Origin of the sequence: Pseudomonas sp. IT-P294 (genome assembly GCF_949767865.1) — a bacterium.
Taxonomy (GTDB): Bacteria; Pseudomonadota; Gammaproteobacteria; order Pseudomonadales; family Pseudomonadaceae; genus Aquipseudomonas.
In genome coordinates, this window is sequence record NZ_CATKQW010000011.1 from 56570 (window position 1) to 111718 (window position 55149).

Genomic DNA, 55149 nt, shown 5'->3' on the forward strand with positions numbered 1-55149 from the left:
TCAGTGGCGCGACCACCCAGTGAAGCGGCAAGCGCACCGGCTGCCCCAATGATGCCGAAGCTGCCTGCCCACGCGCTGCCAAGGTGCCAGGGACCATCGCTCAGGAGCGCAGCGAGATTGACCCAAAAGGCGTTGAAACACGCCCACAACAGCGCCTGGACAATCATTGATTCACGGATCGGCCGATTGTCGCGCACCAATGGCCAGAGCGACGCGAGCAGCTTTGCATAGGACAGGTTAGTGGTGGGCACGCCGCGCGGCAGGAGCATCGCCGCGGCGATAAACACCGGGATCATGAACGCGGCTTCCACGCCGTAGACCGCGCGCCAACCCCAGGCCGCTCCCACCACGCCGCTGATCGTGCGGCCAAGCAGAATGCCAACCATGATGCCGCTGACCACGGTGCCGACCGAGCGCCCGCGTTCTTCCGGCCGCGACATCACCGCCGCGAAGGGGACGAGTTGTTGGGGCACGCAACTGACGACGCCAAGGCCAAAGGACGCCGCAATCAGCGCCCAGATGCCGGGCGCAAACGCCGCCGCGAGACCGAATAAAAAGGCCACCGCGATCTGCCCAAGCACCAGCTTGCGCCGATCAAAACGGTCACCCAGCGGCAACAGAAAAGCGAGCCCGAAGGCGAAGCCGAGCAGTGCTGCGCCGGCGACGAGATCGACCGTCGTCAGGTCGAGCCCCAGGCCCGACGAGATCAACGGCAGGATCGGCTGAGTGGCATAGATGTTGGTGATCACCGCGCCGGCGATGATCGCCATCATGATGATCTTGCCGCGCGACGCTATCGCGGGCGCAGGGGAACTAGCAGATGTATCGGGCTGGCCGCTCACGGCGCTCTCCTTTCAATCTCCCCAGTATGTGCAGCGGGACGCCGCGGGCCGGAGGTTAGGCTTGAACCTTACCGACTCGCATTTATCAAGAGAATCCCATAGGATCGGGAAGCATCCTTCCAGTATTTGGTAGAGTCTGATGAGCCGTCTTGAATCCATGTCCATCCTCATCGCCGTCGTTGATGCGGGCAGTCTGTCGGCGGCAGCGCGTCGCCTCGGCATGCCCCTGACCACCGTCAGCCGCAAGGTGGCAGAACTGGAAGCGCATCTGCACACACGCCTGCTGCATCGGACGACGCGACAGCTTTCGTTAACCGAGGCTGGCGATTCCTACGTGGCGGCCTGCCGACGCATTCTCGAAGAGATTGGCGAAGCCGAACGCGCGGCGACGGGTGAATACGCCAGCCCTAAAGGCGAACTGGTGGTCACCGCCCCGGTCGTGTTTGGGCGCTTGCACGTAGTGCCAGTGGTGGCTGAATTTCTCGCGCACTACCCGGAGATAGACATCAACCTGGTGCTGACCGATCGCGTCGTGCATCTGATGGATGAACACGCCGATGTCGCCGTGCGAATTGGCGAACTGCCCGACAGCAGGCTGATGGCAACGGAAGTCGGAACCGTGCGCCGGGTTGTCTGCGCGAGTCCGGCCTACCTGGCAAGCCATGGCGTGCCGACCACACCGCAAGATCTCGCCGGGCATGACTGCATCACTTTCGAAGTCCTCGCGTCCATGCGCGCCTGGGTGTTTGGCACCGGCAAATCGGAGCAGTCCGTGCCGATGCATTCACGGCTCACCGTCAACGCCGCCGAAGCGGCTATCGCCGCAGCGATTCTTGGGGTGGGCGTGATCCGTGTGCTGTCCTACCAGGTCGCAGACGCAGTACGAAACAAGGAACTGAGCATCGTGCTCGATGAATTTGAATCAGCGCCCTTGCCCATCAACCTTGTGCACAAAGGACAAACGCCGCTGCCGTTGAAGCTACGCGCGTTCTTTGATTTTGTGACGCCGCGGTTGAGGGCTCGCACTTCGCGGGGAATGAGGCAGTGACGACCACGTTCAATGGAGCAGGTGTGCAGGCGCCACGATGCTGGACGCCCCCCCTACCCCGCTGAACAATTCCAGCCGGGCGGCCACGAAGGCATTCCATGCCACCCGATGGGCAAACGTCGGTAGCGAGATGGCTACTCCAGCATCAAAATCCTCCAGCGCTGCGTCCACGATGGCTACTGCACGCTGGTATCGGATCGGCGGTAACCCCGCATACAAAACGGCTTGGACACGCACGGCGACGTTATTGAAACGTTGTTGCAGCGTGTCGGATAGCGAGAGCAGAAAAGCGCTACTCGCCGATTCAATGGCAGCGCCGGAACTCGCTTCGAACACGGGCACCAGGTTGATCACTGTTCCGATGTCACGTTTTACAAAACCATTCGCCAAGGCATACGACAAGCACACGGGAGCCGTCACTCCCAAGGCGATTGTCGCCCTGATCTCATGCGCCTCAGTGATGTCGTGATGGTTGATCAGCAACGTGATGCTGGCGTCCTGGCTTAACACGCCCTCAATGCGGACCACTTCGGCAGACACTGCCAAATCCGCATTCAACACTTCAATCGACCGACCGCTGGAGTCAGTGAGCGTTGCAGCGAGTGTCATCAATTGCGGCCGATCAGCCGCAATCAAAATCAAGTCGTAACCCCGCTGTGCCAGTCGATGGGCGAACGCTGTGCCTATTGCGGTATCTGCGCCGGTTATAACGGCCGTGCCTTTATGAGACATGCGGTTTGCTCCAAAGGCGGGTGCATGGAATACGGTCAGAGTAGAGAGCGCCTTAGTGTGGGTAAAGGCCGTAAAACCATCGTTTTCGGCCTTCGCGCGCGCCTGCCTGACTGATTTACCCGGCACAAAACACTAACCCCCTGGCGAAATCGCGGTTCTGCTTGCAGTCCCGCGATTTTCGCGCATGCTTGCGTTTCGCATGTCAGCAGAATCCATGCCTCAAACCAGCGTTCAACTGGGCGAACGGGAGTCTTTATGCAAAGTGTGGCGTTAATCGTACGGCCCGATTTTCAGGTGATGAGCCTGGCTGCGCTTTCAGCTTTCGAGTTTGCCAACCTGGCTGCGGGTGAAAAACTCTATGACATCAGCGTGCTCTCCGAGCATGGCGGCCTGGTCGCCAGTTCGCTGTTCACGTCGGTCGATACGCAGCAGTTCCACAAGACTGAGTTCGATACCATCTTGATCAGCGGCGCAATGGATCGCAGTTCGGCGTCGAACGGTATTCACTCCTTTCTGATTGAAGCCAATGCCAATTCACGGCGAGTAGGCGCTTTGTGCGTCGGCGCTTTCGCGCTTGCCGAGTCCGGGTTGCTCGATGGGCGTCGCGCCACAGTGCACTGGGCTCGCGCCAAGGAAATGCGCGACAGATTCCCTGCAATCAAGGTCGAAGAAGATCGCATCTTCATCATCGATGGCAAGATCTGGACCTCGGCGGGCATGACCGCTGCGCTCGATTTAACCATCGGTATGGTCGAGAAGGATTACGGTGCCGCGCTGGCCCGGACCGTCTCGCAGCGGCTGGTGCTTTACCATCGCCGTGCGGGTGGGCAGTCCCAGCATTCGGCGATGCTGGAACTGAGTCCGAGCTCCGACCGCATTCAGCAGTCGCTGGATTTCGCTCGAAAAAACCTGCGTCGCGACCTTTCCGTAGAAGACCTGGCGGATGCGGCGTGCCTGAGCCCTCGGCAGTTCAGTCGAAGCTTTCGCGAGCAAACCGGAAGCTCCCCCGCCAAGGCCATCGAAAACCTGCGGCTGGAGGCCGCCCGATTGATGATCGAACAGGGACGTCTAACGCTCGAAGCGGTGGCCTCGGAGACCGGCTTTGGCGACCGCGAACGTATGCGCCGGGCCTTCCTGCGCGTATATGGCCAATCCCCGCAATCGTTGCGCCGGACCTTCGGTTCTAACGCCGACGTATAAGCGTCTATTTTTTCGCATCAGAATAACGGCGGCCATTGGCCGCCGTTATTCATTCTTGGAACGCTACTTTTTGAGCGTGCAGATTATTTAATTTGAAGGTTGAAGTTGCGGTGCAGCTCGGCGACCGGATGTGTAGGCCAGGATCAAGGCCGTTACTGTGCAGAGGGCGCTGACAAAGCCAAGGTTGGTCAACGAGCTGTAATGCAATGTCAGGGAGCCAAGACCCGCACCCAGCGAGAAACCGAGGTACATGAAGGAGGCGTTGAGCGACAACACCACCGGCGCGCTCGCAACGCCAGCCACGCCGACCAGCCTCGTTTGCTGGGCAGGATAAAAAGCCCAGTGCGCCACGCCCCAGGCAGCGATGGCGAGGACAACCGGCACAATTACAAACTGTTTATCGATAAAGTGCGGCGCCAGCGACAGGACGACGAACGCGGTAGTGGATGTCGCCAACGCGGGCAGGATCACTGCGCGCGGACCTTTGCGGTCTACCGTTCGGCCGCTGATGACCAGGCCGATTGCGGCGAAAACACCCCAGCCAAATAGCACGAAGCCTATCGCCGGGCCATTTATCAGGGTGGTGGCCTCCAACAGCGGCGCGAGGTAGGTGTAAGTGGTGTAGCTCGCCATCGCCCACAACGTAGTGATCAGCAGCGTATGCAAAACCGCAGGTTGAGCCGCAGTTGAAATGCGCTGGCGAAGGCTGGCGGTAGCGAGTCCGGTTCCTATCTCGCGTGGAAGGCCTATCAGCAAACCGGCAACGGCCAACGCGGCAATGATCGCGACGCTGCCGAACGTGGCACGCCAACCCATTGCCGCCCCCAGCACGGTGCCCGCCGGAACACCCAGGGCAATGGCGAGCGACAGGCCACCGTTGACGATAGCGATGGCGCGGCCACGCTGTTCTGGCGGCACGACCACGCTGGCCAGTGCGTTCGCACCGGGTACATACACTGCCGCCGCGAGCGCCAGCACCAGTCTCGCGGCCATCAAGGACCAATAGCCACTGGCCATGAAGGCCAGCAGATTGGCCACCGCAAATAACGCCATGGCACCGATCAGCAGCCTGCGCCGGTTCAGGTTCCCGGTCAGCGCCGCCAACACTGGAGAGCTCAGTGCATAGGCCAGCGCAAATACAGTGACCAACTGTCCCGCCGTGGCAACGCTGACGTCAAGATCCTTGGCCATGCCGGGAAGCAGGCCCGCGATCATGAAGCTTTCGGTACCGACGGCAAACGTGCCTAAGGCCAGCCAATATAGCGGCCGGTTGCTTTTGATGAATGGGGTTGCGTTCATGGTATTCCAGCTGTGGAAAGGTGAGTTAAGCCACCCGGGCCTCAATCAAGCCGAGGCTAGTGTCGGATAGTCCGTGTAGCCCACTTCGGCACCGCCGTAGAAAGTGTTGCGGTCGTACGCGTTCAATTCAGCACCGGATTTGAAACGAGCAGCCAGATCCGGGTTGGCAATGAACATGCGCCCGTAAGCGATGGCATCGGCATCCCCGGCAGCAATCGCTTCGCTGCCACTTTGCGCGGTATAGCCTCCCGCCGAGATCACCGGTCCTTTAAAAAGACGGCGGAATAATCGAGCGTTGTTGGCGACATCCAAACTCAGGTCGTCACCCAGGCCTACCGACGAAGCGCGAGGCTCGATCAAGTGCAGATAAGCGATGCCACGCTCGCTCAATGCCTGGATGACATAGCTGAACAGGTCCGTAGGGTTGCTTTCTTTCATGTCATTGAAATTGCCCGACGGCGACAGACGTACACCCACTTTGTCCGCGCCGATGGTGTGGGCGATCGCATCGACCACATTCAGAAGCAGGCGAGCGCGGCCTGCTATCGAACCGCCGTAGGCATCTTCACGCAGGTTGCTGTTGTCCTGAAGAAACTGGTCTAGCAGGTAACCATTGGCACTGTGAATTTCAACCCCATCAAAACCTGCGGCCATCGCATTTTCAGCGGCCTGACGAAAGTCATTGACGATGCCGGGCAGTTCATCGATGTCCAGAGCGCGCGGGGTTTCAAAAGGTACCAGTGAAAAATCGGGCGTGAACGCCTGTCCGTCAACCGGAGCCAATGCAGATGGCGCCACCGGCAACGCGCCCTCGGGGCTATAGGAAGAATGTGAAGTCCGCCCGCCATGCACGATTTGCGCAATGATGCGCCCGCCTTGAGCGTGTACTGCCTTGGTCACTGCGGACCATCCGGCCACTTGCTCGGCCGAGTACAGCCCCGGCATATTCGGATAACCCATGCCCTGCACACTGACACCTGTGGCTTCGGTAATGATTAACGCGGCTGAAGCACGCTGAGCGTAGTACTCGGCGCTCAGGGCTGTGGGTACGCCACCGGCAGCTGAACGCATGCGCGTCAGGGGGGCCATGACGATGCGATGAGGCAGTTGCAGCGAACCCAAGCGCAGGGGGGCATAAAGATTTTCGATGGACATGAGCAAGTACTCCGCAATAACTGAAGTCAAAAAGGGGTAATGAATTGCAGGCCCAGGACTTGGGTTTCACCCAGCGTGGCGGACGAGCCGATTAGCTGAAAATGAGGTTGTTGAAGTCCAGCGACACAAGCAAAGGCTCGGGGATTTTTTGCCCCGCTTCGTCGTAGGCGTAGATACGGCGCTTGGTCGGCATCATCAGCCCCTGTACCTCGCGGTAATCACTGACGTAGTTAGCGCCGGTAGCCCCGCCAAGAATGTCGACGGTGTAATCATGGCGACGCATCAGGCCATCGGGCCCGAAGTGGGTGATCTGCTTGCGGGTATGGCTCTCGATATGATCAGGAAAGGTGACTTCCAGACGCCGCCATACTTCGCCGTTTTCCTTCCATGGCTCGATCTCCCTGGATTCGAAGCCGGGGTAGGTGTAGAGAAAGGGCGACGTCAGGTAGGTCCACAACGCTTCGCTGGCAAAATAGGCCACATGCAGCAGGTCCCAAGGGCTTTCCAGGGTTTGACCAACGAAGGCGTCGGCGGGCTGGTCGCGTTGTTCGACGATGATTCCATCGAGGGTTTGCAGGGTCAGTTGACCCGGTAGGAACACGCTGCGTTGGTTCGGTCCGGCGAAAGGGGTGATGCTCAGGCGCTGGGCCTGGGTCTCGATATCCAATTCTTTATCGAACAGCTGACCCGGCTGCTGCTTGAGGTGCCAGATAGCACCATCGATCGAAACGTTGGCTCGCAGTTTTGCGAAGCTATTCCAGCGATCCAGGCCACCGTGGGCCTCAACGGCGAAAGCGAGTAGATCATTCATCAGGCGTGCTCCGAAAAGAGGTTTTATATCGATGCGCTAGGGTTGCGCCGGACCGGCGACTCAGCGTGCGGCGCGAAGCAACAGTCAGTGATAACTTCTGGCCGAGGCTCATCGTGAGGAGTGCGGAACTTCAACCGCTCTGCGCTGCTCATGGGAAGTATCTTGGGCTGTATAGATTTGGGACATCGGTCGAAAAACCGTCATTTCAAGCCATTGTGCGTTGACCGAAAATGGCGTTTTTTTGGGCGCGTGCCAAAGCCCCGCAGCGACCACAAATGTCGCTGAAACGAGAGGATCGAAAGGGATGGAGACTAACGCCGCTGTGACGCGGCCTCAGGCGGTAAGGCCCTGACAGCTGAATTCCATCCGGTAGACAAACGATGAGCGCAGATAACCGATAAGCGCCTGCAAGGGGGCCGATTCAAAGTGCTCGGCCATCGCCAGAGGACAACTCCAATCACCCTGAATCAGCAGGGTGTGACGGTCGGCGGGATCCAGGGCGAGTGCATAACGAGAGCAGTTCGGTAGTACAGCCATGCTGTCGATAAAACCGCTGATCTGTTGGGCGAGGTCGGACGGGCTTGCGCGCCGCAGCTCAACAACGATGAGGTGACTCGCCTGGATCTGCTGACCAGCGTGTGGCGCGTCGTTATTCTGAAGATGAGTGGTCATCGGTTAGCTCCTGCTGTCTGTTGTCCATGATCGGTATCGGCACCGGACTTCCCCGGCGCATTGACCGGTGTTGGCCGCACCATTTCCCTACCCTCCTCTTCCCGGTGCCTCACAGGAGCCAGATGTCTTGCAAGTGCGCCGGGGGCCATGAGGGCCAGCGGTCTGCCACACTGCAAGATTGCCCTGCTGCGTTTGCAACAGGGCCTTGAAGGGGCATCCCGAGAGTGACGTGGGCCTGTTACTTTGGCAGGGCTGCCAACGCCGCTTTTTCGATCACCGCAGCCACTTCTTTCGGGTGCGAGATATACACCGCGTGGCTGGATTTGACTTCTGTCACCTGAGACCCGGCACGGGTATACATGAAGCGTTCCAGATCAGGATTTATCGCCCGGTCCTGGGTAGCGACGATGGCCCAGCTCGGCTTCGACTTCCAAGCTGGCGAGGTAATCTTCTGGCCGAAGTTGGCGCCGTTGGTCAGCACTTGAGACAACGCCATAAAGTGGGTGAGTTTTTCCGGCAGGTCGGCGGCGAAGTCGGCGCGAAACTTGTCCGGCGCCAGGTAAACGAAACCGTCCGCCGTCGGGGTAATCGCAGTCGAGGCCGCTGGCATTTTGTGCAGCAATTCGCCCGCCGCTTCACCCGCGTCCGGGGCGATACCCGCGACGTATACCAACGAGGCAACCTTCGGATCGGTACCGGCCTGGGTGATCACCACACCGCCATAACTGTGTCCGACCAATACCGCTGGGGCATCCTGCAAGGCCAGCGTACGCTGGACCGCTTTTACGTCGTCATCCAGCGAGGTTTCCGGTTCTTGCACGACCGATACATGAAAGCCGTCCTTTTCCAAAATCTCCGTGACACCACGCCACCCGGAGCCGTCGGCGAAGGAGCCGTGTACCAGCACAACGTTGTGGATCGCGGTAGCGGGCGTAGCCGCCATGGCGTAGCAAGACGCAACGGTGGAAGTTGCCATTAACAGTGCAGCGGATAAAAACTTCATCGATGCTTCCTTTTATCAAGTGTGGGTTAAAGATGTAGCGTGCGTGTTCACGCAGGCGCGTCGAGCGATGACGCTGAAGACAAACGCCCCCGAAACTCACGTTCTTTGTTGCTGTGGCATGGGTCCATATTAGGGAGCGGGAGCAAGGCTCACAGGACGAAATACCGGCATTTCGAGCCATGTTTTGTCCTTTTTTGCCGGGCTCACCAGAGCTTGTGTACAAACAAAAAAAAGCCCCCATAAGGGGGCTTCGTTTGGGCGCTCAGCGAAGACGTTACGCAGTCGCTTCTTCTTTATAGAACTCGTAGTCGGTGTAACCCACCTCGGTACCGCCAAAGAAGGTCGGACGGTCATACGCGTTCAACGGCAGGTTGTGGCGCAGGCGTTCCGGCAAGTCCGGGTTGGCGATGAAGTGGCGACCAAAAGCCACCAGATCGGCGTCGCCAGCCTGAAGGATGGCCTCGGCGGATTCGCCGTCAAAGCCACCAGCGGCGATGATCACGCCTTTGTAGTGTTTGCGCATCAGCTGGGCAGCGACCGGTGCCGGGTCGGCATTTTCGTCCTCGATGTTGCCCAGGATGCGCGGCTCGATCAGGTGCAGGTAAGCCAGGTTCAGCGGCGCCAGTTGTTGCGCGACGTAGGTGAACAGGCCTTCTGGATCGCTGTCGCCCATGTCACCCCAGGTGCCACTCGGACCGACACGTACTGCCACGCGATCACTGCCCCACACCGAAATCAGCGCGTTGGTCACTTCCAGCAGAAAGCGTGCGCGGTTTTCGAACGAGCCGCCGTACATGTCGGTGCGCTTGTTGCTGTTGTCCTGCAGGAACTGGTCGATCAAATAGCCGTTGGCGCCATGCAGTTCCACGCCGTCAAAACCGGCTTTCACGCCACGCTCGGCAGCGGTGCGGAAGTTTTCTACCAGGCCTGCAATCTCTTCGATGGTCAGGGCGCGGTTCGGGGTATTGGGTACCCAACCTTCGGTGGTGTAAGCAACGCCACCGTGCAGGACTTCCGATGGGCCGACGGGGATGCTGTTTGCAGGCTGCACGTCGACATTGGATTGGCGACCGGCATGATAAAGCTGCAGAAAGATCTTGCCGCCTTTAGCGTGCACGGCGTCAGTGACGTGTTTCCAGCCCGCGATCTGGCTGTCGTCGAACAGGCCCGGTGCGCCGAGATAGCCGTTGCCGTTTGGCGCAGCGATGGTGGCTTCACCGATCAGCAAACCGCCTTGCGAAGTGCGCTGGGCGTAGTACTCGGCCATCAAGGCGCCAGGACGAGCGCCCTCTTCGGCACGCATGCGGGTCAGCGGTGCCAATACAATGCGGTGGGCGAAGGTGAACCGCCCGACTTTAACTGGGGAATGAAGTTTGGACATGGTTGCCTCGATTGAAGTGTATGTGTAGAGCCATTGGATATCCGCCCGGGTCGATAGCCATGTGGGCTTTCGGGGTTGGGGCGCTTGGCATCAGTAAAGGTGATTTTCCGGAGTGGATAAATGGGCCGTGTTTCCCAACACTTCGGACTTTTTGGCTGTAATGCTGGCGATCATGGAGATCGAACTGTCGATGTCCGGACAACGGCGCCCGCACTGATGCAAGCGCCGCAGGGTCCTTACTGGGCGTAGAGTTCCGATACCTGTGTGTTGAACTCAGTGACAAAGGCGTGTTCATCCGCCCCGGCATTAGCGCGCATTGGCTTGGCCCGCTCGACCAGGATTTCCACCGCGTCCGTGCCCAGCACCGCTATCGTCTCGGCAATGAACTCATCCAATGGCATCGCCAGTTCCACTTCGGAGCTGTTCATCAACTCGGTACGTACCCATGGCGGCGCGATTTCCAGCACCTTGACCGAGGTATCGCGCAGCATGAAGCGTTGTGACAATGCGTAAGAATGCAGCGCGGCCTTGGTGGCGCTGTAAACCGCCGTCAGCGCCATGGGCACGAAACCGAGTACTGAAGAGGTGTACGCCACATAAGCGTCATCGGCTTTCTTGAGGTGCTCGATCAGCGCCGATGTCATGCGAATCGGGCCCATCAGATTGGTGGTAACGGTCGATGCCAGCAGTTCGTCATCCACCTGGCCGGCCGCCGTGTCCGGCAACATGATCCCGGCGTTATTGATCAGCACGTTGAGCTGCGGGAATTCGCTGATCAACTGTTTCGCGACCGCGGTAATACTGGCCGGATCGGTAATATCCAGTTCGACTGCGTGCATCCCCGGGTTGGCCGCAACGACGGCTTCCAGATGGCCTTTGCGCCGACCTGAAATAATCACCTGGTTGCCCAGTTTGTGCAGTGCTTCGGCCAGCCCACGGCCAATGCCAGAACCGCCGCCGGTGATGAAGATGGTGTTTTGAGTCAGTTTCATGAGTAAGTCCTCTGAGATTGCGGAAATGCAAAGCGTGAATAAATGAGGAAAAGGGCGGGTTGCCCGTGCTGTGAATACAGGGGCTATGCTAGGCGCGAACTTAGAAGCTCATGGGTCGAAATACCGACGTTTCAGGCCATTCGCCGGCTGCACGATTGGCAAACTCAAATGCAGAGCGTGCAGCCAGACTGGGACGTCACGTCAGGTTCATGAAAGTTAACGGCACCCATGAATAGCCGATGTCCCTTCACAATCTCCCCGCCCGCCTCTACTCTGCATCAACCCTCCCTCCGCACCGAGCACACTTCAAATGATGGACAGCCTCAGCGGCATTACGGCCTTCATTCATGTGGCCGAAACCCGCAGCTTTACCGAAGCCGGTCGACTGTTGGAAATCTCCTCATCAGCAGTGGGCAAGAGCGTGGCGCGCATGGAAGAACGCCTGGGTGTGCGGCTGTTCCATCGCAGCACCCGCAGCGTCACCCTGACCACCGAAGGCGAGCTGTTCCTGGACCGCTGCAAACGTATCCTCAGCGAAGTGGAAGCGGCAGAAATGGAGCTGCTTGAGTTGTCCGCCACACCGCGCGGCAAGGTGCGTATCAGCGTGCCGATTCAGAACGTGTTGATCATGCCGGTGCTGGCCGGATTCATGCGCGCCTACCCGGACATCGAACTGGACGTGGACATGTCCGACCGCATGGTCGATGTGATCGAGGAAGGTTTCGACGCGGTGATCCGCACAGGCGCACCGCAGGACTCGCGGCTGATGGCGCGCAAGTTGGGCGGCTACCAATTGCAGTTGGTGGCATCGCCGGCGTATCTGGAACGCCATGGCGACCCGACGCACCCGGACGATTTGATCCGCCACGTGTGCCTGCTGCACAAGTTTCCAGCCACGGGAATGATCGAGCGCTGGCCGCTGCGCGTCGGCGACACGCACATCGAGCCGAACCTGACGCGGGCCTTGACTTGCACCACGATGGACCCGCTGACATACCTGGCGATCGATGGGGTGGGGATTGCCTGCCTGCCGGATTTTTCGATCCGTGAACCGTTGGCCGACGGCAGGCTCAAGGTGGTGTTGGAGGATTACACCGACCACACCGGCAACCTGTGGATGCTCTGGCCTGCATCGAAGCAGACAGCACCGAGGTTGCGAGTGTTGATCGACTTTTTCAAAGACAACATTCTGAAAGGCTGAAATCAGCGTTGCAGTGATTGGGCTATCGGAGTCTTCTGGATGCCGAAACTGAGCATCACCGCCAGCCCGAGCAAACCGATGCCAGCGCCCAGCCAGAGAGCCGACGGCACACCGGCATGATCGACCATCAAACCACCGAAAAGTGAACCTGAGGCAATGGCAACCTGAAAGGTCGTGACCAGCATTGCCGAACTCGCTTCTGGCAGTTGGGGTGATGTCAGTTGCATCCAGCTGCTCACGCCCAGAGGGATCGCACCGTATGCGATGCCCCACACCAATACCGCCAGCGACACAGCCATCCCCTGCAACTCAGGCAAGGCCAACTGCGCTGCCACCATCAGCAATACCACGGCGCCCAATGAGGCACGTAAATGGGTGGTGATGGTCCCGGCCATCGCAAAATTCGCCAGCATGCCGACCAGGCCGAAACCCAACAGGATGGCGGTGATGGCCGTTGGTGAGAAGCCAGCGTCATGGCCAAGGAACGGTGCAATGTAGGTGTAAGCCGTAAAATGTGCCGCCACCACAGTGCCCAATAACAACATGCTGCGGCGGGCATTACTGCGCGACAAAAATGCCACGAGCGCGCGCCACTTCAGGCCTTCGCTGGAAGGCAATGACGGCAAGGTCAACGCTTGCGCAATCAGCGCCAGCAACGCGAGCCCTGCTGTCACGGCAAAGGACATGCGCCATGAAAACAGCGTGCTGACAAACGTCCCGAAAGGCACTCCGAACACCGTTGCCAGGGTGATCCCTGCGAAGATCAACGCCGTGGCCTTGGCTGCCTTCGACTGGCTGACCAACCGCCCCGCCGCCGCAATGGCCACAGCCCAAAATCCCCCTAGCGCAACACCGAGAAGCCCGCGCCCCAACAACATGACGGCCAGTGAAGGAGCCAATGCCGACACCACATTGGAAGCCACCAGCACCAGGGTCAGCAGCAGCAATAAGTGACGCCGGTTCATACGGCCCGCGCCCAGCATGATCGCCGGCGCCGACACCGCGGCGACCACACCCGGCACGGTGACCATCAGCCCTGCCACACCTTCGGTGACGCTGAGGCTGTTGGCGATCTGGGGCAAGACGCCGACCGGTAGATATTCAGTAGTAACAAAGGCAAATGCGCCAAGCGCAACGGAATACACCGACAACCAATCGCGTGAGGAAGACGCTTGCTCCTGAGGCTGCGCAGAAGCAGCAGGTATTGCGTGTGAATCGTTCATGGGATAGCTCCACAGAAATGAGTGGCGCCATGTTAGGTATCGAGCAGTCGACGAAAAACAGGGCGCAGCTCCAATCACTGCGGATCAATCACTCCACAATCAAACGATTCACACCGTCCATTAGCGCCATCCGTGTCCGAAGTGTTCTGCCCTCTGGCCGGTTTTTCCCCACGCGCTCACTCCATAGACTCCACCTCGACAAACATTCATTACCTTGCGAGGACTTTCCCATGACAACCAAACACTCACCGATTCGCGTCGGCATTATTGGCGTAGGCAACTGGGCACGCCATGGCCACCTGCGCGTGCTTAACCTTTTGCCGCAGTATCATTTGCAGGCGGTCTACAGCGAACGGCGTGAACGTGCTGAAGCAGCGGCCGGCGAGTATTCAATCTCCGAGGTGGCCGACTCGGTAGAAGCACTGGTCAATAACCCCGAAGTTGATTTGGTCGTGGTGCTCAACACCGCGCCCCAGCACGAAAAAACCGTGCGTGCCGCCATTGCTGCCGGCAAGGATGTTTATTGCGAATGGCCATTGACGACGACCACCGCTGACTCCCAGGAACTGCTGCAACTGGCCAACAAGGCAGGCGTGCGTCACATCGTCGGTCTGCAACGCCGCCATGCACCGCACAACCGTTACCTGCAAGATCTGCTGCAACAAGGTTACGTCGGCAAAGTACGTTCAGTGCGGATGCATGTCAGCATGAATTACTTCCAGGCCGTGCGACCCAATGCGCTGCGCTGGACCGCACCGGAGGAAAACTTCTCCAGTGTGATTGCAATCTATGCCGGCCATTTCCTCGACATGCTCTTCACGGCGACTGGCTGGCCGCTCAGCGTGTCAGGCCTGATGGTCAGTCAGTTCCCACAGGTGACCATCAAGGAAACCGGCGAAGTACTGCCGAGTACAGCGCCTGACCAACTGGTGCTCAGCGGCATGCTGGAGGATGGTGGCGTTGTCTCGATCCACATTGAAGGCGGCAAGCGGAACGGTTCCGGCGTGCAAATCGACATCACCGGTGATCAGGGCGACCTGAAAATCAGCAACCGTTCGGCGTTTGGCGATGTGGGCGACGACTATGTCATCGAGGGTGCGCATGGCGATAACCTGACGCTGGAAGTATTGCCGCTGCCTGAGAATTATCAGCGCCTGCCGGCCTCGTCATTACCGTCCGCAGTGCTTGAACTGGCAGAGCTCTATCACGTATATGCGCAGGATGTTGCCGAAGGCACCCAGGCGGCGGCGACGTTCAACGATGCATTGCGTCTGCATCAGTTGCTGGATGCGGCAAAGAGCGGGACTCAAACTCCCCTCAATTGGATCGCGTAACGACTGATGCCTGTGAAAACGCTCGATATTGAACTATCGAGCATGAAACTTCGTTGGCGCAACCGGGGCGGATACAGACTCGCCCCGCAGCGCCAATTAATCTCAGGGGTCATTATTGGTTCATCGCAGAACCGTCTCTTACTCAACCGAATCCGGGAAACGTGCGCCGAACATCGGTAGGCCGCTGGCTGAACTGACGGTGGTGGCCTCGTCCTGGAGAACGTCCCAGTGCTCGACCAGAATGCCATTTTCCAGACGCACGATATCCACCGCGATGAGCGCGGCAGGATGACCATTGTCAGAGAAACGACCGTGAACCATCACTTTGTCACCTTCCGCCATGATGACACCGGGTTCGTAAGTCAATGTATCGGGCAGGCTTTTGATCAGGTCAAACAGCCCCTCACGCCCAGGTGCGATAAGGGCACTGTGCTGAATGTAGGCAGGAGACCAATACGCTTCGGCAGCAACGTAGTCGCGTTTATTGAACAACGTATCAAAAGCTTCAAGCACGATGGATTTGTTCTGCGTTTCAATAGTCATGATTGTTCCTTTCTCGATGAGATTAGTTGGTGAGGGGACGGCTTGACCGGTGCTGGTTATCTACCGTGCACTCGGACTGTTGGTGCCATGCATCCTAGCTCGGCGGATTTGACTGCATAGGTCGAAAAACCCGCATTTCTTGCCATACCCTTTGGGCGGCAGCGGATCTCGATCATTGCGGCGTGACCGGCAATTGTGTCGGGTCCCCGTCCTAAAAATCAGACGATAAGATAAATTTTCAGACCCCAACGCAGAACTCCATCTCCCCTGGCAAGGCGCTCCCTGCGCCTTTCTCACACACTCGGCTCTAACGCTATCGCGCTGCATAACAAAAAGAGCCGCGAAAAAAATGACCAGTTTCCCATCTGCTACCGAAAGCCAGACAGGCCATATCGGCGCCCATCAGACCCGTGTCGAGGACGCAGCATTGTTGCGTGGACTCGGCTGCGCCTGTTTCTGGCTATTGTTGATTGACGAACTAACCGCTGGGCCACTAGATCATTTATCTAAATATGCCTTGAGCACCGTCTAATCTATTTAAATAAATAAGTTAATTAGCTGTTCAGCGCCTTCATCGCATAGTTGCGATGAGCTGGAAGATTTTGTGTTGCTTCTATTACTTGAAAACAACAAATGGAGCGCTATATAAGTGACTAGAAAAAAATTTGCTGCAAGTTCGGTGTTTCTTGGTCTCACCCTGAGTGCCCAGGCGCATGCTGAGTTCCTGAGTGATAGCAAAGCCACTTTGGGAATGAGAAACTTCTACTTCAATAATGACAACCGCGATGGCATTGCCGCCCCTTCCAAAACCGAAGAATGGGCGCAGGGTTTCATGTTGGACTTCAAATCGGGCTATACCGATGGCATGGTTGGGTTTGGTGTCGATGGCCTGGGGTTGCTGGGGGTTACCCTGGACAGCGGCAAAGGACGGCACGCTGGCAGCACCATGATGCCTTCTGACAGTGACAACCGTGCCGTCGATGAGTGGAGCCGGCTGGGGCTGACCGGAAAAGTCAAAATGTCGAAAACCGAACTTCGCTACGGCACCTTGATTCCGAAACTCCCCATTCTGGTCGCCAACGATGGGCGCGTGCTTCCACAAACCTTCGAGGGCGGTCAAATCACCTCGAGCGAGTTCAAGGGGCTGACCTTGACTGGAGGTCGGATCGAACATGCGACAGGACGTGGTTCGAGCGATCAGACGGGGTTGGCCGTTGCTGGTGGTACCCGTGAAAGTAATCAGTTTGACTTCGCCGGGGGCGATTGGAGCGTCACCAAGGATCTGACAGCTCAGTACTATTACGCCAACCTCGATAACTACTATACGCAGCATTTTTTTGGATTAATTCACACCCTTGCCCTCTCGGACAATCAGTCCCTTAAAACCGACCTGCGCTACTTCAAAACTGACTCGTCCGGTGCAAATAGCTCCGGTACGTCAGGCTACAGAATGAGTGGCTACACCAAAAACGGTGATGGAGAGATCGACAACCGTACCTGGAGTGCCGCGTTGATTTATACGCTGGGTGGCCACGCAATTACCGCGGGTTACCAAAGTGTGTCGGATGGCAGCAACTTCACTCAACTCAATCAGGGTAGCCTGGTAGACAAGGGCGCCGGTGGAGCAAGCCTGTATCTGTATACAGACCGCCTGATCCAAACTTTCACCCACGCAGGCGAGCGCACAGCTTTCGGTCAATATGCTTACGACTTCGCCGCTCTGGGTGTCCCTGGCCTGAAAGGCTCGGTCATGTACCTCTCCGGCGATAATATTAAAACTACGTCAGGCGACAACCAAAAGGAATGGGAAAGAGACATTAGCCTGGACTACGTCCTTCAGTCCGGAGCGCTCAAAGGCGTCGGGTTCAGTTGGCGTAACGGCAAGTCCAACAGCGAAGCGTCTCGTAACGTAGATCAGAATCGAGTTTTTGTAAGCTATAGCATTCCGCTTTTCTAACGAGTGTCATGAGCGGTTAATACAATCGGAAAAAAGGGGACGGATTTATTTTCCTAATAATAAATCCGTCCCCTTTTTCCGCTCTCAGCCTTAGGTGCAGGTAGCCAGAGGCCAACCGACGCGCGCTGCACGGAGGAGACTGGCCTTAACAACCAAGCGGTGAAATGGGGCAATAACGAAGATGTAGGCCCGGCCTAGACGGTTGTGGCAATGGACCACGGTTGAAAAAACGAGTTGGCGACTGCCTTCTGGCTCTGCTTCTCCAGAACACAGGATCGATATTCGGAAGTCGAGGTGCTTGTCGTCCTCTCCCATCACGATTTCAGTCTTCTTCGTGCTGTAGACTTTGAAAACTCCGATCCGATTAGCAAGTGATGCCAAATGTTTGGCTGTCTTGAGACCAAAACAGGCAACGATAGTGTCTCGAACTTTCATGAGCCATCCGATCCAGGATGGTTGGTGGGAAAGGATGAATCGAGCTAGCAAGTCTGGATTGGTAGATGTGCCCGCAGGGAGCCGAATCGCAAAAGCGTCCGCTAGGTCCATCGACTTGTAAAGGTGGGTGATGCCGGACCTCGATGGGACTGGCACGGACATTATGAGCTCAAATTCTCGGGGCATCGGGGATCTCTCCTGAGTTCTAACTACTAATTAGACGACACGCCATGTCGCGTTTCTTGTTGCGATGGTTTGTCGTATAACGCTCCTTGTCGCCCTGTCGTGCTTATCTAGCTTAGAAGTGACGGTTACCGACTTTCAAGCCGGACAGGGACAACCGCGCCAACTTCTCCTTATCGGATACTGAGCCCGATCAAGGCATCATAGAGCTCTTGCTGCCCTGCTAGCAGAACAGGGAGCAACGTCGCACGGCGCTTGTCGATATCGAACAAGGATTCAACCAACCATCCCACCAGATAGAGCGCCGAAAGGCATCCGCCAGCGGTTGCAACGTTCCCCTGGCGATATCAGTGAATTGATCGAAAGCAATCAGAACGATTTTCTTCAAGGCGAGCTCCATGAAAAGTGCTGGCGTGCAAAACGCAACGGCCATCTTTGCTGGTGTTCGCAGCGTATCAATCGGTTGCGCACCATACACAGTCTGTATGGCGCTAAATATGGAGCGAAATAACGGGTGAGAAAACTAACTCGTAGCCATTGGATCGCGGCTGGTTTTGAGGCCCACGACCAAATATGACTGGATCACCTCAAACTATCCAGACACATCTGACTGGCTGCTGCTGGCCCATTGTTGCCTATCGTGAAGGATGAACCGTTTACTAGGCGTACAGGCCATACCCTGCCGCGATGATCAGCGGAGATACCAGCAGCGTTGCCCAGAACCCCGATTTTGGAACAGCAATGACGCAAATGATCGAGATCATAAGCACATAGATGCCGACAATTTTAAGTAGCGCGAGATCGCCAACAGCTACGGCGTGAATTGCTGTCTGCCCTGCGAGCATAAAAAGCGGTCCCAGCATGGTAAACCAGAGGGCAGTTCGCCGATCTTCGTGCGCTTTGAATTGGTCAATGAAGCCAGAGTCTACAGCGGCGGCGAATGCTGTTTTGAACTTGATAATACCGAATGGAATATGGAAAACCCCCAAGGCGAAGAGGGTCCATGCGACGATGTTTGACATGTCTTATATGCTCCGTAACGGTGAGGTTGGCTCAGAAGCGGTCACGGCAAATGCGACATTGCTCAGGGAGAAACGCAGCATGGGTGATGGCAAGGACTGCTGCCGGCTAATGAAGCTACCCATTTGCCATCAGCGTGTCCACCGTCCACTTTTGGCCAATTGCTGCCCTTCGTAACGGGCAACATTCGGCCAAAAGCGATCTATAGCCTACCGCTTCACTCCTCGACGCCCCCATACAACCCCAACCGCCGATCCCCATGCAGATCATTACGCGCACTAATGCGCTTGTTCCGCGCCTCGGCGAGGTTGAGTGTCGCCAGCAAAAGCTGTTCGCCCCCCTGCTCCGCCGGCCCTGCCAACGGATAACCATCAGCATCAACGATCACCGAACCCTGCACCCAACCAACACCGCGCTCGTGGCCATGCCGATCGCACGCGGCGATGAACATCCGGTTGATCGAGGCGTTGGCCTGCACCCGCACAACTTCAGCCGGACGCTCGGTTAATGGCCGTGGCCCGTCCGGCCAGTTGACCGGAGCGCAGAGCAAATCGGCACCGGCCAGCGCCGGCAATCTGACCCATTCGGGGAATTCCAGGTCGTAGCAAATCAGCATGCCGATCCGGCCATGGACCGTTTCGATGACCGGCGGCGCGTCGTCGCCGGGGCTGAATATGTCTTTCTCGGCATCCCAGAGGTGCGCCTTGCGATAAACGACGCGCAGTCCTTGGGCATCGATCATCGCTGCGCTGTTGGCCAGTTCATCGCCTTGCAGTCGCTCGCAGAATCCGCCGACCACGACGATGTTCAGTTCCTTCGCCAGCGCCCTCCATAGCGTCAGGGCCGGGCCGTCTGCGGTTTCGGACAATGACAGCGCTTCGTTGCGGTCCGCAAACACGTAACCGCTCTGGACCAGTTCGGGCAGCACCACCACATGAGCACCCTGGAGCGCCGCCGAACGAATCACACGTTCAGACAGCGTCCGGTTGTAAGCGAGGTCGCCAATTTTCGGCGCCACCTGGCAGCAGGCGACTACGGTGTTTTTTGCGCTGTTCAACGCACCTCCTCCAGCGGTTGATGGGCCAAGGCGACAATGTCGTGCTCGGTGATCGCATCGATGATCCGGTGCTCGTGCTTAAGGTCGATCGAACGGCTGAGCAGGTAATACGTCAGGCCCGATACTGCCAGACCTACGAGCCAGGCAATGTCCACGCCTTCGAGCATGCGGGCCAGCGGTCCGACGAACACCTCTTTACCGGCGGCCGCATCGAAGATGTAGAAAAACGGCACCATCGCGGCGAATCCGATCATGTAAGAAGCGATCCCGCGAAACTGCCAGGCGCCGTAAATGCCCTTCGGCGTGAAGAAATGCGGGATGGCGTAGCGTCCTTTGCGCACGAAAAAGTAGTCGACCAGATTGACTGCGGTCCAAGGCACGAGGAAGTACAGAAGCAGCACGAGGAAGGTGTTCAACAAGGCGATGCCATCGCCTTTGATCGAGAGCACGCAGGTCAGCAGGATGAGGCTGATCACGCTGATCGACATCACTCGGGCGCGGGGCGTCGGCGTGATTTTTTTTATCGAGTCGACGCCTGTCAGCAACGTGAGCATGGCGCTATAAGTGTTGAGGGCGATGATTGGCAAAAAGCCAGCCACCGAGACAATCACCAACACATTGCCCAGGCCCGGAATCATCGATGAACCGACCTGGTTAAGGGCGACCAATGCGTCCGTCGCTTTCAACTGCTGGGCGAGCCAGGCACCAAGACCGATCATCCAACTCCCCGACAACGAAGCGCCGATGAAGATAGCCGCGATCAGTTTCGGCCGGCTGGTGTTTTTCGGCAGGTAGCGGGAATAGTCGGAGACATAAGGCGCGTAGGAAATGTTGTAGCTGGCGCCGATAGCAAACAGTGTGGCAAACGCTACCCAGTTGAACCCCAGATCGGTCGCGGGGGCTACGCCCTCCTGGCCGGCGCCGAACATCAAGGCGATGGTGACCAGCGCATACAGCGGCAAGGTCGCCAATAATGCCCATTTGAAAGCTTTGTGCATCAAGTCGTGGCCGTAGATCGACAGCAGCGCACCGATCAGCACCACAGTCACCGCCACGATGGTCGGGTCGATACCGAACACGTGCTCCAGGCCGTTCATGATCAGCGAGACGTTGACCACGTTGAAGCCGACGAACACAAACATCGTCGCCATCAAGGCCACGATCACCCCGCGATAACCGAACTGGGCACGGGACTGGATCATTTGCGGCAGGCCCATCTCCGGACCTTGCGAGCCGTGGAAAGCCATGAAGATGGTGCCGAACATGATGCCCAGCGCACCGGCCAGCATCGTCCACAGCGCCGACAATCCGAGGCTCGGGCCGACAAAACCGATGGAAATGGTGAAGAAGTGGAAGTTGCCCAAAAACCAGAAAGGCCCTTGGCTGCTGAGCTTGGCGTGACGTTCACTGTGTGGGATGTAATCGATCGAATGGCCTTCGATGGCCAGTCCGCTGTTCGCCTCGACGGCGTGCACAGAATGAGGGGACCCTGACATACGACTGTTCCTATGCTGGTGTTTGTTGTTTTTATGGGCAAAGCGCCGGTTTCATTGCAATGTAGGGCCTTGATCAGGGCGGTTAAATATCGCAGGCACACTGTTTACATAGGTCCGCATCTATGTGACTGAGCTTTGGGGGACACACATGCTGGGAACTGTATCGGAGCTGGATCTGCGTTTGATCCGGGTATTTTTGACCGTTGTCGAGGCGGGCGGCATATCGGCCGCGCAAACCGCGCTCAACACCACGCAACCGACCATCAGCGCGCAACTGGCCACGCTGGAAGCGCGGGTGGGATTTCGTCTTTGCGAGCGCGGGCGCGGCGGTTTTTCGGTGACGCCCAAGGGCGGTCAGTTCGTCGAGGCGGCCCGACGCCTGTTGGCGGCAGCCGAAGGCTTCCGGGTGGAGGTCCAGCACATCAATCGTAAAGTGTCGGGCAACATCAACATTGGTTTGCTCGGTCAGATCGATCCCGTTGCCAACAAGAAAATCGCCCTGGCCATTGCACGTTTGCGGTCTCGCCATGAAGGACTTTATTTCCACTTCACTGAGCTGTCGTCATCACTGCTGGAAGAAAAAATCATCAACGGCCATATCGATCTGGCGATTGGTTACTTTTGGCACCGCTTGCCCAGCATTGACTACTTTCCCCTGTTCAAGGAAACCCAGATCGCCTATTGCGCCCCGGCTCACCCGTTGTCCGGGCAAGTGGGTGATCTGACCCGCGAGGACGTCAGCGGCTACGACTGGGTTTGGCCTAGTCACCCCTTGCCGGAAATGCCGGCGCCCACTTCGATCGAACGCTTGACCGTGCTCACTGACAGCATGGATGGCGCCGCCCTGCTCATCCTGTCGGGCCAGCACCTGGGCTTCTTGCCGCAGCACTATGCGGCCAAGCATGAACAGCTGGGGCAACTGCATCCGTTGAATCCTCAACTGCTGCGCTATGAGGTGGGCTTTCATGCGGCAGTTCGGCATTCGTCGCGGCAGCGGGATCTGGTAAGTGCGTTCCTGACTGAGTTGATCGAGATTTTTGCTGCTTAGAAGCGTATGTCGCTGGTGCGAGTGACGTCGATCCGTGCCACCGAACCGGTCAGGTGCGCCAGATCCTTGTTGTGTTCGGCGATGATGTCTTCGGCGGTCATGCTGGCGTTGGCGACGGTGGAATGAGCGTCGCCTGCGAGCACCACGTCGTAACCCAGCTTCAAGGCCTGGCGCACGGTAGCGTTGACGCAGTAGTCGGTTTGCAATCCGCAGATGATCAGGCGTTCGAAGTCCTCCTTCGGTACCAGATGTTGCAGGTTGGTCTGGTAAAACGAATCCGGCGTGGTTTTGCGCACCCGCAGATCCTTGGCCGAGGTGTCCAGCCCTTCGGCCAGTTGCCAGCCTTGGGCGTTGTGCGCCAAGGGGCTACCCGCTTCTTCGTGCTGAATCAGGATGACCGGAACACCAGCGTCACGGGCCCCGGCGCTCAGGTCGTTGATGTTATCGATGACCCGTTTGATCTCGAAGCATTCGTACTCGCCAGAGCACAGGGCCTGCTGGACGTCGATAATCAGTAGTGCAGTTGTCATGGTGCCTTCCTTGATGTGTTGGCCAATCAGGGGACAGAAAATAGATCTGTCCCCCTTTGAAAAACACTTTAAAAAACGATCCTCAGTAACCGAGCGACAGCCCGGTGTTGCGACGTGGATCGTTGGCGCCGTAGAAGCGGTTCTTGCCGACCGGTTTGCCTCCCAGCGAAGGCGCGCCTACCAGAATCGCCGCCAGGTGGTTGGCGTCCTGTGGCCCGGCAAATTTATGCCCCCAGCTTTCCAGCATCTTCACTGTATCCGGGCTGGTGGTGAAGGCTTCCAGATTGGTCTCTTCCGGTAGCCACTGCTGGTGGAAACGTGGTGCATCGACCGCTTCCTGGATGTTCATGCCGTAATCGATCACGTTGAGCATGGTCAGCAAGGTTGCCGTGATGATGCGACTGCCGCCGGGGGTGCCGACAACCATGACGACTTTGCCGTCCTTGGTGACGATGGTCGGGCTCATCGATGACAGCGGTGCCTTGCCCGGAGCGATGGCATTGGCTTCGCCCTGGACCAGGCCATACATGTTCGGTACGCCGATTTTCGAAGTGAAGTCGTCCATTTCGTCGTTGAGAATGACCCCGGTTTTGCTGGCCATGACGCCAGCACCGAACCAGTCGTTGAGGGTGTAGGTCACCGATACCGCGTTGCCCCATTTGTCGACGATGGAGTAATGCGTGGTGTTATTGCCTTCATGAGGCGCGACACCGGGTTTGAGGTCGCGGGATATGCCGGCCTTTTGCGGATTGATGGCTTCGCGAAGTTTGGTTGCGTAGTTTTTATCGAGCAGGTGCGCGATCGGATTTTTCACGAAGTCCGGGTCGCCCAGATAGCTGTTGCGGTCCACATAGGCGTGGCGCATCGCTTCGATCTGGTAGTGCATGCCTTGGGCCGAGTGGTAGCCCAGGTCTTTCATCGGGTAGCCTTCGAGGATGTTCATGATCTCGCAGATCACTACCCCGCCAGAGCTTGGTGGCGGTGCCGAGACCACGTGATAGCCCCGGTAGTCGCACTCGATCGGCGCCAGCTCACGGGTCTTGTATTTATCGAGGTCGGCTTGGGTGATGATGCCCTTGTTGGCCTGACTGGAGGTGACGATGGCGTCGGCCACCCAACCTTTATAGAAACCGTCGGCGCCCTTCTCGGAAATTTCCCGCAGGGTCTTGGCCAGATCTTTCTGCACCAGTTTTTGCCCGACCTGCATCGGCTCGCCATTGCTGAGGAAGATCGAGCCGGAATCCTTGATGTCCTTCTTGAACACGTCGGTGGCATAGTCCAGCAAATCGACATCGCCCTGCTCCAGCACGAAACCGTCTTCGGCGAGCTTGATCGCCGGCGCGATGACATCCTTGCGCGGCTTGGTGCCGTACTTCTGCAGGGCCAGTTCCATGCCGGACACAGTGCCCGGCACGCCAACGGCCAGGTGCCCGCGGGTGCTGAGGTCCGGGACGACATTGCCCTGTTTGTCGAGGTACATGTCGGCTTTGGCGGCCAGCGGTGCTTTTTCGCGGAAATCGAGGAAGGTTTTGCGCCCGTCCGCCAGCTGAATGGTCATGAAGCCGCCGCCACCCAGGTTACCCGCTGCGGGATAGACCACCGCCAGCGCATAACCCACCGCGACCGCGGCATCGACGGCGTTGCCACCATTCTTGAGCACATCAACGCCCACATGGGACGCCAGATGCTGGGCCGTCACGACCATACCGTTTTCGGCCGCGACGGGGGCCACCGAGGCCGCGTACGTGCTGAGGCAGCTGAGCGCCAACGAGGTCGCAATCAGCGATTTGGCAAAAGGTTCGAACTTCATGAGTCGGTCTCTTCTTTTTATGGTTTGTGTAAAAAATCTGAGAAAACGCGTCAAGAGCAGAGGCAAGTATGGCTGGGATTGCGTATTGCGCCTCCCCGTCGAGCCAGTATGCTGAGCCTCTGTTCAGCCCTTCTGCGGAGTCCGCCGGCATGACCTACACCTTCACTACCCTGGCGTCTCCGGTTGGCGAGCTGAAGCTGGTCGCGAAAGATTCAAGACTGGCAGCCATCCTCTGGGAAAACGACAAGCCGAATAGGGTAAGGCTGGGGCCAATGCACGAGGCGCCGGATAACCCGATCCTCGTGCGCGCTGCTCAGCAGCTAGAGGAATACTTCGCCGGAACACGCAGCCGGTTCGAACTGGAACTGGATTTCGCCGGCACCGAATTTCAGAAGAAGGTCTGGCAGGCGCTGTTGACCATTCCGTTTGGCCAGACCCGCAGTTACAGCCAGATTGCCGAGCAGATTGGCCATCCGAGCGCGGTGCGCGCAGTGGGGGCGGCGAATGGCAAGAATCCGATTTCGATTGTTGCACCGTGCCATCGGGTGATCGGTGCATCCGGGAAGCTCACCGGGTTTGCCGGTGGGCTTGCGGCCAAAGAGCGGCTGCTGACGCTGGAAGGATGCGAATGGTCAGGCGCCAGCCGAATGGATGATTTATTTTGAGGGGCCGAAGAGATCCTTCATCGCCGCATACTGCAGCAGCATGATGGTCTTCGCATCGCAGATCTCCCCGCGATAAAACGCCTCAAGCGCCTTCTCGAATGCCCACTCCAACACTTCCAGTTCTTCGGTCTCTTCTTCCAGCCCGCCGCCATCACTGACTTTCGATGAGGCGTCATATTCGGCAATGAAGAAGTGCAGTTTTTCGGTCACCGAACCGGGGCTCATGTAGGACTCGAAGACCTTTTGCACATGGTGAACGCGATAGCCGGTTTCTTCTTCGGCCTCGGCCCTGATGCGCTCTTCGGGATCGGCGCCCTCAAGCAATCCGGCCGCGACCTCGATCAGCAAGCCATCGTGGCCGTTGACGAATACCGGCAGCCGGAACTGGCGGGTCAGCACGACCGTTCTCTTCTCGCGGTTGAACAGCAGAATGGCGGCGCCATTGCCACGGTCGTAGACCTCGCGTGTCTGGCGTTGCCATTCACCGTTGTTGCGCTGGTAGTCGAAGCTGATTTTCCTCAGCAGGTACCAGTCGTGGGACAACACCTGTGATTCGATGATGTTGACTCGCTCGGCGGTGTTCGACATCACAATTCATCCTTTTTTTGTCGGGAGGGGCACATGGTAGGCGAAAACTTAAAAGCCCGGCATGACTGCCTTAATGCTGTTTGCCTTAGATAGTTTCGGTATTGGGTTGGGGTTGGGTACATATCCGTTTCTGGGGTAACGGCTGCTGTTGGTTCCGCTCTTACAGCGGGTCACTTGGAGAAGCGCCAAGTAACCAAGCGCTTTTGCCCCTGACGTTCGGTGCCTCGCCTAGGCTCGGCATGCCCTCGCTCCGGTCCTGCTCCGTGGGCCCGCCGCCATCGGCCATCCATGGCCGGGGGCGGCTAACCCGGCATCCATGCCGGGTTGCCCACTGCGCAGAACCTGCGCTCGGCCTCTCGAGGGGGCGTGCACCGCAAAAGCCAAATCGAGGCGGCCTACAGGCCGGCCTGGTTGCTCAACGCCTACGCGTCCTGATCGTTCCCACGCTCCGCGTGGGAATGCATCCCGTGACGCTCCGCGTCACCCTTGCGCAAGACTCAAGCCAGGTGGCGACAGCTGGGACGCAGAGCGTCCCCGGCGGCATTCCCACGCGGAGCGTGGGAACGATCAACAGCAACAACAAGATCCACAGCATCGCGAGCAAGCTCGCTCCCACATAAAGCGGACCGTGCACGGCTGTTGCTCCTCACCACTCATCAGGTCGAGCGTTAGCTCGCCTTCCGCTTTTGATCTCGATCTGCCCCGTCGGAAGGCCGAACGCAGGTTCTGCGCAGTGGGCAACCCGGCATGGATGCCGGGTTAGCCGCCCCCGGCCATGGATGGCCGATGGCGGCGGGCCCACGGAGCAGGACCGGAGTGAGGGAATGCCGAGCCTAGGCGAGGCACCGTACGTCAGGGGCGCTAGCGCTTGGTTACTTGGCGCTTCTCCAAGTGACCCGCCGTCAGGGCGGAACCAATAGTCGCCATGCCCGCAGAAACGGATATGTACCCAACCCCAAAACTATCTGAACAGCATTACGCCTAAGAGCGGGGCTTTTTCATGAGTGCCGGTTCAGCCAATCAAATCGCTTCATTCCAGCGTACATGCGTAATGCCCAGTTGCTGGGCTTTCAAGCGTGCAACTTCAAGCGTGGCATGTGTCGCGATCTTTTGGTCACCGTGAGGATAAGCATGAGCGGAGGCTGAGTGGATCGCATCCACATCCGAGAACTGCTCGGCCAGTTTGAAAAAGTGCTGACGAACGCCGTCGAGTAAATAGTGCACGGCATAGGGAACGAGTTCGCTCATGTGTTCCTTTTGATGTCCGCCAGGGCTCTGGCGCAGAAGTCGAATTGAGAACTCAAGGCGTCTGCGGCAAATGTGCCGTGTAGTGTTGAGGGCTGAAAAAAACAGGCCCTGATGGGCCTGTTCTTCAGAGTGCAACGATGTCGCGTTCGTTCAGTTTAATTGTCAGTCAAATGAACATACATTCAAAGATCGTCCAGTGGCGCAAAGTCGGGATGAAACGCCCGATAGCCCAATGTTCTGTCGATCCATGCATTCAATTCGTTGACCATGACTGGTGGCGTGGCGCAATAGGCTTCGAGGGTTGAACGAAGGATGTCACTGATATTGGGAACTGAGTGAAGGTTTCGGGTGCTTATGTACTGCCCGATGAAACAGTCGAGTTGATAGCGTTCTGTCAGCGACAGATACACACACTCCAGACCCAAAACTTGGTTAATGGCAAGATCGTCGCGCAACGGGGTTCTCTACAAGGCTTGTTGATATTAGGGGATTCCTTGTTTGTTGACTCTTTGGTCAACTGGTGTTGCAAGGGGAATGCGGCGCGCATGCTATCGGTAGTGTTATTAAATGTATGTAAGGCGTTGAAAGTGTCAGACAGGCGGTGAACACCTTCTATATGTCGCGCAGGGGCAAGCGCTTCAAATGTGAAACACTTGTTGTAACGATACTGTCGTTCAATAACATTGCTTCTAGAACTGTTGTATAGACAGGTCTGTCTGTTCCATCGACTTCAAAACAAGTTTATTAATCAACACCTTGTCCTGATTCCTGACATGCAAGGGACCGCTCAGCGTTCAAATCACATGGGCACGCTGCAACTCGGTCAACGACAACGCCTTAAGGCGCGCCAGTAGCGGGTCTCGGCGATCACGCGGATGCGTCAGTTCCACGGCCAGCTCCTGACGAATGCTGCTGGGGCGGTTGTCCATCACCAAGACCCGGTCGCTGAGGTACAAGGCTTCATCGACATCGTGAGTCACCAGTAGCAGGGCGATGGCGTGACGTTCGGCCAGTTGCAGCAGCAAGTCCTGGAGTTTCATCCGAGTGAACGCGTCCACGGCGCTGAAGGGCTCATCCAGGAGCAAAACCTGCGGTCTCGAGTAGAGACCTCGCGCAATCGCCACCCGTTGCGCCATGCCTCCGGACAAAGCTTTTGGCAGTGCCTGCGCGAATCCGCCGAGGCCGACTTCTTCAATCAATTGCGCGACCCAGGCCTTGTCGTAATGGCTGTCAGCGCTGAAGCCAATGTTTTGTTCGACCGTCAGCCACGGCATTAGCCGGGGTTCCTGAAACACGAAGGCGACTTCCCCTGCGGTGTTGCGCAACTCGCCGTGAAAGTCTTTTTCCAGGCCGGCGACGATCCGCAGCAAGGTGCTTTTACCGCAACCGCTAGGGCCGAGCAGGCTGACGGTTTCTCGGGGCTGCAACTGCAAGTGGATGTTTTTGAGGACGGTGGTGGTGGCGAATGTTTTGCGTTCGACGCGAATGTCCAGCAGGTGTTCAGGCATGGCTCAATCCTCTGCGCTTTGGCCGTTGAAAGTGTCGCGCCAGGCCAGGAAGCGTTTTTCCAGTGCGGCGAGAATGCCGTCGCTCAGCTTGCCCAGCAGCGCTAATACGATGATCGCGGCCAGGACGATGTCCGGGCGTGAAGTCTCGCGACCGTCACTGAGCAGATAACCCAGGCCTTTGGTCGCGGCGATCAGTTCGGCGGCCACCAGAAACATCCAGGCCAGGCTCATGCCGCTGCGCAATCCGGTGAACAGGCCGGGCAGGGCGGCGGGCAACAGGATCCGCCGGACCAGGCGACGGCGGCTGAAGCCGTACATCTGGCCGACTTCCACCAGTTTGCGATCAATGTCGCGAATCGCCGCGACGCCGTTGAGGTACACCGGAAAGAACGCGCCGATGGCGATCAGGACGATTTTCGAGGTCTCGTCGATGCCCAGCCACAACAGCAAGAGCGGCACCCAGGCCAGGCTCGGAATCGAACGCAAACCGGCGAACGTCGGTTCCAGGTAGGCCTCGGCTTCCCGGCTCAAACCGACCCACGCGGCGAACACCAAGGCCAGGCTGGCGCCAATGGCAAAGCCCAGCAGCACCCGCAGCAGGCTGGCACTGATGTGTTTCCACAACGCACCCTCGGCCAGATCGCCAAGGGTCAACGCGACCTCGCTCGGCGCCGGCATTTGATAGGACGGCAACCAGCCGATGCGCACGACCCATTCCAGTAGCAGGATGATCAGCACCGGCAGCGCCAGGCCCTTGAGGCGCAGTTGCCAGGCAGTGCTCAGGCGACGGGGTGCAGGCAATGCCAGAGGGGCGGGCAGGTTATTGCTTTTGCTGGTCATGGGGTTCTCCAGTCACGACGAATCCGCAGCGGGCGCGGATTCGGTTTCAACGGTGGCGATCGTTACTGACGCGCTACGGTTTCCTTGAAACCGGTGTCGATCAACTGATCGATGACCTGGTCGACATTGACCCCGCGACGAACCAGTTCTTCAGAGACCAGAATCGGCGCGGCAGCCTTCGACGCGAGGACATCCTTGGCGGTCAATTGCGGGCTGCTCAGGTCGGTGCGCGACAGTTGCAGCTTGGCCACTTCCAATGGCAGCCCGGATTCGCTGGCGAGCAATTTCGCCAGTTCGTCCGGGTTTTTCACCGCCCATTCACGGGCCTTTTCATAGGCACTGAGGACGGTTTCGATGGTGTGCGGGTGTTCTTTGGCATAGGTGTCGGTGACGCTGACCACGCCGTAGCTGTTGAAATTCGTGTTGCGATACAGCAGGCGCGAACCAGCCTGGACTTCACTGGCGGCCATGTGCGGATCCAGGCCGGCCCAGGCGTCGACGTCACCTTTCTCCAGCGCAGTGCGACCGTCCGGGTGCTGCAAGTGCACCAGTTCGACATCGTCCTTGGTCAGGCCGGCCTGTTGCAGGCTGCGCAAGGTAAACAGGTACGGGTCGGTGCCTTTGGTCGCAGCGATTTTCTTGCCTTTGAGATCGGCCACGGTTTTGTACGGGGAATCCTTGCGCACCACCAACGCGGTCCATTCGGCGCGGCTGTAGACGTAGACCGATTTGATCGGGCTGCCGTTGGCGCGGCTGAGCACGGCGGCCAGGCTGGCGGATGAAGCGAAGTCGACGCCGCCGCTGTTGAGGTATTCCAGCGAGCGGTTGCTGCCCTGGCTCAACACCCAGCTGACCTTGGTCTGCGGCAGGGCCTGCTCCAGGAAACCGAAGTGTTTGAGGACCAGGCTCACCGGTGAGTAATAGGCGTAATCCAGGTGCACTTCGGCCGGTGGTGCTTCGGCTGCCTGTGCCACGGGTTGCAGGCTCAGGGCCAGTGCGCAGGCGCTGAGCAGGTACCTGACGTTGGGAAAGCGGAAGGTCAGTTTCATGGGGCGGCTCCGGGCAAGGCGGCGAGATTCTTATGTTAAGAAAATTATTTTTTGTGGCTGCGTCCTGCATAAAAGGAATATTGCAGGCTCTGTGCCATGTCGGGGAATCGCAGGTTTTAGGGAGGTTGCCGGCGCGAGGGAGGCCTGGGGGTGTCGCCTTGAAAACAGTCTGTTGGCTTGCTGTTGCTGGGCAAACACCGCCTGTTTCCGGTCATGAGCTTATGCTGAAATCGAATTTATGAAGGCTGCTTTAAGAGCGTTAGGGTCTATGAAAATATCGTCCCCGGAGCTTTCGATGAACCTGTCCCGATTCGTGCGTGGTCTGCTGACCAGCGCCTTGTTTGCCGCGCCACTGAGTTACGCCGCAGAACCCGTCGTTTTGCATGTCGGTGATCAGAACTACTACAACGTTCGCGCCTCGGTGGAGGCATCGGGTGTGCTGGAAGGCGCGTCCTATACTGTCGACTGGAAACACTTCCAGGCCGCCGCGCCGCTGGCTGAAGCCCTAAGTACCGGTGCGCTGGATGTGGGTTTTCTCGGCGATTCCGGCTTCCTGTTCCTGGCCGCCAAACAGGCGCCAGTGAAATTGATCGGTGTCTCACGGCAGAACCCCGACACCATCGCCTTGCTGGTGCCCAAGGATTCACCGGTCAAAACCATCGCTGACCTCAAGGGTAAAAAAGTCGCTTACTGGCCTGGCGCCTGGAGCCAGCAACTGACCCTGCGCGCACTGGAGAAAGCTGATCTACCGGAAGACTACGTCGACTTCATCAAACTGATGCCCATCGACGCCGCTGCCGCGTTGCCACAGGGCAGCATCGATGCGTTCCCGGTGTGGGAACCCTACATTTCCCAGCAGATTCTGTTTTCCGGCGCTCGGCCGATTCTCACGGCGAAAAACCTCATGCCCGGCCTGAGCGCGATTGCAGCATCGACGCCGTCGATTGAGAGCAAGCGCGAAGCCATTGCCGACTTCCTCGTGCGCCTGAAAAAAGCTCGGGCCTGGGTCGACAACCACACGGACGAATATGCCGACCTGTGGGCGAAAAAGGCCAACCTCGACCAGAACGTGTCCCGCCATTGGTTGCGTCAGGCACACATGACCGTTGGCCCGGTGGATGCTCAGGCCGCCACGGACCTGCAGAGCACGGCGGACTTCCTGTTCAAGGTCAAGGCGCTGCCCACGGCATTGGCCACCTCGCCGATTATCGACCACACGTTCCAGCAGTCACTGACGCAGTAGACCAACGCGGGTGAGCGCTGGAACCAAACACTGTGTACCCTGATCCAACCTCGGCCTGCAGCCACCTGCGGGCCGACAATGGATGAATGGGCGAAGGGTTTTTGCCAATTAACGTGATGACCGTGACGGTCTGGCCCCAAGGCAAAACATGAAACAGCTGTTCAAGGTTTTCTGCGCACTCACCCTCGCTGTCGGGCTGGTTGGCTGCATCGCTTCACCCATCGAACTGACCCCGCAGACCGAGCAGCGTCTGCGCGATCAGGCGCCGATCCGCTTCCTGGTGACGTTCGACGACGGTCCCAGTGCATCGAGTTTCTGGAACCCGAGCATGACCGTGCTCGACAGCCTCGCCCAGAACCCGGTGCTGCCCGGGATCAAAGCGGTGTTTTTCGTCCAGACCGGCGCGCCTCGGGCCGGCGACAGCGACATCGGCCGTGGCGTCATGCACCGCGAACAAGCGGAAGGGCATGTGCTGGGCTTCCACACCGCGACCCATTCACACACCAATCACCGTTCGTTGACTCCCGAACAGTTGGAGCAGTCTCTGAGTAAAGGCAGTGCTGACATTGCCGCGATCACCGGCGCGCCGCCGACCCTGGTGCGTCCGCCATTCTGGAACTACGACAAACGTGTGTTCGCGGCCTACCAGCGCCACGGGATGCACGTGTTGCTGACCGACCTGAGCGCCAATGACGGCAAGATCTGGGGCTTCAATGCCAGCCCACGGCGCCGGGCGAACATGCTGCGCCAACTGTCCGAGGTACGGGAACGGATTGCCCGGGGCGAATTGCCGACGGTGGACGGTGTGATTCCGGTGGTGGTGACGTTCCATGACCTGAATCGATATACCGCCCGGCATACCCGCGAATACCTGCAAATCCTGCTCGACAGTGCCAATGCCACCGGTGTGCCGTTGGCGCAGAAGCCGTTTTATGACGACACCGCGGCGCTGCAACGGGCGGCCATGGCGCGCACCGTTACCGACAGTTCCCAGGCCGTGAAACTGCCGGGAATCTGGAACTGGATCTGGGATGGCGACTCGCACTAAAACTTCGCCAGAACGAGAAGCCGCTAACACTTCGTGTGGGTGGTCGCTGGCGCAGGCGCGTGAAAGAGGGTCTATGCTGATCGAGTTGAATTTGATCATCAGCCACGGAGGCGTTTGTCATGGTGCCCATTTCAGTCCTTTGCAGCATTGTGGAGTCCGGTTTTGCGCCGCTTGCCTGCGAATGCACCTTAAATCCCAACGGATTGCTGCGGGTCAAGGTCTACGACCCGGCAACCGGGCGTATCGACTTGCTGATCCCTTGCGTCTCGCCGGCGCAACTGACCAGCATCCGCGCGATTTCTGACTTCGTTGGCGAGTTGCGCACCGAGATGCGCGCCGGACGCCGGGCCTTCGCCGGTTAGTCCCGGGGCAGCAATTCATCAATCATCTTCAAACAATGATTCAACCCCGGCGTCACATCGCCCACGCGTCGGCTGAGGATGATCGGCGAGGTCGCGTTGTCTTCCAGCAACGGGGTGAAGCCAATGTCGTCGCGGTGCAATAACTGCACCGAGGCCGGCACCAGCGTGACCCCGATTCCCGCACCGACCAGCCCGATCGCTGTTTGCAGCTCGTTGGTCCATTGCGCCACGTGGATGCTCACGCCATAGGACTCAAACAGCGCAATCACATGATCGGCATAGCTGGGGCGGGGGTTGCCGGGGTAAAGCACAAAGGGTTCCTTGGCCAGTTCGCGAAGGCTGATCGGCCCGGCCAGCAGCGGATGGCCGGCGGGCAGGGCGGCGACCAGGCGGTCTTCAGTCAACACGGTTTGAATGATCGCCGGGTCATCGATGCGAATCCGCCCGAAACCGATGTCGATGCGCCCGGCCTTGAGCGCCTGCACCTGTTGCAGGGTGGTCATTTCCGACAGCCCCAGCTCAAGCTCCAGGGGTTCGCCGCTGCGCAACCGGCGAATCAGTTCCGGCAGCACGCCGTACAACGTCGACGGGGCAAAACCGATGCCCAGCCAGGTCTTTTCCCCCAGGCCGATGCGTCGCGTGTTGTCGCACGTCTTGGCCAGTTGTTCGAGCAAGGCACTGGAATGCTCATGGAAGAAACGCCCGGCATCGGTCAGCTTCAGCGGACGGCCACGCTCGAGCAATAACACCCCGAGTTCGTCTTCCAGCTGCTGGATCTGCCGGCTCAGGGGCGGCTGGGCAATGTGCAGCAGTTCGGCGGCGCGGGTGAAGTTGAGGGTTTGAGCCAACACCTGAAAATAGCGCAGGTGACGCAGTTCCATGGGGCCTCCAGGCATTGATTAGTTGAATACCTTTAAGGTATCGAGCCAGACCAATTCTATATTGGCCGCCAGCAAAAAGCCGTATGAGAATCCGTTCCAGAACTTCAAGAACCTGACGGGTATCGAAATGCGTGCAACAGCCATTGAATCGATCGAGACGATCATCGTCGATCTGCCGACCATCCGCCCGCACAAACTGGCCATGCACACCATGCAGCACCAGACCCTGGTGATCATCCGTGTGCGCTGCGCCGACGGCGTTGAAGGGATCGGCGAGTCCACCACCATCGGTGGCCTGGCGTATGGCAATGAAAGCCCGGACAGTATCAAGACCAACATCGACACGCACTTTGCGCCCCTGCTGATCGGTCAGGACAGCGCCAATGTGAACGCCGCCATGTTGCGCCTGGAGCGCAGCATTCGTGGCAACACTTTCGCCAAGTCAGGTATCGAAACGGCGTTGCTCGACGCCCAGGGCAAGCGCCTTGGCCTGCCGGTCAGCGAGTTGCTTGGCGGTCGCGTTCGTGACGCGCTGCCCGTGGCCTGGACCCTGGCCAGCGGCGACACCGACAAGGACATCGCCGAAGCGGAAAAAATGCTCGACCTGCGTCGCCACCGCATTTTCAAATTGAAAATCGGGGCCGGCGAAGTCAATCGCGACCTGGCCCACGTCATTGCTATCAAAAAAGCCCTGGGCGATCGCGCCAGCGTGCGGGTCGATGTCAATCAGGCCTGGGACGAAGCGGTCGCCTTGCGCGCCTGCCGGATTCTGGGCAGCAACGGCATCGACCTGATCGAGCAACCGATCTCGCGCAATAATCGCGCCGGCATGGTGCGCCTGAATGCCATGAGCCCGGCGCCGATCATGGCCGATGAATCCATCGAATGCGTAGAAGACGCCTTCAATCTGGCACGTGACGGTGCTGCGTCAGTGTTTGCCTTGAAAATCGCCAAGAACGGCGGGCCACGTGCTGTATTGCGCACAGCCGCCATCGCCGAAGCCGCCGGTATCGGCCTGTACGGCGGCACTATGCTGGAAGGAGGCATCGGCACGCTGGCCTCGGCCCACGCCTTTGTCACTTTGAATAAACTGGCCTGGGACACTGAATTGTTCGGCCCGTTGCTATTGACCGAAGACATACTCAGCGAGCCGCTGGTCTACCGCGATTTCGAGCTGCATGTGCCGAACACGCCGGGCCTGGGCCTGAGTCTGGATGAAGAACGCCTGGCGTTTTTCCGTCGCGACAAGACATCCACTTCCATTCATCAAGCCTGAGGAGAGCATCATGTTGTTCCACGTCAAAATGACCGTGAATCTGCCGGTCGACATGAATCCGGAAGCGGCGGCCAAGCTGAAATCCGACGAAAAAGCCCTGGCCCAACGCCTGCAGGAACAAGGCAAATGGCGTCACCTGTGGCGCATCGCCGGGCACTATGCCAATTACAGCGTGTTCGACGTCGACAGTGTCCAGGAGCTGCACGACCTGCTGATGCAATTGCCGCTGTTCCCGTACATGGCGATCGAGGTCGACGCGATGTGCCGACATCCTTCTTCCATTCGAGACGATGACCGCTGAGCCCAGCCTGCTCGGTTTGCTACGCCAATAATTACAAGATGAGGATCCCCCATGAACGTGAAGATTTCCCACACTGCCAGCGCCCAGAAGTTTCTTGAAGACGCCAGCGGCTTGCTTAACGAGGCCGGTAACCCACGGGCCAAAGAATTGGTTTATCGCATCCTGCGTGATTCGGTGAACATCATCGAAGACCTGGCCGTGACCCCGGAAGAATTCTGGAAAGCGGTCAATTACTTGAACGTGCTGGGCGCGCGTCAGGAAGCCGGATTGCTGGTGGCCGGGCTTGGTCTGGAACATTACCTGGACCTGCTGATGGACGCCGAAGACGAGCAGGCCGGCAAGGCCGGTGGCACCCCGCGGACCATCGAAGGCCCACTGTATGTGGCGGGTGCGCCGTTGTCTGAAGGCGAAGCGCGACTCGATGATGGCGTCGATCCGGGCGTGGTCCTGTTCATGCAAGGCCAAGTGCGCAACACCGCTGGCGAGCCATTGGCCGGTGCGGTGGTGGATGTCTGGCACGCCAACACGGGCGGCACGTATTCATACTTCGACACCACCCAGTCCGAGTTCAACCTGCGTCGCCGTATCGTTACCGATGCCGAGGGTCGTTATCGTTTCCGCAGCATCGTGCCGTCGGGTTATGGCTGCCCGCCGGACGGTCCGACCCAGCAATTGCTCGATCAACTGGGCCGTCATGGCCAGCGTCCGGCGCACATTCACTTCTTCATCTCTGCGCCGGATCATCGTCACCTGACCACCCAGATCAACCTCGACGGTGATAAGTACCTGCACGACGATTTCGCCTACGCCACGCGCGACGAGCTGATTGCCCACATCACCTTCAGCGACGACCCGCAGCGTGCAGCGGCGCATGGAGTCAGCGGCCGGTTTGCCGAAATCGACTTCGATTTCACCCTGCAATCGACTGCTCAGCCGCAAGAGCAACAGCGTATGGAACGGGTTCGCGCACTCGAGGACTGATTGCGGCGAGTTGCCGAATCTTTGTGGGAGCGAGCCTGCTCGCGATTGCGGTGTATCAGTCAACGTTGATGTTGAGGCTGATGGCCCTATCGTCGGAGCGCCGCCCGGAGCCGGCTCGCTCCCACAGGTCGGTGAACTGACCATTGATGCGAGCTCTGCCCTAGAATGGCCCGACGCAATCGATAACAACAACGAGAGCAGCCCGATGATGCACGCGCAACTGTTGAGTCAGCGCAGCAGAATTTTCGACCACGCCGACCCTTACGCAGTGTCGGGTTACGTCAATCAGCATGTCGGCAACCATTGCATCCTGATGCCCAGGGTCGGCCAGCCACTGGCCAGCCTGGATCACCGTAAATTCGCCAGCCTCGACCTGTGCCGCATCAGCTACGGCGCCAGCGTTCGGGTCACTTCGGGCGCGCTCGAAAGCATTTATCACCTGCAAGTGTTGCTGCGCGGCAACTGCCTGTGGCGTGGTCACGGTCAGGAACACTACTTTGCGCCGGGTGAATTGCTGCTGATCAATCCTGACGATCCGGTCGACCTGACGTACTCCGACGATTGCGAGAAATTCATCCTCAAAGTGCCCACTCGCCTGTTTGAGGCAGTGTGCGAGGAGCAGCGCTGGCGCTATCCGGGGCAGGGTGTGAGGTTTCTGGAGAACCGTTATCAGCTCAATGAGCTGGAAGGGTTCGTCAGTCTGCTGGCGATGATTTGCCAGGAAGCCGAAGCCACCGAGCAGATTCCCCGGGTGCAAGAGCACTACGCGCAGATCATCGTCAGCAAGATGCTGAGCCTGATGAAGACCAACGTCATGCGCAGCAGCCTCGGCTCGCCGTCGGCCACGTTCGAAGTGATTGCCGATTACATCGCACGCCATCTCAAACAAGACATCGACAGCGAAGAGCTGGCGCGCCAGGCGCAAATGAGCCTGCGTTCGCTGTACGGATTGTTCGAGCGCAATGCCGGCACCTCACCGAAAAACTACATCCGGCAGAAGAAGCTCGAGCGCATCAACCTGTGCCTGAGCGACCCGACCTGCAACGTGCGCAACGTCACGGAAGTGGCCATGGATTACGGTTTCCTGCACCTGGGACGGTTCTCCGACAGCTACCGCAAACAGTTCGGCGAACTGCCCTCCGACACCCTCAAGCGCCGATACTGAACCCCTGAATTCTTTTCTCTTGATCGTTCCCACGCTCTGCGTGGGAATGCCTCAATGGACGCTCTGCGTCCGCTCTTGGGACGCAGAGCGTCCCGGGCTGCATTCCCACGCAGAGCGTGGGAACGATCATAATCAAAACGATCATGAACACCCCCCCCCATTGCAGTAAACGGATACAGGTCTGCACCCAGCGGATAGTCCGTCCCATCCCTGCGTCCTAGCATGGCCCTGCCTGAATAAAAACAATGGAGGCGGCGGCCATGTCCCTGCGACCCGAATACCTTCACTCCCTGCTTGAAGATGACAAAGAGCAGGGCATCTACCGCTGCAAGCGTGAGATGTTCACCGACCCGCGTTTGTTCGATCTGGAGATGGAACACATCTTCGAAGGCAACTGGCTGTACCTGGCGCACGAAAGCCAGATCCCCAACATCAACGATTTCTACACCACCACCATGGGGCGCCAGTCGGTCTTCATTGCCCGCAACAAGGACGGCGTGCTCAACGCGTTCATCAATGCCTGCAGCCATCGCGGTGCGACGCTGTGCCGGCACAAGACCGGCAACAAAAGCTCCTACACCTGCCCGTTCCACGGTTGGACCTTCAACAACTCCGGCAAGCTGCTCAAGGTCAAAGACCCGGCAGCGGCGGGCTACCCGGCGAGTTTCAACTGCGAAGGCTCCCACGACCTGACCAAAGTCGCGCGTTTTGAATCCTATCGTGGCTTCCTCTTTGGCAGCCTCAAGGCCGACGTGGTGCCGCTGGTTGAACACTTGGGCGAGTCGGCCAAGATCATCGACATGATTGTCGACCAGTCCACCGACGGCCTGGAAGTGCTGCGCGGATCTTCCACCTACATCTACGAAGGCAACTGGAAGCTCACCGCTGAAAACGGCGCCGACGGTTATCACGTCAGCTCCGTGCACTGGAACTACGCCGCCACCCAGAACCAGCGCAAACAGCGCGAGGCCGGTGACGCCAATCCGACCATGAGCGCTGGCACCTGGGCCAAGCAGGGCGGTGGTTTCTACTCCTTCGACAAGGGCCACATGCTGCTCTGGACCCGCTGGTCCAACCCCGAGGATCGTCCGCTGTACGAGCGCCGCGACGAGCTGGCCCGTGACTTCGGCAAGGCCCGTGCCGACTGGATGATCGAGAACTCGCGCAACCTGTGCCTGTACCCCAACGTGTACCTGATGGATCAGTTCAGCTCGCAGATCCGCATCGCCCGGCCGATCTCGGTCAACCGCACGGAAATCACCATTTACTGCATCGCCCCCAAAGGTGAAAGCGACCACGCACGTTCGAGCCGGATTCGTCAGTACGAGGATTTCTTCAACGTCAGCGGCATGGCCACCCCGGACGATCTGGAAGAGTTTCGCTCCTGCCAGACCAGTTATCAGGGCAGCGTCACCACCTGGAACGACATGTCCCGTGGTGCCGAGCACTGGGTCGAGGGCGCCGATGAGGCGGCCAAAGAGATCGACTTGCATCCGCTGCTCAGCGGCGTGCGCACCGAAGACGAAGGCCTGTTCGTGTTGCAACACAAGTATTGGCAGCAAACCATGCTCAAGGCCCTGGCTGCTGAACAGTCCGAATTGATCGCTGTGGAGGCCGTGCAATGACCATCACCTATGACGCCGTGCGCGATTTTCTCTACCGCGAAGCGCGCTACCTCGACGACAAGCAGTGGGACGACTGGCTGGAAATGTACGCCGTCGATGCCTCGTTCTGGATGCCGTCCTGGGACGACAACGACGAGTTGACCGAAGACCCGCAGCGCGAGATCTCGCTGATCTGGTACGGCAATCGCACCGGCCTGGAAGACCGCATCTTCCGCATCAAGACCGAGCGCTCCAGCGCGAGCATTCCGGACACTCGGACCTCGCACAACCTGAGCAACATCGAGCTGCTCGAACAGGCCGACGGACTGTGCAAGGTGCGCTTCAACTGGCACACCCTGAGCTTTCGCTACAAGACCGTCGACAGCTATTTCGGCAGCAGTTTCTACACCCTCGATGTGCGCGGTGAAAACCCGCTTATCAAGGCCAAGAAAGTGATCCTGAAGAACGATTACGTTCGCCAGGTCATCGATGTCTACCACCTGTGAGGCGACCGTCATGACTCATTCCATCGCATTCAATTTCGAAGACGGCGTCACCCGGTTCATCGACGCCAATGTCGGCGAAACCGTGGCCGATGCCGCGTATCGCCAGGGCATCAACATTCCGCTGGATTGCCGCGACGGCGCCTGCGGCACGTGCAAATGCTTCGCCGAAGCCGGTCGTTATGACTTGGGCGAGGAATACATCGAAGACGCGCTCAGCGCCGAAGAAGCCGCACAAGGTTTTGTCCTGACCTGCCAGATGCGCGCCCAGAGCGATTGTGTGGTGCGCGTGCCGACATCATCGCAGGTGTGCCGGACGCAGCAGGCCAGTTACGACGCCACGATCAGCGCCGTGCGGCAGCTGTCTGACAGCACCATCGCGCTGTCGATCAAGGGCGAAGCCTTGAGCAAACTGGCGTTCCTGCCCGGGCAATACGTCAACCTTGGTATCCCGGGCAGCGAGCAGACCCGCGCGTATTCGTTCAGCTCGTTGCAGCGCGACGGCGAGGTCAGTTTCCTGATCCGCAACGTGCCCGGCGGCTTGATGAGCAGCTTCCTCACCGGCATGGCCAAGGCGGGGGACAGCATGCGTCTGGCCGGACCGTTGGGCAGTTTCTATCTGCGCGATATCCGCCGGCCGTTGTTGCTGTTGGCAGGCGGCACCGGTCTGGCTCCGTTCACCGCCATGCTGGAAAAAATCGCCGAGCAGGGCAGTGAGTACCCGCTGCATCTGATCTACGGCGTGACCAACGATTTCGACCTGGTGGAACTCGACCGACTCGAAGCCTTTGCCGCGCGAATCCCCAATTTCAGCTTCAGTGCCTGTGTTGCCAACCCCGACAGCCAGCACCCGCTCAAGGGCTACGTCACCCAGCACATCGAGCCACGGCATTTGAACGATGGCGACGTCGACGTCTACCTCTGCGGCCCACCGCCGATGGTCGAGGCGGTCAGTCAGTTCATTCGCGAGCAAGGCGTCGCGCCAGCGAACTTCTACTACGAGAAATTCGCCGCCAGCGCGGCTTGAGTCAGGCATTGCAGGGACAGCGCCGCTCCCGCAGGTCAGTGTTTTTCCATGAGGTAGACATGAACAGATTTCACGAAAAAATCGCGCTGATCACCGGCGCTGCGCAAGGCATTGGCCGGCGCGTGGCCGAGCGCATGGCCGCCGAAGGTGCGCGACTGATTCTGGTGGACCGCTCGGATCTGGTGTTCGAGGTGCAGCAACAACTGGGGCAGACCTGCCAGGTGCTCGCGCTGACAGCCGACCTCGAACAATACGAGGAATGCAGCCGCGTGATGCGCACTGCCGTCGAGCGCTTTGGACGTCTCGACGTGCTGGTCAACAATGTCGGCGGGACGATTTGGGCCAAGCCGTTCGAGCACTACGAAGCACAGCAGATTGAAGCTGAAGTGCGCCGCTCGCTGTTCCCGACGTTATGGTGCTGTCACGCCGCGCTGCCGTTCATGCTTGAACAAGGCAGCGGCGCCATCGTCAACGTGTCGTCCATAGCCACTCGCAGCATCAATCGCGTGCCGTACGGCGCAGCGAAGGGCGGGGTGAATGCGCTGACCGCTTGCCTGGCATTCGAAACCGCCGGTCGTGGCGTGCGGGTCAACGCGACGGCACCGGGCGGCACCGAAGCGCCGCCACGGGTGATTCCACGCAACAGTGCGCAACAGAGCGCCGAGGAACAGGTGTGGTATCAGCAGATTGTCGACCAGACGCTCGACAGCAGTTTGATGAAGCGCTACGGCACGCTGGATGAGCAGGCAAGCGCTATTCTGTTTCTGGCCAGCGACGAAGCCTCGTACATCACCGGCATGATCATGCCAGTGGGCGGCGGCGACCAAGGCTGATGCGACTCACCAATACAACGCACAAACAGGAGTCCCGTGATGAGCGAAAAACCCACTGTCGTGCTGGTTCATGGTTTTTGGGGCGGTGCCGCCCATTGGAATAAGGTCATCGCCGATCTGTTGCGCAAGGGTTACACGAAGATTCGGGCGGTCGAGATGCCGCTGACCTCCTTGGCCGACGACGCCGAGCGCACCCGCAAGATGGTCGCTCAAGTGCCGGGGCCCGTGTTGCTGGTGGGGCACTCCTACGGCGGGGCAGTGATTACCGAGGCGGGCGATCAACCGAATGTCGTGGGCCTGGTGTACATCGCGGCATTCGCCCCGGACGCCGGTGAAAGCCCCGGCAGTATTACCCAGCAGCATCCACCCGTGGCGGCGGCCAACCTGGCGCCCGACAGCGACGGGTACTTGTGGGTCAAACCCGAGCTCTACCACGAAAGTTTCTGCCAGGACCTGCCGGCAACCGAAGGATTGGTCATGGGCCTGACCCAGAAAGCGCCGCTGGCCAGCACGTTCGGCGACACCATCAACACGGTAGCGTGGAAGACCAAACCGTCGTGGTATCAGGTCTCCAGCGATGACCGGATGATCGCCCCGCAAAACCAGCAATGGATGGCAGGGCGGCTGAATGCCCGGGAGATCCTGACCCTGAATGCCAGTCATGCATCCCTTGCCTCGATGCCGGCCGAGATTGCCGCGTTCATCGACAAGGCCGCCACAGCGTTGGCCCAAGCCTAGGCCTGGGCAACACTACAAGCGGCGCTGAAACGCCTTGATGATTTTGAGTATGGCGTCGCTTGTGTTCAGGTTCTGCACTGCGTCCAGCGGATACCACATGCAATCGAAAATTTCGTTTTGCGGCCGCGCTTCGTCCAGGTTGAGGACGGACGCCTCATACACATGGTGTCGAGTGCTGCCTGTTTGCAGCTCCATCACATACAGCATGCTGTCGACACCTAATCCGGTTTCTTCCTGAAGTTCTCGGGTGGCGGCGTCGACAATGGTTTCGCCGCGCTCGACTTTTCCGCCGGGCAGCGTCCAGCGACACCTGGGCTTACGCACCAGGAGTACATGCCGGTCCTGCTCGCAAATAACGGTTGCGCGTACTTTCATCTGTTACTAAACCGCCGCCTGTCATAAAACAGTCATAAAAATGCAATATTCAGGCCCAAGCCCGTGTTTCAAGGGTTGGAGCCTTCGTGGAGGTAAAAAGTGTAACGCAATGACAAAACGGTGGCGCGACGTCTGGTCGGCACTCGAGCGTAGGGCGGGTGTAAGGTAATCCCGTCAATGGCGGCGTATCACTGCCTAAAAGGAGGTGACTATGAGCGTTCCGATGCTGAATAAAATGCACATGAATGGTTATGACGTACTCAGCGTAAATAACGGCCCCTGGAGGGTATGCACCAAAGGTGACCGTCTTGGTGCATTTGCCAGCCGAGAAGAAGCACTGGCGTTCGCGGCAGCGCTTCCAGCCTACAGAGCGCGGTCGACACAACGTCAGAAGTCAGAATGAGCTTGGGCTCAAAGTCTGGGTAAACGGGTAATGCTGTTCGCCTAAGAACGTTTTGTTGTTGGGTGTTGGGTGTTGGGTACATATCCGTTTCTGCGGTAACGGCGGCTATTGGTTCCGCTCTTACAGCGGGTTACTTGGAAGAGCGCCAAGTAACCAAGCGCTTTTGCCCCTGACGTTCGGTGCCTCGCTAAGGCTCGGCATGCCCTCGCTCCGGTCCTGCTCCGTGGGCCCGCCGCCATCGGCCATCCATGGCCGGGGGCGGCTACCGCGGCATCCTTGCCGCGGTGCCCACTGCGCAGAACCTGCGCTCGGCCTCTCGAGGGGGCGTGCACCGCCAAAGCAAAGCGAGGCGGCCTACGGGCCGGCCTGTTTGCTCAACGCTTGCGCGTCGTGATGGTCGTGATCGTTCCCATGCTCCGCGTGGGAATGCCGCCGGGGACGCTCTGCGTTCCGCTGTCGACACCAGGCTCGAGTCTTGCGCGATGGTGACGCGGAGCGTCACGGGATGCATTCCCACGCAGAGCGTGGGAACGATCAACAGCCAAGATCAACAGCATCGCGAGCAGGCTCACTCCCACCTAAAGCAGAGCAGACCAGCGCACCGCTGTTGCTTCTCACCACTCATCAGGTCAAGCGTTAGCTCGCCTTTAGCTTTTGATCTTGATCTTGATCTGCCCCATCGGAAGGCCGAACGCAGGTTCTGCGCAGTGGGCAACCCGGCATGGATGCCGGGTTAGCCGCCCCCGGCCATGGATGGCCGATGGCGGCGGGCCCACGGAGCAGGACCGGAGTGAGGGAATGCCGAGCCTAGGCGAGGCACCGTACGTCAGGGGCGCATGCGCATGGTTACTTGGCGCTCTTCCAAGTGACCCGCCGTCAGGGCGGAACCAATATCCGCCATGACCGCAGAAACGGATATGTCCCCAACCCCAAAACGTTCCCAAGCGAACCGCATTACAGTCCAAGGACCGTCCGCTGGCGGTGAAATCGGGTAACCCTGACCACGACAAGTTAGGCGCGATGCTGATCAACGAAGCGTACAGCCAGCCTGTCCTCGATACGCCTGAGCTCAAGAGCAGCGCCATCATTACGTTCGCGGATAAATGGCGGAACACCTGTAACCATCCCGTTTCCAGTTAACGGGCAAGCGCAGCGAGGTGTTCAGTAACCCCCGCCGCCCGTACTGTGCGAGGGCTCCCTGGCTCTCTGCTGTGCGTTGCTCCATTCAGCACAGGTCATGAAGCTTTTGTGGTCGACCTTGCCCCGGTCATCGAAGCTGATGTTGTACGGCTTCTGTTGGCCGGCCTGCTTGAGCTTGTAATCAAAACAGGTGCCAGGCACCACGGTGCGTTCGCTTATCGCTGAAGGCTGGCCGCCAATTTGCTCGACCTGATCCTTGCTCATGCCGGTCTCGACTTTGGCAACCAGCGGCTGATCACGATAGACATGTGAATCACTGCTGCAGCCAGCCGTCGCCGCCAGCACGACAACCAGCGCCAATAGAGGCGTGTTCATGGCAACACTCCCGTCAGTGAGCTTTCGTTCGTCTGATCACCTTTGCTTTGACTTCTTCGGCATAACCCGCCAGTCGCTCTTCATCACCTTGAAACAATTCGCACAGCTTCTGCGTTGCTTGTGCATCCACATCATTACCGGCCAGGCGCAACTGCTCTGCTATGCGCAAGAGTTCCACTGCCGACCACCTCAGGTCCGACGCAACGCCTTGCAGGTCACGCCGAAGTTGGTTCTCATCTTCGCTAAGCCACATGATGATCTCCTGCAATACTCCGCTAAGAAAAGCGTAGTCCCATTTGGCTGGGGCGAAATGTGTGTTCGTCTGATCCACGGGAGAGGGAAGGGTTTCCATTGGTCGGGAAGATGAGTGGGTTTGAGCCAGCGTGATGTCGTAGTGATGAAGTGAATTTTCGCTAGGGCGAGGCCATATCAAATGTCGAATACCGATGATTTCAGATTTCATGCGCATGAGTTGATTGTTGATCTGGACGCTGCAACCACGGAAATGATGAAACTGATTTCTGCCCATCAACTAAGCGGCCCGGAGTGGGAACGGGTCACTCAATGGCAACATGAAGCGTATGAACGATGGATGACGTATTTGAACAAAAGGTCATACCCAGACCTTGGTGAGAACAACATCAACTCCTGACGTTATTCCGATGGATGTCTGGACCGCTACGCGCTACATTTCCCGTTTTTCGGGATAAGGAAGCGTCATGCGGATGTGGATTGGGGGAATTGCGGTGGTGATGCTGGCAGGTTGTTCGTTGCCGGCATCCCTGGTGCCAGGCGAGCCTAACCTCAGCAAATACAGTAACAAGATACCCAAGGACTATGCCGCCTGCGTTCTACCGCTGTGGCAGCAGCAAATCTCCAAAACGACTCAGACCCCGATTTCCAATGGCTACCGGATCAAAGCGCCGAGCATTATCACGGCTGACGAGATTCTGGACATTGTGAAATATAAGGACGGCAGTCGCATTTCGCTGTACCAGGGACCACCGTGGGCCAAGTCGGACGCGATGCGCAAGGCGGTTCGCAGCTGCTTGTAGAGATCGCTCAATGGCGACTTCATTTATCAGTGCCGTATGTCGGAGCCGAGGAACACTGACCGATCAGGCGCCTTCCAAGAGAAAGACTGTCCTTGGAAGTGTGGCGATGAATGACGATTTGAAAAAAGATGCCCTGGATACCTGGTACAAAATCTTGAACGAGCCGCAACTTCGTATGGATTGCGAAGAACAGTACGACGAGTTGCTCAAGGCTGCTGACGAGATGGAGCGTACCGGGCTGATCAACAGTGCGGAATGGCGCGAGTTGGTGCGGCAAGCGGGCACGGCATTTTCAAAAGCCATAGAAAGCGTGGACGGCGGCACTTAGGTGATCCATGCCTGCCTTTATGGCAGTTCCTCCCAACTGACCTGCATCAACCCTGACGCCTGGGCGTGGACTCGAAGCGCTTCTTCGTTTTGCTGATCGTGGTTTTCCCCATACGAAAGCCCGATCCCCGAGTGCAGGCATGCGTAATACCATGCGTCGGCGTCGGTCATGTGTGAGTCGGGTTGAACAAAAATATGACGACTCTTTTTTAGGCTGTAAGTGATTTGAAAATGTCGACGGCGGATCATCCGATTCTCCTGGTGCTGCCACTACGACATTAGTGGCGTAGTGCCAGTTCCCTCGGTTTTCGGACTTTTATCAACTTCCTCGAAACGCGAAGTTTTTTATCCCGTCATGTTCGATATTTTGGCGAGTTGACGCCGGAGCGCTCAACCCGCATGCATTGAAGGCACTCATCGTTGAGCTGCAAGCATTCCTTGTCGGCGTCTTCCCTGGTTGCATAGTGAGTGGGTAGTCGTCGCTTTTCTTCATTGTCATAAAGGTTGAATCCGATCGATGCAGTTTTGCAGTAGAAGCGCGATCCGTTGCGCGTCGATCCCGTTTCCGTGGGGATTGCAGGAACAACAGCGAATCTTGGAATCATCTTCACGTACTCCTTTTCGAATTCTCCTTAACGTGTAGCGGCTACTGGCCACTACCGCAAGGGTGCGCCTGAAGTATCCGATGAACAGGCCGTCCGCAGAAAAGGGCGGGTCGATGCCGGCTGTGGAGAGCCGTCAGGAGGTTGGTTGGCGCCGATCCAGGCCAGAAGGATTGCCGGCATTTATCAACCTTCTCTCGATCAGGATATTTTGCAGAGCCTGCCGCGCGACAGGCTCTAGCTGATGCTCTCGCTTCTTGAGTTCAAGGAGTATCGGGCTGGACCAGGTGCGATAGGTTTTTTCAGCTTGAGGAATGGATGTCATCTATCTCTCCTTGATCAGGCGACCGCCAATGAATCAGGCAGTTTGGGTTCGGTAAATACCCTAGTTGAGGAAACGGATTTTCGCCAAGAATTTGCACTGCAATGGTGCGCTTGATTTTCACAGCGAGCGTTGCGCCAGAGCGCTAAAGGTTTTAGCCGTCCATTCCTGACAGGAATGCAGCACATAAAATTAATGAATTTTTATTATTTGAACGTGTGGCGTAGCTTGATTTCAGGACATGGAGAACCGCCTTGAAAATATCCTCACTCAACGCCGCCGAAAAATTTGATACCTCCCGGGCCAATGAGTACGGCCGGCAGAGCCGTATTGCACTCGCCGGATACGACGCTTGCCAGGACTTGGCGGCCTGTATGCTGGCGGCAAGCCTTGGCCCTGCAGACTCGGCAAAAATACTGGTGGTGGGCGCTGGTGGTACGGCACAGGAAATTATTGCCATGGCCAGGCTTGAACCCGGTTGGCGCTTCACCGCCGTTGATCCGTCCGAGCCGATGCTGGAGGCCGCGAAGCAGCAGTTGGAAGCCAACAACTTGCTTGAAAGAACAACCCTGCATCTTGGGCATGTTGAAGACCTGGCAGCAGACGAATCATACGACGCAGCCACCCTGATCGGCGTGCTGCATCATCTTGAAGGGGACGACGCCAAGCGACACATACTACGGTCCATTCGGGCTCATCTAAAACCGGATGCGCCACTGATTGTCGCGGGCAACCAATACGCTTATGCGAGTCAGCCGTTGCTGCTGGCCGCCTGGGGGCAGCGTTGGCGGCAGCATGGCGCCAGCCCGGACGAGGTAAAGGCCAAGCTTGGGAAAATTCTTCAAGGCGCCGATCCTCCGCATTCCGAAGCGGCGGTTCAAAAGCTGTTGCATGACGCAGGATTTGGCGACGCAACCCGTTTTTTTAGCAGCCTTTTCTGGGGGGCGTGGTTAACGTGCAAAGTGGCTTGAGCAACGCAGCCGGCCGATGTCTGCCTATCGATCCAGTAGCGGTGCCAGCAGTGCACACATGCCGCGCCAGTGGGAACCCTCCCAGTAAATTCGCTGGCAAGCGTCGCAGCGCACGAAGTGCGAATAGAGGGCGCTAACGCGGGGCGGGACTCGCGCCCGGGCCAGTTCCGGGCTGATCTCGTGCAGCGGCAGATTGCAATGCAGGCATAGGCTGAAGGGCCGCGCGCTTCGCGCCAGGTCGAGGCGCTCGTAGATTTCGCGCAGTTGCAGGGACGGTTTCAGGGCATGCACGTAGCAGCCGTGGCTGATGATGCGCCGCTTGAGCAAATCGCGGTCGCGGGTCAGCACGATGCGTCCTTGGTGCGCCGCGATCTCGGCGATCTGGCCATCCTCGAAGCCGTTGTCATAGAGGGTGTCGAAGCCGCTCATGCGCAGCAGGCTGGCAAGTCCGCCCAGGTGCGCATCGGCGATGAAGCGCAGCACCCGTAGCGGTTGCGCGCGAACCTTTAGCAACGGGCTGATATCCAGCGCTTCGAATTTGGGATACACCGCCAGCCGGTCACCGTCGAAGATCAACCGTTCGAAGCCCGCTGACTCGCCGTTGAGCAACACCAGTTCGACCTCCGTGTGCGGTATCCCGAGCGCCTCGATCATGTGCTTGACCGTCGCCCCTCGCGCGCACTCGCAGGTGAATGACTGCCGCCGCCGTTCGGCCGGCAGGAAATCGTTGAGCTCCTCGTAGAAGCGGAAGGTTGCACGGGTCATGCTCAACAGTATGGCAGGGCAGCTCAATCGCCGCCCCGCCTGCTGTCACTATTGGCTGGAGCGGATCGCTCCACCATCGATCAGCAAGTTCTGCCCGGTCAGGTAGCTTGCATGACGGCTGCAAACGAAGGCGCACAGCGCTCCGAATTCCTCGGGTGTGCCGAAGCGTTTGGCGGGGATTTCGCTGCGGCATTCGTCTAGGAATGCCTCACTGTCTTGTCCCATCTCCTGGGCCGCGGCGACCAGGTTGTCACGCAGTCGATCAGTGTCGAAGGAGCCGGGTTGCAGGTTGTTGATCGTCACGTTGCGACTGGCAATGTTTTCTTGCCGGGCCAGCCCTGCGATGAATCCCGTCAGACCACTGCGAGCACCATTGGACAGGCCAAGGCTTTCGATGGGGGACTTCACGGCACTCGAGGTGATGTTGATGATCCGGCCAAATCCGCGAGCCGCCATACCGTCCACGGTTGCCTTGATCAACTCGATGGGCGTGAGCATGTTGGCATCCAGCGCCTTGAGCCAGGCGTCGCGGTTCCATTCGCGAAAATCCCCGGGAGGAGGGCCGCCAGCGTTGTTGATCAAGATATCGAAATGCTCATGGGCGTTGAGCGCTGCGGCCCGGCCTTCAGGCGTCGAAATGTCTCCGGCGACGGCGATGACGGTCACCTCAGGATTGATCGCTCTGAGCTGACGGGCTGTTTCATTCAGCGTCTGCTCGCCTCGTGCCGTGATTACCACGTTCACGCCTTCGTGGACGAGTGCCTGTGCGCAAGCTTTACCCAGACCTTTGCTGGCGGCGCACACCAGCGCCCAACGTCCTGCGATTCCAAGGTTCATGCGTGTTTTCCTGAAAGAACGAAGCTCAAAAAAGGGGTTGCCTGATCATGCATGATGCGCTGCGACCGGCGTGTTTGGCGCTCGAACACCGATGCCCATAAAGCGTCGCACGCGTTCTCCTTCGGCATCGCAGCGTATGGTTTCAGGCGCGGCATCGAGTTGAATATTGCCGTTTTCCATGAAAATCACCCGATCGGAAATCGACATCGCAAAGTCCATTTCGTGGGTCACGATCACCATGGTCATGCCTTCTTTGGCCAAGTCGCGGATCACGTTGAGCACGTCGTTGACCAGTTCCGGGTCGAGGGCGGAGGTCGGCTCGTCGAACAGCATGATCTGCGGCTCCATGGCCAAGGCCCGAGCGATCGCCACGCGCTGTTGCTGTCCGCCGGAGAGCTGGTGCGGGTACTTGTGGGCATGGGCCAGCAGGCCGACCTTGTCCAGTAGCGCATAAGCACGATGTTCGCTGAGTTCGCCCGGCTGACCGTGGTAACGCGGGGCCAGCGTGACGTTGTCGAGAATGGTGCGGTGCGGGAACAGGTTGAAGTTCTGGAACACCATGCCGATGTGGCGCACGCCTTTGCGCAGGCGCGAGCTGTTGGGTTTGTCCGAGGCTTCGATGAATTTTTCGCCGAACAACAGAATGTCACCGGTATCGATGCTTTCCAGGCCGTTGACCGTGCGGATCAGCGACGTCTTGCCAGAGCCGGATGGCCCGATGATCGAGACCACTTCGCCGTATTGGACATTCAGGTCGATGCCCAGCAGCACTTTGTGCGTGCCATAGCTCTTCTGGATGTTCTTGAGTTGCAGGATGGGCGTCGCATTGGTGCCGGCGGCTTTGCGCGCGCTGTCGGGCAATGCTTCGGCACAGGCCTTGAGCTTGGCGATGGCGGCCGCGTCGAGTGTATGCGGCTTACGGAAATTCAGGTCCAGGTAGCGCTCCAGACGCTGCAGGAAGAAGCCGAAGACGGTGACGATCAACACGTAGTACACGCCGACCGCCGCCAGGGTTTCCATGACCAGGAAGTTAGTGGCGTAGAGACGTTGCCCGACGGTGAGAATTTCGGTCAGGGAGATGACCGAGACCAACGATGTCAGCTTGACCACCGTGATGTATTCATTGATCAAGGTGGGCAGCGAAATACGGAATGCCTGGGGGATCACGATCAAGCGTTGCATGCCGAGCAGGCCGACGCCCAATGCGCGCCCGGCTTCTTTCTGGCCCTTGGCCACGGAAATCAGACCACCACGATGGATTTCCGCCATGTACGCCGCTTCGGTGACTACCAGGGCCAGCAAACCGGAGTAGAAGGGATTGGACAGAATCGGTCCGCTACCGGGAAACAATTGCGGCAGGTTGTAGACGAACACCACCAGCACCAGCAACGGGATGCTGCGAAAGAACCAGATGTAGACCGCTGCGGGAATGCGCAGCAAGGGCGATTGGGACAGCTTGGCCGTGGCCAGGACGAAACCCAGCAGCATGCCGATGAACCAGGCCAGGGCACTGAGTTGGATGACTGTTATGCAGGCATGCCAGAAGTCCGGAAGGGAGAACAGCGAGAGAAAATACGACCAATCGAATTGCATGGGACACCTCGATCTGCCGCCCCGAAGCGGGGAGGCAGATGACCAATCTATAAGGACAAATTCTTAGTTGGCAGTCGGTTCTTCCAAGCCATATTTTTTAAGAATGGCGGCGTATTCACCGCTCTTTTTGGTCTCCTCGAAGGCCGTTTGCATGGCCTTGAAGGTTTCGTCGTTACCTTTCTTGACGAAGATGCCCAGGGTTTGCTGATAAATCGGGTGCTCGGTGGTAATCACGACGCGCCCATTGGTTTTTTCCGCGATCATTTTGGCGGCGCCGGCGATTTCAACCTGGGCCTGAATGTTCTTGGACAACAGGGCCTGGGTCACTTCAGGCGCCGAAGGGTATTCGCTGACGGTGATCGCGCCTTTGTTGTTCGGCACGCAGTAGTCATCGGACAGCTTCCTGAATTCCTTGACCCAGGTCGTGCCCTGTTCCAGGCCCAGCTTCAAGCCGCACAGGTCTTCAGGTTTTTTCGCATTGATCTCGCTGCCCTTGGGCACCATGACCGCGGCACCGGTATTGGCATAAGCGATGGTCTGGGCCTGAGTCTGGCGCTCCGGCGTGATGTACATGCCGGAAATGACCGCGTCGTACTTGGCGGAATTCAAGCCCAGGATCAGGCTCGGGAACTTGGTGTCGACGAACTCCACCTTGGCGTTCATGTGCTTGGCCAATGCCGCTGCCAGCTCAGGGTCCGAACCCACCACGTTCTTGTCTTTGTCATAGGACTCGAAAGGCGGGTAGGTGATTTCCATGCCGACCTTGAACGTATCTGCCGCAGCCATGCTCACGGAGGCACCGAGCATTCCGGCTGCCAATACAGCCAAGCTCAACAGATTTTTTTTGTTGTTTTTCATTTTTCACTGACTCCGGCGTAGGTAAGGGATGTGGCTGAAAACTTCAATCAGGACGGTTGAGCCTGATTTTTCAAATGTCCGAAACTGGCGGGCTTGCGTGCCTTGCCTGGCAGTTGAACTTCCCCATTGGCCACCCTTTGACGCAGATACTGATAGGTCTGCAGCGCCTGGCCATACATGTGTTCGCCGATCGTGATCTCTTCGTAATCGTTGCCTTCCTGGGCGAACCCGGGCAGTGGTTTGATCTGGGTGTGATAGTCGCAGGCATAAAACAGCGGGAAGGAATAACGCTCTTCTTTCACGCTGCGTACCCGGTGCGCGGTGGCAACGAATGCGCCTGCCGTCATCACCTCCAGCATGTCGCCGATGTTGACCACAAAGGCATCGGCAATCGGTGGTGCATCGATCCATTCTCCGAGGTTGTTCATCACCTCAAGGCCGGGTTTGTCGGCCAGGAGAATGGTGAAGCACTCGTAATCAGTATGGGCGCCAAGTCCCGGTGCGTCATGGGCTGCACCGTCGAACGGGTAGTGGATCAGGCGCAGTTTGGACGGCGGTCGGGTGACCAGGCTGTCGAAGTAGTTTTCTTCCAGGCCCAGGGTCAGGGCAAAGCCGCTGAACAGGCGCCGGCCGAGGGCGAAGATCGCTTCGTAGTAGGCCTGCACCGCCGGCTTGAAACCCGGCAGCTGTGGCCAGTCGTTGGGCCCCAGCAGCGGGGTGTTGGCTAGCACCAGCGGGTCATTGGCCGGGACTTCGAAGCCGACGTCGAAGGCTTCCTTGTGGTCTGGCTTGCCTTTGGAATAGACCTCTTCGCCTTCGGGCACAAAGCCCTTGTGGGTTTGCGAGGTGCCGATGTAGTGCCGCATCTTGGTGTCCAGGGACTGGTCGAAATAGTCCTTGGCTGCCTGGCGCAGGTTGGCGATCAGTTGCGGGTCGATACCGTGGTCGGTGATATAGAGGAACCCGACTTCGCTGGCGGCGCGCCCCAATTCTTCGGCCACGGCGAGACGGTGTTCCAGTTCCACACTGAACAGACCGGCGATGTTGACCACCGGGATGCTGTTGAAGTTGGCTTTTTGTGGGTCAGTGCTGGCGCTGTTGTTTTTATTGTCAGGCATGACGCATCGGCTCCCTAAGGATGGCTTGGGTGGTGGAAACGCTCGAAGTGTTTGCGCTCGGTCTGGCCCATCCACACGTTCAATGACCACAGGTCGGCGACCGGGACATTGGTGAAGGGCAAATGGTGCAGGTAGCCGTCGGCGCCAAATTCCGGGGTCAGGGTGCTGACCTGGTAACCGCGCGCTTGCTGCGATCGCCAGATGCTTTCCCAGTGCTGTTGATGGAACGCCAGTTCTTTTGCGTACTCGGGCGCTGCCGGGTGCGGAACCTGCGGGCCCTGGTCGTAACCGACCCGAGCCTGAATATGGTGAACCCGCTCGACGAAAGCGCTCAGGTCATCGGCCGGGTCGTTCAACAGGCGCTCGCAGGTCACGACCCAATGGCTGATGTCACTGGTGAACAGCAGATCGGGCAGTTGCCGGATCAACTCCAGGGTCACCCAAGGGTTGAACAGTGAACGCGAGCGGTGCGTTTCGAAACTGCAGACCTGTCCGTGCTTGCGCGCCAGGTCCAGCGCCTGGCCAAAAAACTCCACTTGTTGTGGCAAGGTCCAGCGGTCGTTGCCCGCCAGCACGTTGACGAAACGTGGACCGAGTTCAGCAGCCCAGGCGAGTTTCTGGTCGAGGTCATTGAGGTGCACGGCAGGCGTTGCCGACTGGTCCGGCAGCACGTCGTACGCGGTGAAGACGGTGCTGATATAGCCCAGACGATTGGCCTGGAGAAAGGCGCCAAACTCAGCCCTCTCACGGGCGTCCAGTGGCAGGCGTGCTTCCATGCCATCAAAGCCCGCTTGCAGCAACTCCTCAAGCGCCTGAGCCTTGCTGGCGGTGTAACCCCACAGCGTGCGGAAAATTTCCAGCTTCATCGGTGATCCTCAAAAATCCAGGGCCTACTGCAAAAGCACTTCAACGGCGCCAAGTCACCAAGCGATCAATGGTCAGCGGGGCAGAGGACTTCAGGTCTGGATCTCTGCGTAAATCTGATCCACTGAGCGATACCAGGCGGGTTCGCTGTGGAGCCGATGTTAGGCATAGGCCGGGTGGCGAAAGAATCCGAAAGTTCAAATGAATACTTCAGACTTTCATCAACAAATAGCTAGCTACTTATTTGGCTTGCGAGGAGGGATTTGATGGGCGCGTACGTGTCTGCGTTGGCTATCAGCGCGAGGTGCCACTGTTACGGCATTATTTTGAAGAGTCCCAAGCGAGAGGGGCCGTCGAAGCGCGAAGATTCAGCGCTTGTAACGCAGCGCATCAACGACCACGCCAAACGCTGACGAGTGCTCGCGGCGGTTTGGGTAGTAGAGATGGTAGCCGGGGAAGGGCTGGCACCAATCCTCCAGAAACCGCAACAGACTCCCGTCGCCAATTTCCTTCGTCACCATATCTTCTGGCAGGAACGCCAATCCGCAGCCCGCGACTGCCGCGCGCAGGATGGGCAGGCTGCTGTTGAACGTCCACTGTCCTTCGACGCGTGCCTTCAGCTCGTGACCGTCCTTCTCGAAATCCCATTGCAGGAGGCTGCCGTGGGTCGGCAGACGCAGATTGATGCAACTGTGTTCGGCGAGATCGCCTG

General features: G+C 58.4%; 60 protein-coding genes and 1 pseudogene (2 of these 61 only partly in view). 24 read left to right on the forward strand and 37 right to left on the reverse strand.

Features of this window, described 5'->3' with window-relative positions; all coding sequences use genetic code 11:
* Positions 1 to 842, reverse strand: the 5' portion of a protein-coding gene (locus ACM6I0_RS07705; protein ID WP_259156364.1) for an MFS transporter. Its footprint begins 385 nt before the window's first position; the window shows 842 of its 1227 coding nt (coding positions 1-842); its start codon is at positions 840 to 842; its stop codon lies beyond the left edge, outside the window.
* Between the two features lie 139 nt (positions 843 to 981).
* Here ACM6I0_RS07705 and ACM6I0_RS07710 point away from each other — a divergent pair, with 139 nt between their 5' ends.
* Positions 982 to 1890, forward strand: coding sequence for a LysR family transcriptional regulator (locus ACM6I0_RS07710; protein ID WP_414921924.1), 909 nt, complete (start codon positions 982 to 984; stop codon positions 1888 to 1890).
* A gap of 9 nt (positions 1891 to 1899) precedes the next feature.
* Here the strand turns inward: ACM6I0_RS07710 and ACM6I0_RS07715 are convergent, their stop codons facing one another.
* Positions 1900 to 2622 (reverse strand): SDR family NAD(P)-dependent oxidoreductase, encoded by a 723-nt coding sequence (locus ACM6I0_RS07715; protein ID WP_414921925.1) that lies wholly within the window; start codon positions 2620 to 2622, stop codon positions 1900 to 1902.
* A 255-nt stretch (positions 2623 to 2877) separates the two neighbouring features.
* Here ACM6I0_RS07715 and ACM6I0_RS07720 point away from each other — a divergent pair, with 255 nt between their 5' ends.
* A complete protein-coding gene (locus ACM6I0_RS07720; RefSeq protein WP_414921926.1) occupies positions 2878 to 3822 on the forward strand; it encodes a GlxA family transcriptional regulator in 945 nt (314 codons plus the stop codon).
* 87 nt (positions 3823 to 3909) lie between these two features.
* Here ACM6I0_RS07720 and ACM6I0_RS07725 read toward each other — a convergent pair whose 3' ends face one another.
* From ACM6I0_RS07725 to ACM6I0_RS07755, 7 genes are all read right to left on the reverse strand, one after another.
* Positions 3910 to 5121 (reverse strand): MFS transporter, encoded by a 1212-nt coding sequence (locus ACM6I0_RS07725; protein WP_414921927.1) that lies wholly within the window; start codon positions 5119 to 5121, stop codon positions 3910 to 3912.
* A gap of 45 nt (positions 5122 to 5166) precedes the next feature.
* Positions 5167 to 6276: an alkene reductase gene (locus ACM6I0_RS07730; protein ID WP_285429444.1), complete on the reverse strand. Its 1110-nt coding sequence runs from the start codon at positions 6274 to 6276 to the stop codon at positions 5167 to 5169.
* Between the two features lie 91 nt (positions 6277 to 6367).
* The gene (locus tag ACM6I0_RS07735; protein ID WP_285429445.1) at positions 6368 to 7087 is read right to left on the reverse strand and encodes a hypothetical protein; all 720 of its coding nucleotides are present in this window, start codon (positions 7085 to 7087) and stop codon (positions 6368 to 6370) included.
* Between the two features lie 333 nt (positions 7088 to 7420).
* Positions 7421 to 7759 carry a hypothetical protein gene (locus ACM6I0_RS07740; RefSeq protein WP_285429446.1) on the reverse strand — a complete coding sequence of 113 codons (339 nt, stop codon included), beginning with the start codon at positions 7757 to 7759 and terminating at the stop codon, positions 7421 to 7423.
* A 238-nt stretch (positions 7760 to 7997) separates the two neighbouring features.
* Positions 7998 to 8762, reverse strand: a complete 765-nt coding sequence (locus tag ACM6I0_RS07745; protein ID WP_285429447.1) for an alpha/beta fold hydrolase — start codon at positions 8760 to 8762, stop codon at positions 7998 to 8000.
* Positions 8763 to 9036: 274 nt separating this feature from the next.
* On the reverse strand, positions 9037 to 10143 hold the full coding sequence (locus tag ACM6I0_RS07750; RefSeq protein WP_285429448.1) for an alkene reductase: 1107 nt from the start codon (positions 10141 to 10143) through the stop codon (positions 9037 to 9039).
* 236 nt (positions 10144 to 10379) lie between these two features.
* Positions 10380 to 11135: an SDR family oxidoreductase gene (locus ACM6I0_RS07755; RefSeq protein WP_285429449.1), complete on the reverse strand. Its 756-nt coding sequence runs from the start codon at positions 11133 to 11135 to the stop codon at positions 10380 to 10382.
* Positions 11136 to 11448: 313 nt separating this feature from the next.
* On the opposite strand from ACM6I0_RS07755, the gene ACM6I0_RS07760 reads away from it, so the two are divergent.
* Positions 11449 to 12336 (forward strand): LysR family transcriptional regulator, encoded by an 888-nt coding sequence (locus ACM6I0_RS07760; protein ID WP_259156603.1) that lies wholly within the window; start codon positions 11449 to 11451, stop codon positions 12334 to 12336.
* Positions 12337 to 12338: 2 nt separating this feature from the next.
* On the opposite strand, the gene ACM6I0_RS07765 is transcribed toward ACM6I0_RS07760, so the two are convergent.
* On the reverse strand, positions 12339 to 13559 hold the full coding sequence (locus ACM6I0_RS07765) for an MFS transporter (protein ID WP_285429450.1): 1221 nt from the start codon (positions 13557 to 13559) through the stop codon (positions 12339 to 12341).
* 230 nt (positions 13560 to 13789) lie between these two features.
* Here ACM6I0_RS07765 and ACM6I0_RS07770 point away from each other — a divergent pair, with 230 nt between their 5' ends.
* Positions 13790 to 14893, forward strand: coding sequence for a Gfo/Idh/MocA family protein (locus tag ACM6I0_RS07770; protein WP_285429451.1), 1104 nt, complete (start codon positions 13790 to 13792; stop codon positions 14891 to 14893).
* A 138-nt stretch (positions 14894 to 15031) separates the two neighbouring features.
* Here ACM6I0_RS07770 and ACM6I0_RS07775 read toward each other — a convergent pair whose 3' ends face one another.
* Positions 15032 to 15436: a nuclear transport factor 2 family protein gene (locus ACM6I0_RS07775; protein ID WP_285429452.1), complete on the reverse strand. Its 405-nt coding sequence runs from the start codon at positions 15434 to 15436 to the stop codon at positions 15032 to 15034.
* 649 nt (positions 15437 to 16085) lie between these two features.
* Here ACM6I0_RS07775 and ACM6I0_RS07780 point away from each other — a divergent pair.
* Positions 16086 to 17393 (forward strand): OprD family porin, encoded by a 1308-nt coding sequence (locus ACM6I0_RS07780; RefSeq protein ID WP_285429453.1) that lies wholly within the window; start codon positions 16086 to 16088, stop codon positions 17391 to 17393.
* A gap of 90 nt (positions 17394 to 17483) precedes the next feature.
* Here the strand turns inward: ACM6I0_RS07780 and ACM6I0_RS07785 are convergent, their stop codons facing one another.
* The 5 genes and pseudogenes from ACM6I0_RS07785 to ACM6I0_RS07805 form a co-directional block, all read right to left on the reverse strand.
* Entirely contained in the window at positions 17484 to 18014 is a 531-nt protein-coding gene (locus tag ACM6I0_RS07785; RefSeq protein ID WP_310504657.1) for a DUF2867 domain-containing protein, read from the reverse strand.
* A gap of 170 nt (positions 18015 to 18184) precedes the next feature.
* Positions 18185 to 18352: pseudogene (locus tag ACM6I0_RS07790) on the reverse strand (thiamine biosynthesis protein ThiJ); the annotation flags it as partial.
* Between the two features lie 318 nt (positions 18353 to 18670).
* Positions 18671 to 19033: a DUF6463 family protein gene (locus tag ACM6I0_RS07795; protein ID WP_285429454.1), complete on the reverse strand. Its 363-nt coding sequence runs from the start codon at positions 19031 to 19033 to the stop codon at positions 18671 to 18673.
* A 215-nt stretch (positions 19034 to 19248) separates the two neighbouring features.
* Entirely contained in the window at positions 19249 to 20088 is an 840-nt protein-coding gene (locus tag ACM6I0_RS07800; RefSeq protein WP_285429455.1) for a nitrilase-related carbon-nitrogen hydrolase, read from the reverse strand.
* Positions 20085 to 21584: a purine-cytosine permease family protein gene (locus ACM6I0_RS07805; RefSeq protein ID WP_414921928.1), complete on the reverse strand. Its 1500-nt coding sequence runs from the start codon at positions 21582 to 21584 to the stop codon at positions 20085 to 20087. Before ACM6I0_RS07805 ends, ACM6I0_RS07800 begins: the two co-directional genes overlap by 4 nt.
* Before the next feature lie 148 nt (positions 21585 to 21732).
* Here ACM6I0_RS07805 and ACM6I0_RS07810 point away from each other — a divergent pair, with 148 nt between their 5' ends.
* Positions 21733 to 22632, forward strand: coding sequence for a LysR family transcriptional regulator (locus tag ACM6I0_RS07810; RefSeq protein WP_414921929.1), 900 nt, complete (start codon positions 21733 to 21735; stop codon positions 22630 to 22632).
* Here the strand turns inward: ACM6I0_RS07810 and ACM6I0_RS07815 are convergent.
* Complete coding sequence (locus tag ACM6I0_RS07815; RefSeq protein ID WP_414921930.1) at positions 22629 to 23162, reverse strand: cysteine hydrolase family protein; 534 nt, start codon at positions 23160 to 23162, stop codon at positions 22629 to 22631. The two genes, ACM6I0_RS07810 and ACM6I0_RS07815, sit on opposite strands and share 4 nt — an antisense overlap.
* Positions 23163 to 23244: 82 nt before the next feature.
* Positions 23245 to 24972: a gamma-glutamyltransferase gene (gene ggt, locus ACM6I0_RS07820; protein WP_414921931.1), complete on the reverse strand. Its 1728-nt coding sequence runs from the start codon at positions 24970 to 24972 to the stop codon at positions 23245 to 23247.
* A gap of 149 nt (positions 24973 to 25121) precedes the next feature.
* Here ggt and ACM6I0_RS07825 point away from each other — a divergent pair, with 149 nt between their 5' ends.
* Positions 25122 to 25637, forward strand: coding sequence for a methylated-DNA--[protein]-cysteine S-methyltransferase (locus tag ACM6I0_RS07825; RefSeq protein ID WP_414921932.1), 516 nt, complete (start codon positions 25122 to 25124; stop codon positions 25635 to 25637).
* Here ACM6I0_RS07825 and ACM6I0_RS07830 read toward each other — a convergent pair.
* From ACM6I0_RS07830 to ACM6I0_RS07855, 6 genes are all read right to left on the reverse strand, one after another.
* The gene (locus ACM6I0_RS07830; protein WP_414921933.1) at positions 25629 to 26225 is read right to left on the reverse strand and encodes an NUDIX domain-containing protein; all 597 of its coding nucleotides are present in this window, start codon (positions 26223 to 26225) and stop codon (positions 25629 to 25631) included. The genes ACM6I0_RS07825 and ACM6I0_RS07830 overlap by 9 nt on opposite strands.
* Positions 26226 to 27245: 1020 nt before the next feature.
* Entirely contained in the window at positions 27246 to 27473 is a 228-nt protein-coding gene (locus tag ACM6I0_RS07835) for a DUF6555 family protein (RefSeq protein WP_285432333.1), read from the reverse strand.
* Between the two features lie 182 nt (positions 27474 to 27655).
* Positions 27656 to 27928, reverse strand: a complete 273-nt coding sequence (locus ACM6I0_RS07840) for a hypothetical protein (RefSeq protein WP_285432332.1) — start codon at positions 27926 to 27928, stop codon at positions 27656 to 27658.
* 339 nt (positions 27929 to 28267) lie between these two features.
* Positions 28268 to 28981, reverse strand: a complete 714-nt coding sequence (locus ACM6I0_RS07845) for an ABC transporter ATP-binding protein (protein WP_414921934.1) — start codon at positions 28979 to 28981, stop codon at positions 28268 to 28270.
* 3 nt (positions 28982 to 28984) lie between these two features.
* Complete coding sequence (locus ACM6I0_RS07850; protein ID WP_285432328.1) at positions 28985 to 29821, reverse strand: ABC transporter permease; 837 nt, start codon at positions 29819 to 29821, stop codon at positions 28985 to 28987.
* Between the two features lie 62 nt (positions 29822 to 29883).
* Positions 29884 to 30870, reverse strand: a complete 987-nt coding sequence (locus tag ACM6I0_RS07855; RefSeq protein WP_414921935.1) for an aliphatic sulfonate ABC transporter substrate-binding protein — start codon at positions 30868 to 30870, stop codon at positions 29884 to 29886.
* Between the two features lie 295 nt (positions 30871 to 31165).
* Here ACM6I0_RS07855 and ACM6I0_RS07860 point away from each other — a divergent pair, with 295 nt between their 5' ends.
* From ACM6I0_RS07860 to ACM6I0_RS07870, 3 genes are all read left to right on the forward strand, one after another.
* Positions 31166 to 32113, forward strand: a complete 948-nt coding sequence (locus ACM6I0_RS07860) for an ABC transporter substrate-binding protein (RefSeq protein ID WP_414921936.1) — start codon at positions 31166 to 31168, stop codon at positions 32111 to 32113.
* 148 nt (positions 32114 to 32261) lie between these two features.
* Positions 32262 to 33161 carry a polysaccharide deacetylase family protein gene (locus ACM6I0_RS07865; RefSeq protein ID WP_285432324.1) on the forward strand — a complete coding sequence of 300 codons (900 nt, stop codon included), beginning with the start codon at positions 32262 to 32264 and terminating at the stop codon, positions 33159 to 33161.
* Between the two features lie 119 nt (positions 33162 to 33280).
* A complete protein-coding gene (locus ACM6I0_RS07870) occupies positions 33281 to 33523 on the forward strand; it encodes a DUF1652 domain-containing protein (RefSeq protein WP_285432322.1) in 243 nt (80 codons plus the stop codon).
* Here ACM6I0_RS07870 and ACM6I0_RS07875 read toward each other — a convergent pair.
* Positions 33520 to 34404 carry a LysR family transcriptional regulator gene (locus tag ACM6I0_RS07875; RefSeq protein WP_285432320.1) on the reverse strand — a complete coding sequence of 295 codons (885 nt, stop codon included), beginning with the start codon at positions 34402 to 34404 and terminating at the stop codon, positions 33520 to 33522. The genes ACM6I0_RS07870 and ACM6I0_RS07875 overlap by 4 nt on opposite strands.
* A 127-nt stretch (positions 34405 to 34531) precedes the next feature.
* On the opposite strand from ACM6I0_RS07875, the gene ACM6I0_RS07880 reads away from it, so the two are divergent.
* The 9 genes from ACM6I0_RS07880 (at position 34532) to ACM6I0_RS07920 (ending at position 42832) form a co-directional block, all read left to right on the forward strand.
* Positions 34532 to 35680 (forward strand): muconate cycloisomerase family protein, encoded by a 1149-nt coding sequence (locus ACM6I0_RS07880; protein WP_285432334.1) that lies wholly within the window; start codon positions 34532 to 34534, stop codon positions 35678 to 35680.
* Between the two features lie 10 nt (positions 35681 to 35690).
* Positions 35691 to 35981, forward strand: a complete 291-nt coding sequence (gene catC, locus ACM6I0_RS07885) for a muconolactone Delta-isomerase (protein ID WP_285432318.1) — start codon at positions 35691 to 35693, stop codon at positions 35979 to 35981.
* A gap of 51 nt (positions 35982 to 36032) precedes the next feature.
* Positions 36033 to 36962, forward strand: a complete 930-nt coding sequence (catA, locus tag ACM6I0_RS07890) for a catechol 1,2-dioxygenase (protein ID WP_414921937.1) — start codon at positions 36033 to 36035, stop codon at positions 36960 to 36962.
* Between the two features lie 205 nt (positions 36963 to 37167).
* On the forward strand, positions 37168 to 38127 hold the full coding sequence (locus tag ACM6I0_RS07895; RefSeq protein WP_285432314.1) for an AraC family transcriptional regulator: 960 nt from the start codon (positions 37168 to 37170) through the stop codon (positions 38125 to 38127).
* Positions 38128 to 38387: 260 nt separating this feature from the next.
* Entirely contained in the window at positions 38388 to 39752 is a 1365-nt protein-coding gene (gene benA, locus ACM6I0_RS07900) for a benzoate 1,2-dioxygenase large subunit (RefSeq protein WP_285432312.1), read from the forward strand.
* Positions 39749 to 40237, forward strand: a complete 489-nt coding sequence (gene benB / locus ACM6I0_RS07905) for a benzoate 1,2-dioxygenase small subunit (RefSeq protein WP_285432311.1) — start codon at positions 39749 to 39751, stop codon at positions 40235 to 40237. The genes benA and benB overlap by 4 nt, the downstream gene beginning before the upstream one ends.
* A 10-nt stretch (positions 40238 to 40247) precedes the next feature.
* On the forward strand, positions 40248 to 41261 hold the full coding sequence (gene benC / locus ACM6I0_RS07910) for a benzoate 1,2-dioxygenase electron transfer component BenC (protein ID WP_285432309.1): 1014 nt from the start codon (positions 40248 to 40250) through the stop codon (positions 41259 to 41261).
* Between the two features lie 59 nt (positions 41262 to 41320).
* Positions 41321 to 42094, forward strand: a complete 774-nt coding sequence (locus ACM6I0_RS07915) for a 1,6-dihydroxycyclohexa-2,4-diene-1-carboxylate dehydrogenase (RefSeq protein WP_285432307.1) — start codon at positions 41321 to 41323, stop codon at positions 42092 to 42094.
* A 39-nt stretch (positions 42095 to 42133) separates the two neighbouring features.
* Positions 42134 to 42832, forward strand: coding sequence for an alpha/beta hydrolase (locus tag ACM6I0_RS07920; RefSeq protein ID WP_414921938.1), 699 nt, complete (start codon positions 42134 to 42136; stop codon positions 42830 to 42832).
* Between the two features lie 12 nt (positions 42833 to 42844).
* On the opposite strand, the gene ACM6I0_RS07925 is transcribed toward ACM6I0_RS07920, so the two are convergent.
* A complete protein-coding gene (locus tag ACM6I0_RS07925) occupies positions 42845 to 43207 on the reverse strand; it encodes an NUDIX hydrolase (protein ID WP_414921939.1) in 363 nt (120 codons plus the stop codon).
* Between the two features lie 211 nt (positions 43208 to 43418).
* On the opposite strand from ACM6I0_RS07925, the gene ACM6I0_RS07930 reads away from it, so the two are divergent.
* Complete coding sequence (locus ACM6I0_RS07930) at positions 43419 to 43610, forward strand: DUF2188 domain-containing protein (protein ID WP_208667931.1); 192 nt, start codon at positions 43419 to 43421, stop codon at positions 43608 to 43610.
* Between the two features lie 1161 nt (positions 43611 to 44771).
* Here ACM6I0_RS07930 and osmE read toward each other — a convergent pair.
* Both osmE and ACM6I0_RS07940 read right to left on the reverse strand, forming a co-directional pair.
* Positions 44772 to 45125: an osmotically-inducible lipoprotein OsmE gene (osmE, locus tag ACM6I0_RS07935; protein ID WP_285434208.1), complete on the reverse strand. Its 354-nt coding sequence runs from the start codon at positions 45123 to 45125 to the stop codon at positions 44772 to 44774.
* A gap of 13 nt (positions 45126 to 45138) precedes the next feature.
* Positions 45139 to 45378: a hypothetical protein gene (locus ACM6I0_RS07940; protein WP_208667934.1), complete on the reverse strand. Its 240-nt coding sequence runs from the start codon at positions 45376 to 45378 to the stop codon at positions 45139 to 45141.
* Positions 45379 to 45558: 180 nt separating this feature from the next.
* Here ACM6I0_RS07940 and ACM6I0_RS07945 point away from each other — a divergent pair, with 180 nt between their 5' ends.
* The 3 genes from ACM6I0_RS07945 to ACM6I0_RS07955 all read left to right on the forward strand — a co-directional run bounded on the left by ACM6I0_RS07945 (position 45559) and on the right by ACM6I0_RS07955 (position 46508).
* Positions 45559 to 45777: a hypothetical protein gene (locus ACM6I0_RS07945; RefSeq protein WP_414921940.1), complete on the forward strand. Its 219-nt coding sequence runs from the start codon at positions 45559 to 45561 to the stop codon at positions 45775 to 45777.
* A gap of 67 nt (positions 45778 to 45844) precedes the next feature.
* On the forward strand, positions 45845 to 46180 hold the full coding sequence (locus ACM6I0_RS07950) for a hypothetical protein (protein WP_285434211.1): 336 nt from the start codon (positions 45845 to 45847) through the stop codon (positions 46178 to 46180).
* A gap of 106 nt (positions 46181 to 46286) precedes the next feature.
* Entirely contained in the window at positions 46287 to 46508 is a 222-nt protein-coding gene (locus ACM6I0_RS07955; RefSeq protein WP_414921941.1) for a hypothetical protein, read from the forward strand.
* Positions 46509 to 46525: 17 nt separating this feature from the next.
* Here ACM6I0_RS07955 and ACM6I0_RS07960 read toward each other — a convergent pair whose 3' ends face one another.
* Together ACM6I0_RS07960 and ACM6I0_RS07965 are read right to left on the reverse strand one after the other, a co-directional pair.
* Positions 46526 to 46756 (reverse strand): DUF6555 family protein, encoded by a 231-nt coding sequence (locus tag ACM6I0_RS07960; RefSeq protein WP_414921942.1) that lies wholly within the window; start codon positions 46754 to 46756, stop codon positions 46526 to 46528.
* 489 nt (positions 46757 to 47245) lie between these two features.
* Positions 47246 to 47434, reverse strand: a complete 189-nt coding sequence (locus ACM6I0_RS07965; RefSeq protein WP_414921943.1) for a hypothetical protein — start codon at positions 47432 to 47434, stop codon at positions 47246 to 47248.
* 251 nt (positions 47435 to 47685) lie between these two features.
* Between ACM6I0_RS07965 and ACM6I0_RS07970 the strand changes: the two genes are divergently transcribed.
* A complete protein-coding gene (locus ACM6I0_RS07970; protein ID WP_414921944.1) occupies positions 47686 to 48402 on the forward strand; it encodes a class I SAM-dependent methyltransferase in 717 nt (238 codons plus the stop codon).
* Between the two features lie 24 nt (positions 48403 to 48426).
* On the opposite strand, the gene ACM6I0_RS07975 is transcribed toward ACM6I0_RS07970, so the two are convergent.
* From ACM6I0_RS07975 to ACM6I0_RS08005, 7 genes are all read right to left on the reverse strand, one after another.
* A complete protein-coding gene (locus ACM6I0_RS07975) occupies positions 48427 to 49167 on the reverse strand; it encodes a Mut7-C RNAse domain-containing protein (RefSeq protein WP_414921945.1) in 741 nt (246 codons plus the stop codon).
* Between the two features lie 48 nt (positions 49168 to 49215).
* Positions 49216 to 50004 carry an SDR family oxidoreductase gene (locus ACM6I0_RS07980; RefSeq protein WP_208667945.1) on the reverse strand — a complete coding sequence of 263 codons (789 nt, stop codon included), beginning with the start codon at positions 50002 to 50004 and terminating at the stop codon, positions 49216 to 49218.
* Positions 50005 to 50049: 45 nt separating this feature from the next.
* Entirely contained in the window at positions 50050 to 51597 is a 1548-nt protein-coding gene (locus ACM6I0_RS07985; RefSeq protein WP_414921946.1) for an amino acid ABC transporter permease/ATP-binding protein, read from the reverse strand.
* Positions 51598 to 51660: 63 nt separating this feature from the next.
* Positions 51661 to 52455, reverse strand: a complete 795-nt coding sequence (locus ACM6I0_RS07990) for an ABC transporter substrate-binding protein (RefSeq protein ID WP_285434221.1) — start codon at positions 52453 to 52455, stop codon at positions 51661 to 51663.
* A 47-nt stretch (positions 52456 to 52502) separates the two neighbouring features.
* Positions 52503 to 53573, reverse strand: coding sequence for an isopenicillin N synthase family dioxygenase (locus ACM6I0_RS07995; RefSeq protein ID WP_414921947.1), 1071 nt, complete (start codon positions 53571 to 53573; stop codon positions 52503 to 52505).
* Between the two features lie 14 nt (positions 53574 to 53587).
* Positions 53588 to 54439: a sugar phosphate isomerase/epimerase family protein gene (locus ACM6I0_RS08000; protein ID WP_285434223.1), complete on the reverse strand. Its 852-nt coding sequence runs from the start codon at positions 54437 to 54439 to the stop codon at positions 53588 to 53590.
* A 366-nt stretch (positions 54440 to 54805) separates the two neighbouring features.
* A protein-coding gene (locus ACM6I0_RS08005; protein WP_285434235.1) for a LysR family transcriptional regulator crosses the window boundary here: on the reverse strand, positions 54806 to 55149 show its 3' end. It continues 550 nt past the right edge of the window; only the last 344 of its 894 coding nucleotides appear in the window; the start codon falls outside the window, past its right edge — the gene reads right to left on this strand; its stop codon occupies positions 54806 to 54808.

Coding starts and splice junctions, on each gene's coding strand:
- ACM6I0_RS07710 (WP_414921924.1), top strand. CDS start 982: ATGAGCCGTCTTGAATCCATGTCCATCCTCATCGCCGTCGTTGATGCG.
- ACM6I0_RS07715 (WP_414921925.1), bottom strand. CDS start 2,622: ATGTCTCATAAAGGCACGGCCGTTATAACCGGCGCAGATACCGCAATA.
- ACM6I0_RS07720 (WP_414921926.1), top strand. CDS start 2,878: ATGCAAAGTGTGGCGTTAATCGTACGGCCCGATTTTCAGGTGATGAGC.
- ACM6I0_RS07725 (WP_414921927.1), bottom strand. CDS start 5,121: ATGAACGCAACCCCATTCATCAAAAGCAACCGGCCGCTATATTGGCTG.
- ACM6I0_RS07730 (WP_285429444.1), bottom strand. CDS start 6,276: ATGTCCATCGAAAATCTTTATGCCCCCCTGCGCTTGGGTTCGCTGCAA.
- ACM6I0_RS07735 (WP_285429445.1), bottom strand. CDS start 7,087: ATGAATGATCTACTCGCTTTCGCCGTTGAGGCCCACGGTGGCCTGGAT.
- ACM6I0_RS07740 (WP_285429446.1), bottom strand. CDS start 7,759: ATGACCACTCATCTTCAGAATAACGACGCGCCACACGCTGGTCAGCAG.
- ACM6I0_RS07745 (WP_285429447.1), bottom strand. CDS start 8,762: ATGAAGTTTTTATCCGCTGCACTGTTAATGGCAACTTCCACCGTTGCG.
- ACM6I0_RS07750 (WP_285429448.1), bottom strand. CDS start 10,143: ATGTCCAAACTTCATTCCCCAGTTAAAGTCGGGCGGTTCACCTTCGCC.
- ACM6I0_RS07755 (WP_285429449.1), bottom strand. CDS start 11,135: ATGAAACTGACTCAAAACACCATCTTCATCACCGGCGGCGGTTCTGGC.
- ACM6I0_RS07760 (WP_259156603.1), top strand. CDS start 11,449: ATGGACAGCCTCAGCGGCATTACGGCCTTCATTCATGTGGCCGAAACC.
- ACM6I0_RS07765 (WP_285429450.1), bottom strand. CDS start 13,559: ATGAACGATTCACACGCAATACCTGCTGCTTCTGCGCAGCCTCAGGAG.
- ACM6I0_RS07770 (WP_285429451.1), top strand. CDS start 13,790: ATGACAACCAAACACTCACCGATTCGCGTCGGCATTATTGGCGTAGGC.
- ACM6I0_RS07775 (WP_285429452.1), bottom strand. CDS start 15,436: ATGACTATTGAAACGCAGAACAAATCCATCGTGCTTGAAGCTTTTGAT.
- ACM6I0_RS07785 (WP_310504657.1), bottom strand. CDS start 18,014: ATGCCCCGAGAATTTGAGCTCATAATGTCCGTGCCAGTCCCATCGAGG.
- ACM6I0_RS07795 (WP_285429454.1), bottom strand. CDS start 19,033: ATGTCAAACATCGTCGCATGGACCCTCTTCGCCTTGGGGGTTTTCCAT.
- ACM6I0_RS07805 (WP_414921928.1), bottom strand. CDS start 21,584: ATGTCAGGGTCCCCTCATTCTGTGCACGCCGTCGAGGCGAACAGCGGA.
- ACM6I0_RS07810 (WP_414921929.1), top strand. CDS start 21,733: ATGCTGGGAACTGTATCGGAGCTGGATCTGCGTTTGATCCGGGTATTT.
- ACM6I0_RS07815 (WP_414921930.1), bottom strand. CDS start 23,162: ATGACAACTGCACTACTGATTATCGACGTCCAGCAGGCCCTGTGCTCT.
- ggt (WP_414921931.1), bottom strand. CDS start 24,972: ATGAAGTTCGAACCTTTTGCCAAATCGCTGATTGCGACCTCGTTGGCG.
- ACM6I0_RS07825 (WP_414921932.1), top strand. CDS start 25,122: ATGACCTACACCTTCACTACCCTGGCGTCTCCGGTTGGCGAGCTGAAG.
- ACM6I0_RS07830 (WP_414921933.1), bottom strand. CDS start 26,225: ATGTCGAACACCGCCGAGCGAGTCAACATCATCGAATCACAGGTGTTG.
- ACM6I0_RS07835 (WP_285432333.1), bottom strand. CDS start 27,473: ATGAGCGAACTCGTTCCCTATGCCGTGCACTATTTACTCGACGGCGTT.
- ACM6I0_RS07845 (WP_414921934.1), bottom strand. CDS start 28,981: ATGCCTGAACACCTGCTGGACATTCGCGTCGAACGCAAAACATTCGCC.
- ACM6I0_RS07850 (WP_285432328.1), bottom strand. CDS start 29,821: ATGACCAGCAAAAGCAATAACCTGCCCGCCCCTCTGGCATTGCCTGCA.
- ACM6I0_RS07855 (WP_414921935.1), bottom strand. CDS start 30,870: ATGAAACTGACCTTCCGCTTTCCCAACGTCAGGTACCTGCTCAGCGCC.
- ACM6I0_RS07860 (WP_414921936.1), top strand. CDS start 31,166: ATGAACCTGTCCCGATTCGTGCGTGGTCTGCTGACCAGCGCCTTGTTT.
- ACM6I0_RS07865 (WP_285432324.1), top strand. CDS start 32,262: ATGAAACAGCTGTTCAAGGTTTTCTGCGCACTCACCCTCGCTGTCGGG.
- ACM6I0_RS07870 (WP_285432322.1), top strand. CDS start 33,281: ATGGTGCCCATTTCAGTCCTTTGCAGCATTGTGGAGTCCGGTTTTGCG.
- ACM6I0_RS07875 (WP_285432320.1), bottom strand. CDS start 34,404: ATGGAACTGCGTCACCTGCGCTATTTTCAGGTGTTGGCTCAAACCCTC.
- ACM6I0_RS07880 (WP_285432334.1), top strand. CDS start 34,532: ATGCGTGCAACAGCCATTGAATCGATCGAGACGATCATCGTCGATCTG.
- catC (WP_285432318.1), top strand. CDS start 35,691: ATGTTGTTCCACGTCAAAATGACCGTGAATCTGCCGGTCGACATGAAT.
- catA (WP_414921937.1), top strand. CDS start 36,033: ATGAACGTGAAGATTTCCCACACTGCCAGCGCCCAGAAGTTTCTTGAA.
- ACM6I0_RS07895 (WP_285432314.1), top strand. CDS start 37,168: ATGATGCACGCGCAACTGTTGAGTCAGCGCAGCAGAATTTTCGACCAC.
- benA (WP_285432312.1), top strand. CDS start 38,388: ATGTCCCTGCGACCCGAATACCTTCACTCCCTGCTTGAAGATGACAAA.
- benB (WP_285432311.1), top strand. CDS start 39,749: ATGACCATCACCTATGACGCCGTGCGCGATTTTCTCTACCGCGAAGCG.
- benC (WP_285432309.1), top strand. CDS start 40,248: ATGACTCATTCCATCGCATTCAATTTCGAAGACGGCGTCACCCGGTTC.
- ACM6I0_RS07915 (WP_285432307.1), top strand. CDS start 41,321: ATGAACAGATTTCACGAAAAAATCGCGCTGATCACCGGCGCTGCGCAA.
- ACM6I0_RS07920 (WP_414921938.1), top strand. CDS start 42,134: ATGAGCGAAAAACCCACTGTCGTGCTGGTTCATGGTTTTTGGGGCGGT.
- ACM6I0_RS07925 (WP_414921939.1), bottom strand. CDS start 43,207: ATGAAAGTACGCGCAACCGTTATTTGCGAGCAGGACCGGCATGTACTC.
- ACM6I0_RS07930 (WP_208667931.1), top strand. CDS start 43,419: ATGAGCGTTCCGATGCTGAATAAAATGCACATGAATGGTTATGACGTA.
- osmE (WP_285434208.1), bottom strand. CDS start 45,125: ATGAACACGCCTCTATTGGCGCTGGTTGTCGTGCTGGCGGCGACGGCT.
- ACM6I0_RS07940 (WP_208667934.1), bottom strand. CDS start 45,378: ATGTGGCTTAGCGAAGATGAGAACCAACTTCGGCGTGACCTGCAAGGC.
- ACM6I0_RS07945 (WP_414921940.1), top strand. CDS start 45,559: ATGTCGAATACCGATGATTTCAGATTTCATGCGCATGAGTTGATTGTT.
- ACM6I0_RS07950 (WP_285434211.1), top strand. CDS start 45,845: ATGCGGATGTGGATTGGGGGAATTGCGGTGGTGATGCTGGCAGGTTGT.
- ACM6I0_RS07955 (WP_414921941.1), top strand. CDS start 46,287: ATGAATGACGATTTGAAAAAAGATGCCCTGGATACCTGGTACAAAATC.
- ACM6I0_RS07960 (WP_414921942.1), bottom strand. CDS start 46,756: ATGATCCGCCGTCGACATTTTCAAATCACTTACAGCCTAAAAAAGAGT.
- ACM6I0_RS07965 (WP_414921943.1), bottom strand. CDS start 47,434: ATGACATCCATTCCTCAAGCTGAAAAAACCTATCGCACCTGGTCCAGC.
- ACM6I0_RS07975 (WP_414921945.1), bottom strand. CDS start 49,167: ATGACCCGTGCAACCTTCCGCTTCTACGAGGAGCTCAACGATTTCCTG.
- ACM6I0_RS07980 (WP_208667945.1), bottom strand. CDS start 50,004: ATGAACCTTGGAATCGCAGGACGTTGGGCGCTGGTGTGCGCCGCCAGC.
- ACM6I0_RS07985 (WP_414921946.1), bottom strand. CDS start 51,597: ATGCAATTCGATTGGTCGTATTTTCTCTCGCTGTTCTCCCTTCCGGAC.
- ACM6I0_RS07990 (WP_285434221.1), bottom strand. CDS start 52,455: ATGAAAAACAACAAAAAAAATCTGTTGAGCTTGGCTGTATTGGCAGCC.
- ACM6I0_RS07995 (WP_414921947.1), bottom strand. CDS start 53,573: ATGCCTGACAATAAAAACAACAGCGCCAGCACTGACCCACAAAAAGCC.
- ACM6I0_RS08000 (WP_285434223.1), bottom strand. CDS start 54,439: ATGAAGCTGGAAATTTTCCGCACGCTGTGGGGTTACACCGCCAGCAAG.